Source organism: Ectobacillus funiculus, from assembly GCF_004138295.1.
GTDB classification, from domain to species: domain Bacteria; phylum Bacillota; class Bacilli; order Bacillales; family Bacillaceae_G; genus Ectobacillus; species Ectobacillus funiculus.
In genome coordinates, this window is record NZ_SCFM01000006.1 from 346030 (window position 1) to 389457 (window position 43428).

The 43428-nt window shown below is 42.5% G+C and carries 46 protein-coding genes (1 of these 46 only partly in view); 16 read left to right on the forward strand and 30 right to left on the reverse strand.

Annotated features, from left to right (window positions below):
• The 3 genes from EP737_RS06035 to EP737_RS06045 form a co-directional block, all read left to right on the forward strand.
• Positions 1-728: the 3' portion of a hypothetical protein gene (locus tag EP737_RS06035; RefSeq protein WP_129727011.1), read on the forward strand. 34 nt of this gene lie to the left of the window's left edge; the window shows 728 of its 762 coding nt (coding positions 35-762); the start codon falls outside the window, past its left edge; the stop codon is at positions 726-728.
• Between the two features lie 159 nt (positions 729-887).
• Positions 888-1166, forward strand: coding sequence for an autorepressor SdpR family transcription factor (locus EP737_RS06040; RefSeq protein ID WP_129727012.1), 279 nt, complete (start codon positions 888-890; stop codon positions 1164-1166).
• Positions 1166-1804, forward strand: a complete 639-nt coding sequence (locus EP737_RS06045; RefSeq protein ID WP_205650884.1) for an SdpI family protein — start codon at positions 1166-1168, stop codon at positions 1802-1804. The genes EP737_RS06040 and EP737_RS06045 overlap by 1 nt, the downstream gene beginning before the upstream one ends.
• Before the next feature lie 393 nt (positions 1805-2197).
• Here the strand turns inward: EP737_RS06045 and EP737_RS06050 are convergent, their stop codons facing one another.
• Positions 2198-2650: an NUDIX hydrolase gene (locus EP737_RS06050; RefSeq protein WP_129727014.1), complete on the reverse strand. Its 453-nt coding sequence runs from the start codon at positions 2648-2650 to the stop codon at positions 2198-2200.
• 183 nt (positions 2651-2833) lie between these two features.
• Positions 2834-3007 (reverse strand): hypothetical protein, encoded by a 174-nt coding sequence (locus tag EP737_RS25445; RefSeq protein ID WP_165350707.1) that lies wholly within the window; start codon positions 3005-3007, stop codon positions 2834-2836.
• 602 nt (positions 3008-3609) lie between these two features.
• On the opposite strand from EP737_RS25445, the gene EP737_RS06055 reads away from it, so the two are divergent.
• Positions 3610-4236 carry a DUF955 domain-containing protein gene (locus tag EP737_RS06055; RefSeq protein ID WP_129727015.1) on the forward strand — a complete coding sequence of 209 codons (627 nt, stop codon included), beginning with the start codon at positions 3610-3612 and terminating at the stop codon, positions 4234-4236.
• A 28-nt stretch (positions 4237-4264) separates the two neighbouring features.
• Here EP737_RS06055 and EP737_RS06060 read toward each other — a convergent pair whose 3' ends face one another.
• Together EP737_RS06060 and EP737_RS06065 are read right to left on the reverse strand one after the other, a co-directional pair.
• Complete coding sequence (locus EP737_RS06060; RefSeq protein ID WP_129727016.1) at positions 4265-4411, reverse strand: YvrJ family protein; 147 nt, start codon at positions 4409-4411, stop codon at positions 4265-4267.
• Between the two features lie 194 nt (positions 4412-4605).
• Entirely contained in the window at positions 4606-5391 is a 786-nt protein-coding gene (locus EP737_RS06065) for a carbon-nitrogen family hydrolase (RefSeq protein ID WP_425455854.1), read from the reverse strand.
• 300 nt (positions 5392-5691) lie between these two features.
• Between EP737_RS06065 and EP737_RS06070 the strand changes: the two genes are divergently transcribed.
• Entirely contained in the window at positions 5692-6882 is a 1191-nt protein-coding gene (locus EP737_RS06070; RefSeq protein WP_129727018.1) for a pyridoxal phosphate-dependent aminotransferase, read from the forward strand.
• Between the two features lie 199 nt (positions 6883-7081).
• Here the strand turns inward: EP737_RS06070 and EP737_RS06075 are convergent, their stop codons facing one another.
• From EP737_RS06075 to EP737_RS06090, 4 genes are all read right to left on the reverse strand, one after another.
• Positions 7082-7921, reverse strand: a complete 840-nt coding sequence (locus EP737_RS06075; protein ID WP_129727019.1) for an aldo/keto reductase — start codon at positions 7919-7921, stop codon at positions 7082-7084.
• A 424-nt stretch (positions 7922-8345) separates the two neighbouring features.
• Positions 8346-9599 (reverse strand): ABC transporter permease, encoded by a 1254-nt coding sequence (locus EP737_RS06080; RefSeq protein ID WP_129727020.1) that lies wholly within the window; start codon positions 9597-9599, stop codon positions 8346-8348.
• On the reverse strand, positions 9592-10491 hold the full coding sequence (locus tag EP737_RS06085) for an ABC transporter ATP-binding protein (protein WP_129727021.1): 900 nt from the start codon (positions 10489-10491) through the stop codon (positions 9592-9594). Before EP737_RS06085 ends, EP737_RS06080 begins: the two co-directional genes overlap by 8 nt.
• A gap of 288 nt (positions 10492-10779) precedes the next feature.
• The gene (locus EP737_RS06090) at positions 10780-12603 is read right to left on the reverse strand and encodes a hypothetical protein (RefSeq protein WP_129727022.1); all 1824 of its coding nucleotides are present in this window, start codon (positions 12601-12603) and stop codon (positions 10780-10782) included.
• A gap of 936 nt (positions 12604-13539) precedes the next feature.
• Between EP737_RS06090 and EP737_RS06095 the strand changes: the two genes are divergently transcribed.
• Both EP737_RS06095 and EP737_RS06100 read left to right on the forward strand, forming a co-directional pair.
• On the forward strand, positions 13540-14694 hold the full coding sequence (locus tag EP737_RS06095; protein WP_129727023.1) for a hypothetical protein: 1155 nt from the start codon (positions 13540-13542) through the stop codon (positions 14692-14694).
• A gap of 614 nt (positions 14695-15308) precedes the next feature.
• Positions 15309-15554, forward strand: a complete 246-nt coding sequence (locus EP737_RS06100) for a hypothetical protein (protein WP_129727024.1) — start codon at positions 15309-15311, stop codon at positions 15552-15554.
• Positions 15555-15733: 179 nt separating this feature from the next.
• Here the strand turns inward: EP737_RS06100 and EP737_RS06105 are convergent, their stop codons facing one another.
• Together EP737_RS06105 and EP737_RS06110 are read right to left on the reverse strand one after the other, a co-directional pair.
• Positions 15734-16618 carry an NAD(P)-dependent oxidoreductase gene (locus EP737_RS06105; RefSeq protein WP_129727025.1) on the reverse strand — a complete coding sequence of 295 codons (885 nt, stop codon included), beginning with the start codon at positions 16616-16618 and terminating at the stop codon, positions 15734-15736.
• Positions 16619-17051: 433 nt separating this feature from the next.
• Positions 17052-18350 carry a GGDEF domain-containing protein gene (locus tag EP737_RS06110; protein ID WP_129727078.1) on the reverse strand — a complete coding sequence of 433 codons (1299 nt, stop codon included), beginning with the start codon at positions 18348-18350 and terminating at the stop codon, positions 17052-17054.
• A 537-nt stretch (positions 18351-18887) separates the two neighbouring features.
• On the opposite strand from EP737_RS06110, the gene EP737_RS06115 reads away from it, so the two are divergent.
• Positions 18888-19496 carry a nitroreductase family protein gene (locus EP737_RS06115; protein ID WP_129727026.1) on the forward strand — a complete coding sequence of 203 codons (609 nt, stop codon included), beginning with the start codon at positions 18888-18890 and terminating at the stop codon, positions 19494-19496.
• 56 nt (positions 19497-19552) lie between these two features.
• Here the strand turns inward: EP737_RS06115 and EP737_RS06120 are convergent, their stop codons facing one another.
• Both EP737_RS06120 and EP737_RS06125 read right to left on the reverse strand, forming a co-directional pair.
• Entirely contained in the window at positions 19553-20773 is a 1221-nt protein-coding gene (locus tag EP737_RS06120) for a glutathionylspermidine synthase family protein (protein WP_129727027.1), read from the reverse strand.
• Complete coding sequence (locus tag EP737_RS06125) at positions 20770-21075, reverse strand: aminotransferase yhxA (protein ID WP_246040186.1); 306 nt, start codon at positions 21073-21075, stop codon at positions 20770-20772. The genes EP737_RS06120 and EP737_RS06125 overlap by 4 nt, the downstream gene beginning before the upstream one ends.
• An 81-nt stretch (positions 21076-21156) precedes the next feature.
• Between EP737_RS06125 and EP737_RS06130 the strand changes: the two genes are divergently transcribed.
• The 3 genes from EP737_RS06130 (at position 21157) to EP737_RS06140 (ending at position 22285) form a co-directional block, all read left to right on the forward strand.
• Positions 21157-21615 carry an RNA helicase gene (locus EP737_RS06130; protein WP_129727028.1) on the forward strand — a complete coding sequence of 153 codons (459 nt, stop codon included), beginning with the start codon at positions 21157-21159 and terminating at the stop codon, positions 21613-21615.
• Positions 21616-21673: 58 nt separating this feature from the next.
• Positions 21674-21883, forward strand: coding sequence for a hypothetical protein (locus EP737_RS06135; RefSeq protein ID WP_425455855.1), 210 nt, complete (start codon positions 21674-21676; stop codon positions 21881-21883).
• 159 nt (positions 21884-22042) lie between these two features.
• A complete protein-coding gene (locus EP737_RS06140; protein ID WP_129727030.1) occupies positions 22043-22285 on the forward strand; it encodes a hypothetical protein in 243 nt (80 codons plus the stop codon).
• Between the two features lie 57 nt (positions 22286-22342).
• Here EP737_RS06140 and EP737_RS06145 read toward each other — a convergent pair whose 3' ends face one another.
• From EP737_RS06145 to glcT, 6 genes are all read right to left on the reverse strand, one after another.
• On the reverse strand, positions 22343-22645 hold the full coding sequence (locus EP737_RS06145; protein WP_129727031.1) for a hypothetical protein: 303 nt from the start codon (positions 22643-22645) through the stop codon (positions 22343-22345).
• Between the two features lie 79 nt (positions 22646-22724).
• Positions 22725-23039 carry a hypothetical protein gene (locus EP737_RS06150; protein ID WP_129727032.1) on the reverse strand — a complete coding sequence of 105 codons (315 nt, stop codon included), beginning with the start codon at positions 23037-23039 and terminating at the stop codon, positions 22725-22727.
• A 272-nt stretch (positions 23040-23311) separates the two neighbouring features.
• Complete coding sequence (ptsP, locus tag EP737_RS06155; RefSeq protein ID WP_129727033.1) at positions 23312-25021, reverse strand: phosphoenolpyruvate--protein phosphotransferase; 1710 nt, start codon at positions 25019-25021, stop codon at positions 23312-23314.
• The gene (locus EP737_RS06160) at positions 25021-25284 is read right to left on the reverse strand and encodes a phosphocarrier protein HPr (RefSeq protein ID WP_129727034.1); all 264 of its coding nucleotides are present in this window, start codon (positions 25282-25284) and stop codon (positions 25021-25023) included. The genes ptsP and EP737_RS06160 overlap by 1 nt, the downstream gene beginning before the upstream one ends.
• A gap of 100 nt (positions 25285-25384) precedes the next feature.
• Entirely contained in the window at positions 25385-27418 is a 2034-nt protein-coding gene (ptsG, locus tag EP737_RS06165) for a glucose-specific PTS transporter subunit IIBC (RefSeq protein ID WP_129727035.1), read from the reverse strand.
• A gap of 341 nt (positions 27419-27759) precedes the next feature.
• Positions 27760-28611 (reverse strand): glucose PTS transporter transcription antiterminator GlcT, encoded by an 852-nt coding sequence (gene glcT / locus EP737_RS06170; RefSeq protein ID WP_129727036.1) that lies wholly within the window; start codon positions 28609-28611, stop codon positions 27760-27762.
• 185 nt (positions 28612-28796) lie between these two features.
• On the opposite strand from glcT, the gene EP737_RS06175 reads away from it, so the two are divergent.
• Entirely contained in the window at positions 28797-29594 is a 798-nt protein-coding gene (locus tag EP737_RS06175; RefSeq protein WP_129727037.1) for a Cof-type HAD-IIB family hydrolase, read from the forward strand.
• Positions 29595-30047: 453 nt separating this feature from the next.
• Here the strand turns inward: EP737_RS06175 and EP737_RS06180 are convergent, their stop codons facing one another.
• From EP737_RS06180 to EP737_RS06190, 3 genes are all read right to left on the reverse strand, one after another.
• Positions 30048-30947 (reverse strand): ComEC/Rec2 family competence protein, encoded by a 900-nt coding sequence (locus EP737_RS06180; RefSeq protein WP_129727038.1) that lies wholly within the window; start codon positions 30945-30947, stop codon positions 30048-30050.
• A gap of 203 nt (positions 30948-31150) precedes the next feature.
• Complete coding sequence (scpB, locus tag EP737_RS06185) at positions 31151-31735, reverse strand: SMC-Scp complex subunit ScpB (protein ID WP_129727039.1); 585 nt, start codon at positions 31733-31735, stop codon at positions 31151-31153.
• A gap of 14 nt (positions 31736-31749) precedes the next feature.
• Positions 31750-32484, reverse strand: coding sequence for a segregation/condensation protein A (locus EP737_RS06190; protein ID WP_129727040.1), 735 nt, complete (start codon positions 32482-32484; stop codon positions 31750-31752).
• Positions 32485-32709: 225 nt separating this feature from the next.
• Between EP737_RS06190 and EP737_RS06195 the strand changes: the two genes are divergently transcribed.
• A complete protein-coding gene (locus EP737_RS06195) occupies positions 32710-32808 on the forward strand; it encodes a YjcZ family sporulation protein (protein WP_129727041.1) in 99 nt (32 codons plus the stop codon).
• 177 nt (positions 32809-32985) lie between these two features.
• Positions 32986-33504 (forward strand): DUF309 domain-containing protein, encoded by a 519-nt coding sequence (locus tag EP737_RS06200; protein ID WP_129727042.1) that lies wholly within the window; start codon positions 32986-32988, stop codon positions 33502-33504.
• 137 nt (positions 33505-33641) lie between these two features.
• On the opposite strand, the gene EP737_RS06205 is transcribed toward EP737_RS06200, so the two are convergent.
• A complete protein-coding gene (locus tag EP737_RS06205) occupies positions 33642-34010 on the reverse strand; it encodes a GNAT family N-acetyltransferase (protein WP_129727043.1) in 369 nt (122 codons plus the stop codon).
• 360 nt (positions 34011-34370) lie between these two features.
• On the opposite strand from EP737_RS06205, the gene EP737_RS06210 reads away from it, so the two are divergent.
• Complete coding sequence (locus EP737_RS06210; RefSeq protein WP_129727044.1) at positions 34371-36194, forward strand: APC family permease; 1824 nt, start codon at positions 34371-34373, stop codon at positions 36192-36194.
• A gap of 330 nt (positions 36195-36524) precedes the next feature.
• On the opposite strand, the gene EP737_RS06215 is transcribed toward EP737_RS06210, so the two are convergent.
• Positions 36525-36959, reverse strand: coding sequence for a peptidylprolyl isomerase (locus EP737_RS06215; protein WP_129727045.1), 435 nt, complete (start codon positions 36957-36959; stop codon positions 36525-36527).
• Between the two features lie 234 nt (positions 36960-37193).
• Here EP737_RS06215 and EP737_RS06220 point away from each other — a divergent pair, with 234 nt between their 5' ends.
• A complete protein-coding gene (locus EP737_RS06220) occupies positions 37194-38060 on the forward strand; it encodes a DUF1002 domain-containing protein (RefSeq protein ID WP_129727046.1) in 867 nt (288 codons plus the stop codon).
• 133 nt (positions 38061-38193) lie between these two features.
• On the opposite strand, the gene EP737_RS06225 is transcribed toward EP737_RS06220, so the two are convergent.
• Genes EP737_RS06225 through EP737_RS06255 form a run of 7 tightly spaced genes read right to left on the reverse strand, consistent with a single transcriptional unit; the run spans position 38194 to position 43116 of the window.
• Positions 38194-39672 carry a spore germination protein gene (locus tag EP737_RS06225; protein ID WP_129727047.1) on the reverse strand — a complete coding sequence of 493 codons (1479 nt, stop codon included), beginning with the start codon at positions 39670-39672 and terminating at the stop codon, positions 38194-38196.
• The gene (gene spoVAEA / locus EP737_RS06230) at positions 39644-40228 is read right to left on the reverse strand and encodes a stage V sporulation protein SpoVABEA (protein ID WP_129727048.1); all 585 of its coding nucleotides are present in this window, start codon (positions 40226-40228) and stop codon (positions 39644-39646) included. Before spoVAEA ends, EP737_RS06225 begins: the two co-directional genes overlap by 29 nt.
• A gap of 5 nt (positions 40229-40233) precedes the next feature.
• Positions 40234-40584, reverse strand: a complete 351-nt coding sequence (spoVAE, locus tag EP737_RS06235) for a stage V sporulation protein AE (protein WP_129727049.1) — start codon at positions 40582-40584, stop codon at positions 40234-40236.
• 7 nt (positions 40585-40591) lie between these two features.
• On the reverse strand, positions 40592-41605 hold the full coding sequence (gene spoVAD / locus EP737_RS06240) for a stage V sporulation protein AD (protein WP_129727050.1): 1014 nt from the start codon (positions 41603-41605) through the stop codon (positions 40592-40594).
• 14 nt (positions 41606-41619) lie between these two features.
• A complete protein-coding gene (gene spoVAC / locus EP737_RS06245; protein ID WP_129727051.1) occupies positions 41620-42075 on the reverse strand; it encodes a stage V sporulation protein AC in 456 nt (151 codons plus the stop codon).
• 11 nt (positions 42076-42086) lie between these two features.
• Positions 42087-42503, reverse strand: coding sequence for a stage V sporulation protein AB (locus tag EP737_RS06250; RefSeq protein ID WP_129727080.1), 417 nt, complete (start codon positions 42501-42503; stop codon positions 42087-42089).
• Complete coding sequence (locus EP737_RS06255; protein ID WP_129727052.1) at positions 42496-43116, reverse strand: stage V sporulation protein AA; 621 nt, start codon at positions 43114-43116, stop codon at positions 42496-42498. The genes EP737_RS06250 and EP737_RS06255 overlap by 8 nt, the downstream gene beginning before the upstream one ends.
• Positions 43117-43428 lie beyond the last annotated feature (312 nt).

Below are 43428 nucleotides of genomic sequence, written 5' to 3' on the forward strand. Positions count from 1 at the left end.
TGCATCCTTTTATTGAAGGACTTGTCGATATATTCCATGATGCTGCCATCGTGCTGCAAAATCCTGCAGTGTATCAAGAAGAACGGCTGGAAGCATACGGACTAGAGGCATTATTTAGCGGTATACTGCTGCGCACGCTGCACCACGCAAATCCGCTGTTTCCACAAGCCGACCCGCTCAAAAGCAGTACAATTGCACAGCATGTGTCAAATGAAATTGTATCTTGGGCAGCCGATTCCTACAAATATTCTACAGAGCAATCCGATCAGGAGTTTGGCAAGCTCATGCATTATATCCGCTTTTCTGTTTGGGGCGAACATCGTTTTCCCTTCGACGAAATGAAAGTACTTCAGTCGTTTCAACAGCAGAATGCGGTTGTATCTCTTCTATATATATATGGCATGCTGCTGGAAGCAAGTGAACGGATGAACGGAGACTTACAAGCTAATACCGCCTTCTCTCTGCAAACAGCACTTGAGTCAACCAGCATGCTGCTGTTAGAGATATGCGACCCATCAGACAGCTTCTGGGAGCTGGATTCTGACATAATCGCTGAAGCTGCTTCCCGCTGCATGCTGCTGCTGGAGAATTGGCTGCATGAACAGCTGCCATCCCTCTCGTTCCTGACAGATACAGAAGAAGAATCACAAGAACTCTTCTCCTTGCTCACAAGCAAAGCTAAGGAGTTCATTTTACTAGCGGAACATGAATTATTCTCTGCAGAATGAAGCCAGATATAAATTCACACTTTCTGAACAGGATGCTTGCATAAGCTAGCATCCTATTTTATATTCACATTTTCATAATTCCTGTCGACTTTTTCCTTTTCTTCACATATACTTTAGATAGTTAGATAATTATCTAAATATCTAAAGAAGGTGACTCGTTTGAATGAAACATTTAAGGCCCTGTCCGATCCGACGCGACGGGCCATTTTAGACCTGCTGAAGGAGCGCGACAAAACGGCCGGAGAAATTGCTGAGCATTTTCATATTACCAAACCAAGCGTATCACACCACTTAAGCGGCTTGAAAAACGCAAATCTTGTGCAGGATGAGCGGCGCGGGCAATTTATTTACTATTCTCTCAATACAACTGTGCTGCAGGACGTGATGAAATGGCTTCTTGATGTTTCCAATAAAACAGAAGGGAAAGATGAACAATGATGAACACACGTATATATCCACTATTACTCGTCGTAATTGGGATTTCGTTAAGCATTTGGGCATATCCGCAATTGCCAAATCAGGTACCGATACATTGGAATTTCGAAGGTCAAGTGGATGGCTATGGCAGCAGACTATCAGCGGTTTTGATCTTACCCATTGTCTCAGCGGCTGTTTTCATTCTGCTGCTTATTCTCCCTAAACTAGACCCGCGTAAGGAAAATTACAAAAAGTTCAAAGGCAGCTATGCTATTATTATGAACAGCGTTTTTACATTCCTGCTGTTTACACACGCACTTGTCATATTTAGTGCGCTCGGCTATCCTATCTCGATTGAAACAGTGGTTCCAATGGGCGTTGGTATTCTGTTTATCATTATCGGCAACTATATGCAGCGCATCAAATCCAATTATTTCGTAGGTATTCGGACACCATGGGCACTTCAGGATGAAGATGTATGGAAAATGACGCACCGCCTCGGCGCACGCTTGTTTATCATTGCCGGCAGTCTTATTTTCATTTCCGGACTTCTTCCAAATGCTTGGAAGCTCCCTCTCCTGATAGGTTCAATTGTGCTAGCAGTCGGAGTTCCCTATATTGCTTCTTACCTGTTTTATAGAAACAATAGAACTGAGTAAAAAGGGATGGCTCAAGCAGCCGCCTCCGTATGTTCCCCCTGAGGCACCAAAGCTACAGTAACCCTATGTTTTTCCAAATTAGTATGTCATAACAGCATAACATACAGCATATATATAGGATATAAAATACAAGTATTAGGATTTTCCCCATATGTTCAAAATGAAAAGGCTTCCTTACAGGAAGCCTCTTTTTTACACTCACACTGTTAGGAAAGTATAAGTTTCCAGCCAGAAGTGAATTCGGCGTAGTCGGAAATTTGAGGAATGCAGTATAAGTAGGGCTACGCCTCTGTCTTCGCTGGGGGCAGGGCTCGCCAATCGGCGAGTTTTCTTTACAATGTAAGAAAGTACAACTTTTCGGAGCAATGTCCGCTTTTCTTATCTTCTAAAGGCTTACTCTGCGATTGCGAATAAATACTTATGTAAAATACGTTCTGTCACAGGATTTAGCTCCTCTGGCAGCTTTTCAATCGGGAAATATTGCAATTCTTGCCCTTCCCCATCTACCTGCAAGGAACCTGCCACTGAATCTGCTTGAAACACATGAATCACATTATAGACTTCATTCCCGTTCGGATATTGATAATACATGTCCTTTCCGGATAAAACCCCAAGAAACTGCAGCATTTCACTCTTTAATCCTGTTTCCTCGAGCAGCTCACGCGATGCTGTTTCCTCAAGCGTTTCCCCGATTTCCATCGCTCCGCCTGGTACACTCCAATCGTTTGTATCCGTCCGCAATTGCAGCAGTACTTCCTGCGAATGATTGAGCACAATAATAGCTGATCCGTTGAGAATAATAGGCCTCGTTCCTATCATTTCGCGCAGCTCTTCTATGTATCCCATTTTGGGCAATCCCTCCTCTATTCCTATAGTCAAACTTCCAGACATCTTCTACCTCAATAGAAATTCTCATATGTGTCCATAGAAAAAGAACATATTATATAATATGTTCCTCTCCCATCTATCTATCCATACATTTCTTTTTTCTCCAGAACACGGCTCTTAGCTCGCAAGCTGCTATCCTTGCTACTTTGCTTCTGTTTTTCCGAGAAAAAAGACGGCAGCCAGCACACAAATTGTTCCAAAAAACACACCTATCGTCGGAGCACTTGTTAGCACAGGCTTCAATGCGATTCCGCCGCTAAAACAGATTGATGCCAACAAACTAAACAGAAGTGTTTTCTTTCTTCCTCTATTCATCAAGCAACCTGGTTCACAAAACTTACCAAAAGTTACAATTCAGCATTACATTTACAAGTTTTGCATCTCCTTTTGGAAACGCGTCCTCACAGGATTCGCACACTAGGGGATCGCCTGCGCGCAATCAATAAGGGATATTCTTGTTCCTTAATTATAGGTGTAACCTATCCCTGTAAAGATAACCGCAGCCTTCTGCACGTTGTCCCAGCTTAAACGGTACTCCTAATATAAACCCTGTAAATACAAAACACCAATACCCTTTAGTATTATTTATCCACCTTTGGTAATTTCACGAAACCAGTTTTCACCTCCTCTACGCTCCTTCGAGCTTGAAAGCAAGAAACAGACACCCTAAAACCTATAAGAGCAATATCTAAGATTGTTTTTTATGATTTTATGTGCAATAAAATTCACTGTTTATAACTGCTACACTTTCTATATTTATCCATTTTTATTATACAAAAAAAGCAACTGACTTTCGACCTTTTCGATTCATCTTTTTCCGACAAGGTCACCGTCTTTTCCCAATAACCGAGATAATCGTACAAACAAAACCGCGAATGGTCTCATATACTGTCGTATCTCACTTCAGAGGTGTCGTTATGACTCTGTATGTTAACGTATGTATATGCATTGCCCCCGGCGCAGATGCCGATTACGACCGCTTAAAACGGGACTTTTTATGCTCAGAGGATATTTGGTACCCGATTCGCTTCTCTGTTACACGCATTGTTCGTCTTAGCTCCTCCTACAGCTTCGCTGATCGGGAAATTAGCTATCTTACTCCATTTACTGAACAGCCTAAAGTAAATCGCCTGATGCACCATGCTACAGCGCTTTCCCCAAGAGCGGATATTTATGTATGCTATGTTGGCGGTGACTATTTCCAAGAAGATAATGTCATTGCCTGCGCCTGCTCTCGTGTTTCAAACGGAATCCTCAAGGGCTTTATTGTAATAACAAACGGCGCTGCATCCCATTCGAATTTATACACGCTCGCCCATGAGCTTGGACATATTTTATTAACACGCCGCGAACAAGGAGTTTGGACGAATTCAGATCCAGACTGTCCCGACGGTGGGGTGCATCATCCAAATTCCCAGAACCTCATGCACCCGATTATTCCCTCACCGAAGTCGTGGCGCCATCCAGAGGATTTAATTACATCCAATCAGCGGCGCACAGCGCTGCGCAGTCCGCTGTTAAAAGAAAAAAGCAACCGACGCTAATCTGATCGGTTGCTTTTTTCTATATCTCTTATTTATCATATACAGAAAAATGCTGCGGCAGTTTCTCAATGGCCACAACGACAGCGTCCAGCTTACTCTCAATACGGTGCAGCAAATATAGGGTAACAACGATTGGAAAGCCGATATTGCCAATATATGCGATCCATTCCTCCATAGCTATTCCCTCCTTTTCTCTTTGTATATAAGAAAAAGAAGAAAAAATAGGCTATTGCTTGAATACATAATCGGTCCGTGTGTCTCCTCTTAACAACCTTTGTTACACTGTAAGAGGAGACATTTCCAGCTAGAAGAGAATTCGACATAGTCGGAAACTTTAAGGATAGTCCTCGTCGTCAATAAGCTGCTTTCTTATTTATATAAATCTGGACGGCGATCTTCAAAAACCGGAATACCGCGGCGCACCTCTGGGATTTTTGCAAAATCAAGCGTGCCGACGAGCATTTCTTCCCCTTCTCCCGCCTCAGCTACAACTTCGCCCCAAGGGTCAATAATCATCGAATGTCCCGCAAACACATTGTTTGGATCGCCTCCAGCACGGTTGCACGCCACAACGTAGCATTGATTTTCAATTGCACGCGCTGTTAAAAGTGTACGCCAATGCGCCAGACGCGGCAGCGGCCACTCCGCCACAACAAACAGCACCTCTGCCCCCTTTGATGTATGTACACGCAGCCACTCTGGAAAACGAATGTCATAGCAAATAAAGCCGGCGCACGGCACGTTATCGACTGTGAACTGTCCCTCATCGCTTCCGGGTGCTAAAAACTTATGCTCATCCATCAGCTGAAACAAATGTACCTTGCTGTATTCGCCAACAATCTCGCCGCTTCGGTCAAACATATACATTGTGTTTGTTACGCCATCATCTGTACGCTTCGCAATCGAGCCGCCGACAATGTTTACATCATACGCTTTTGCCCACTCGCTCATTACACCCTTTACATGTACTCCGTCAACATCGCCAAGTACATCAAGACGCGTTAAATCATAGCCAGTCGTCCAAAGCTCCGGCAGCACAACAATATCAGGCTCCTGCTCCATTACAGCCGCCAGCTGCTCCGCTGCGCGCTTTACATTTTCCTCAATATCGCCAAATGCAATGTCCATTTGCAAGCATGCTACTTTCATATTTATAGCCCCTCCCGCATCCTCTTTTTATATACAGAAAAGAAACTGTACCTCTTCAGCAAACCGCAGAAACTGTACCTTTCCTACTGTGATTTTGTTCTTTACAAATCACTCATAAACATATATGATTGGTCACTAGAATTGCAACATTTTTTAAAAGACGAAAAATACGCCCAATGGTTTTCTCTTATCCAAAATTATACAATGGGAGGGGGATGTGCAGGAAGTGTTTTGCGATGTGAAATCGAGCATTCCTCCTCGACTTAGAAATGGGCCTGAAGTCGGGTATCCTGCACGAAAAATCCAATGAAATCTTTTAAAACTTCTCACGTTTTAACACAATTGCCAACACAATTTTTTGCCTCACTTGTGCAAAAGGTCAACAAGGTAATGAGCGAAGGACATGATGTCATCAATCTCGGACAAGGAAATCCAGACCAACCGACCCCAACACATATAGTACGGGCGCTGCAGGAGGCTGCCGCAAATCCCGTGCATCATAAATATCCGCCATTTCGCGGAACACACAGCTTAAAGGAAGCGGTTGCAGTATTTTATAAGCGTGAATATGGCGTAACACTTGATCCTGAAAAGGAAGTCGCGGTTTTATTCGGGGGCAAAGCCGGTCTTGTTGAGCTTCCGCTCTGCTTTACCGAGCCTGGAGATACGATTTTGGTACCAGACCCAGGCTATCCGGATTATTGGTCAGGCGTCGCTCTTGCAAAAGCAAAGATGAGCATGATGCCGCTGCTTGCCGAAAACGGCTTTCTTCCTGATTATAGCAAGCTTGCGCCCGAGGTGGCGGACGAAGCAAAGCTTATGTTCCTCAACTATCCAAACAACCCGACAGGTGCAGTGGCGACGAAGGAATTTTTTGCGGAAACAGCTGCTTTTGCAAATAAGCATAACATCTTAGTTTGCCACGATTTCGCATACGGCGCGATCGGCTTTAACGGGAAAAAGCCAATTAGCTTCCTTCAAGCAGAAGGCGCAAAGGAAGCAGGTATTGAAATCTACACAATGTCGAAAACGTATAATATGGCTGGCTGGCGCATCGCGTTTGCAGTCGGAAACGAAAGCGTCATTGAAGCGATTAACCTGCTGCAGGATCATATGTATGTAAGCATATTCGGCGCCATTCAAGAAGCCACAAAACAAGCATTGCTCCAACCGCAAACATGCGTCGAAGAACTTGTAGCCCGCTATGAGTCACGCCGCGAAGCATTGGTCTCTGCTTGTCATTCCATCGGGTGGGATGTAAAAGCACCAGAGGGCTCCTTCTTTGCGTGGCTTCCTATTCCCGACGGTTATACATCACAGCAATTTGCCGATATCTTGCTCGAACAAGCGCACGTTGCAGTTGCACCAGGCAATGGCTTCGGTGAGCACGGCGAAGGGTATGTACGCGTCGGTCTGCTTCATACAGAGGAACGCCTGCAGGAAGCAATCCAACGCATTGCGAAGCTTGGTATTTTCGAAAGAACATGTACAATGTAGGGACGTTCTACAACGATGCGGGTAAAGAAAACTCGCCGATTAGCGAGCCGGTTGGCGAAGACAGAGGCGCAGCCCTACTTATATACTGTATTCCTAAAGTTTCCGGCTACGTCGAATTCGCTTCTAGCTGGAAATTTATACTTTCCTACAGTGGTACAAAAAGCCGGGGGCATTGCCCTCGGCTTAACGATCGGCTGTATTAGAAATCAAAGTTATCAGGATCCGGCCCCACACGATGATTTTGATTCAAAGCATCGATTCGGTCCATATCCTCTGCAGTTAATTCAAAATCAAAAATAGCGGCATTTTCGATAATGCGATGTTCCTTTATAGATTTAGGAATGGTCACAACACCATGCTGTAAGTCCCAGCGCAAAATCACTTGAGCAATGGATTTTCCGTGTTGGCTTGCGATTTCTTGCAGCTCTGGCTGGTCTAATAATTGACCTTGCATAAGAGGGGACCACGCTTCCAGTTGAACCCCTTGTTCCTTACAGAACATTTGTAATTCTACTTGTGTCAGCCTTGGATGATACTCCACTTGGTTGATCATTGGCTTGATTTCTGCTTCCTTCAGTAAGTCTTGCAAGTGATGAATTTGGAAGTTGCTTACCCCAATTGCGCGAATACGTCCTGCCTTATAAAGAGCTTCCAATGCTCTCCAAGTCTCTTTATACTTTCCTTCAACCGGCCAGTGAATCAGGTATAAGTCCAAATAATCTAATCCCAGCTTTTCTAAGCTTGTCTCAAAAGCAGTAAGCGTAGTCTCATAGCCTTGATCTGCATTCCATACCTTTGAAGTCACAAACAAATCCTCACGGGATAAGCCCACATCCGCAAGCCCCTCACGGATTGCCTGCCCAACTCCCTCTTCATTCCCATAAATCGCTGCCGTATCAATGCTGCGATATCCATGCTTAATAGCAGCCTTTACTGCATGAACCAATTCTGGTCCTTCTTCTACCTTAAATACCCCTAAGCCAAACCAAGGCATTTTTACACCATTATGCAATGTAGTTGTACTTTGTAAGTTCTGCATTTCTATATCCTCCTCAAACTTATTCCTATTAGACAATAAAGTAAGATAGCTGCTAATAAGCTGTCTATTATCCGTCAGCTATCCCCTTTGACAAGAGTTATTATGACTGATAGTACTGCTCATGAGAAGAACGCACTTAAAAGTGCCATAGGTACTTTTAAGTTCTATAGGCACTTTTAAGTTCTATAGTAAAGAAAACTCGTCGATTGGCGAAGCCCTACTTATACTGTATTCCTAAAATTTCCGACTACGCCGAATTCACTTCTGGCTGGAAATTTATACTTTCCTACAATGTAAATAAGACCGCCAAAAATTTTCTGGCAGTCTCGTTTACTGCTAGTTCGTAAGGGCTAGCAGCTCTTTTGCAGTTGTGGCTGAAGAACTATCTGCTTTAACTAGTAATCATCCTCTTCGTTTCCTAGCTTTATTCATTTTTTGTTAATTGAAGTGCCTTTTTTATATCCTTAAAGGAGCTGGATTTTCCGTACATAAGAACGCCGCCTTTATATACCCTTGCTCCAAATATGGCGAGAACCACAATCGTCACTATCAGAATACCTATTCCCACTAACGGCTCCCAAACAGGAATAGTCAACATCCCAACACGCATGAACATCAACATTGGTGTAAAAAAGGGAATATAGGAGGTTACCGTAATAAATGTGGTATCCGGCTGGCCCAAACCAAACACCGCAATCATAAATCCAGCAACTATTAATAGAGTCATCGGGGTAATCATTTGCTGAACATCCTCAATTCTGCTTACTAAAGAGCCTAAAAATGCCGCTAAGGTCGCATATAGGAAATACCCTAGTACAAAAAAGACGACTGCATATATAACAGTGGCTATTGGAATAGTATTGAATCCAAAAGAATCAAAAAACCCGCCTTCCATTGAGGAAAGATTTTGTTTAACAGAATAATAGCCTATTCCTAATAACACGATAAGCTGAGTCAAACTTAGTAAACCTACACCTAATATTTTGGCAAACATTTGCTTAATGGGAGAAACGCTTGAAATTAAAATTTCCATAACGCGAGACGATTTCTCTATAGCAACCTCCATCGCAATCATGTTCGCATACATGATCACTGAAAAATAGATAATGAACAATAACACATATACCAAACCTCTAGCTTGATCCAATTCTTCTTCTGTTTTTGCATTTTTCTCAAGAGCCACTCGCTCAAATGAAACAGGCTCATACAGCTTTGCTAGCTGCTCAGAAGATAGATTGATTTTTGATGCCGCAATTTGCGTTTTAATTTGCTGCAGACTATTTTGTAATTCTGTAGGTAAAGTCGAATCTGCGATTGTCATAGATTTATACGTAGCCAAAGGAAGGTTTTCTTTATCAAATGAAAGGATCAGTAAACCTTTATAGGAGCCTTTTTCTACTTCAGATTGTGCTTTTTTCTCTCCATCCGTATAATTGACCAGTTTGATGTCCTGGTTTATCCCTTTTACATTCTGCTTAAGCGGTTCAAACAGGGCATTTGTTTCGTCAATCACAGCAATTGTATCCTTTTCCTCCCCTTTATTAAAAAAGTTAATAATATTCGTCATATTGGTTAAACCAATCATGAGTACCAAAGTGATAGCGGTAGAAATTAAAAATTGTTTTGTTTTTAGCTTACTCGTGTATGTATGAAATAAGATAATCCAGAAGTTATTCATAGGAAGCACCTACTTTCTCGATAAAAATATCATTCAAAGAAGGTTCTTCAAGAACAAACTTTCGGACGAAGCCTTTTCCAACAATATCATTTAAGATTTTTTCAGCGACGTATTCTCCTTCAATCTGTAAATGAATTCCTTCCGTTGTTTGCTTTGTTTTCGTTACCCCTGAATAACTTTTAAGGAAATCCATATTAAAATCCGCATGGATGATCAAATTTTTCTTTCCAAATGACCGTTTAATTTCCTTTAGAGAACCATGAACAATCGGTTTTCCGTGGTGCATAATACATAAATGCTCACACATCTCTTCTACATGCTCCATTCGATGGCTTGAAAACACGATAGTCGTTCCGTTTTCTTTCAAATGTAAGACTGCCTCCTTTAACAGTTCAACATTCACTGGATCAAGGCCACTGAAAGGTTCATCCAAAATCAAAAGCTGCGGCTTATGAATAACAGCAGCAATAAATTGAATTTTTTGCTGATTTCCTTTGGAAAGCTCCTCTACCTTCTTATCCTTATATCCAGGTATCTTAAATCTAGTTAACCAGGAATCTAATTCTTTTAAAGCAGCTTGCTTTTGCATACCTCTTAACCTAGCTAAATACACAATCTGCTCTTTTACTTTTAATTTTGGATATAAGCCTCTCTCCTCTGGAAGATAGCCAATGAGATGACTTGTCGTGTAGTTAATCGGTTTATTGTCCCAAGTAATAGTTCCACTGCTTGGATCTAGCAATCCTAAGATCATTCTAAATGTTGTTGTTTTTCCTGCGCCATTTGCCCCTAAAAATCCAAACATCTCATTTTCTGGAATCGAAATGGACACATCATCAACTGCAGTAAAGGATCCAAACTTTTTTGTAACGTTTTCTAGCTTTAAAACCATTTTTAATTCCCTCCTCTTTAATTATTATACAGAAAAGGATTAAATTACCAAAAAAGAATTGGATCCTCCTCTAAATTATTTAGTACTCCAAATGAGCATTTTTAGTAAAGAAAACTCGCCAGTCAGCGAGTTTTCTTTTCACTTTAAGATTATAAATTTCTAGCTAGAAGATAATTCGACGTAGCGCGAAATTTTAGGAAAAAAGTATAAGGGCAACTACGCCTCTGTCTTCGCCCAAGAGCAGGGCTCGCCAGTCAGCGAGTTTTCTTTATATTTATCTATCAAGCCTTATTCCTCAGCAGTCTTCTTCCACGACTCCCTAAGCCATCTTACAATCTTCGCATCATTATTCTTATTTCTCCGCTTCGTGGCGTTGTTCACAAAGCGCTTGAGTGTATTATAGCCGATTTCGATTTCCTCTGATGCCTTTAACAAGCTGATTTTGCGGCGCTCCATTTCTTTTACAACCATATTCGGCTCCAGCATCTCCTCTGTAATAACAGGCTGCCTTTGCTGCGGTTCTTTCAGGGAGTTAGTCACGCTCTCTGTCTGCACGGCTTTTGTCAGCATATCTGTGTAGTGAGGCTCTCTGTCAGCCTGAGGCGCACTGTACGCAGCTAATACATGCTCCTGCTTGCTTAGGACACTATCTAACGTCCTCTCGAAGCCGGTGCTGTCGAATTGGTGCTGCTCCTTTAAAATTGATAGCTTTGCTTTATTTTTACGGACAATTTCCTCTGTCGGGATGACAATAATTTTTTGAGAAAAGAAATACTGCTTCCATCCCTTCGTCCCGATTTTATCGTAATCAAGCTCTTCGACAAAGTTCCATTCCTTAATAATGCTATGCTCCTGCAAATTGTAAAGCACCTTCATAAAGCGATCAACAAGCTCTGTCCCCCGATGACGGCTATTTTCCATCTCCATTTCACGTGCTAGAGTGCCGACTAAAAAGGGCTGTCTCATATTGCGCTTTGATAATCGAATAAACCATTGAATGGCTAAATAACGCGTTAATCGCTTTTCAAATTTCTCGCGGATCGGATGAAATTCCAATGCACTTAAGTCGATAAAGCCTAAGCGCTTATTTTGTTCTAAAAAGGATGTAAGCAGCGGAGTCGGCTTAATTTGACATGCTTGAATACCAACAAAGCGGTCTTTCGTATCATACGCAGCCCGAATTTTCCCGATTTCCACGAGCTTCTCCAAGTCGCGCAATTTCAACGTCTGCATGCCCTCTCCTTCCTCATCCTCAATTTCGATAATCTCCCCTTCATTGAGCGAAATCCAAATGTTCGCGATTGCTTTCACACGGGACATAATTTGAAAACGATCCCGTTCCTTAATTTTAAGCTTATTTGTATTGTGATCCACAACATTTGTTCTCAGCTTTAATACATCCTGTGAATGCAAAAAGAGAAAGCCGTCTGTATCACGCGGCGCGAACAAAAAGAGAAAGCAGAGAATATCAAACACATCGGCTGTCATCTCATCCATGGACGAGAATGCGGAGCGAAGCTGATTCCATTGCACTTGCTCCTCCTCTGTCCAGCCCATATTTGTAAGATCATCCTGCTCCTTGATCCTAGCTAGCAGCTGCAATGCACCGCCAGCATCCTCTACACGGGCCTCATATACCCCCTCCTCCCCTTCATGAGGAGAAAATTTCTGCGGGTTCGTCAAAATATTACGCATGAGATGATATTTATAGTCCATGCTTGTAATAATGCCGCGCTGCTCTCTTGCTTGATGAATCATCATATCATTCATGCTTCTCTCATCGCTATTACGATTAAATTCCTCTACAATATACTCATGCAAAATCGTCGTTAGCTGCTGGTTATACGAATAAAAAATATGATAAATATTATGTTTTGTTAATTTTTGATTTTGCTCTCGTAAGGACCCTGTAATCAGATCATATAAAATTTGAAAGCTGCGTGATACATTCGGATGTTTTTCGCCCCCTACAATACCATGCACATACCGCTCCCATGCCTGAATTACATCAGGCTGATTACGAAATAGCAAGACCGCCTCTTGTAAGATTACTAAATGACAAAGCTCCTGATTTAAAGGAACATGATCAGGGATGTGTATCGTTTGCTGCACCTATTTCACCTCATTATGCCGGTTATCCCCCATATGGATTCATTCTTGTTAATATATCTATTTCTGTGCAAAGAAAAATTCTCCATTTTGGGACTTACCGTTCAACTCATTTGCCATTTTATCTGCTTTATCATCATACCGTACGTTATGCCATTTTTGCCACTATCAATTTAAAGAAAACTTGCCGATTGGCGAGCCCCGCCTTTGGGCGAAGACAGAGGCGGAATTACACTTACACTGTATTCCTAAAATTTCTCGCTACGTCGAATTGGCTTCCTGCTAGAAATTTATCCTTTCTTACCGTGCATAGAAAGATTGCCATTTTAAAACTTACCGCACAGAAAGTTTGCCATTTAGACCAATTTCCCCATATTTTCCTTATATATGTGCTAGAAATAGCAGCCTACCGTACACCTCCTGAAGAAAACGGCAAGCAGTATCTTGCAGCAAACAATATGCCATTTTACCGTTCATCAAACTTACTGTGCACTTTATATACAGCAGGCCCTGAGCTCTATCCCTTATGGGAGTAGGGAGACACACTTTTTAAATCATGTTCTGTAAAAAGCAGCTGTTTGCCATTTTGCCGCCAGACGAACTTACTGTGCAACGCATAATCTGCCACTTTGCCTTTTCTTTAAACCTACTGTGCAGGACGAGCTTCGGCCGCTCCTATCAAAACCCTTGATAACACTGCAATTACAAGTATCCCCCCTGTGCAGCAGCAGCAATAGCTTATTTGCCACTTTGCCGTTTTGCTGAACTTACCCGTGCACCAAAGAATTCCCTAAAAATTTTTCAGCCCTACAGCCACAACGGTTTGAGTGCTCTCCTGCCATTTGCCACTTTCTCTTAGAGAAGCTCATTCGAAAAATATTCATATAGTATAATGCTTTTTGTTGTAAATACTCGAAATTTAGGAAAGGAGGGTATGAGATGAGCCGTAAGCGTACCAAACAAAAAAAGCAACAAGCCATTAAAATGGATGGCTTCCGCTTTCCGCATCAACTATTAGAAGAGTTGCGCCAGTTCCAGGATCAGCAGCATATTCAGGTGCCAGCAAGCTCCTATGCAGTATTGCTAACTGTACTGCAGCAAATCCATGTAGAGCGCAATAGCCAAGGAAAAGTGCTGGAATACAATTTAGCTCACTGGGCAAGAACACTTCATATGGCATATTCTACTATGCATGCCGGCCGAGAATTCTTAATCCGTCATGGCTTTTTATATGAAGAAATCTTACCGAGCGGTATGCCGGCATTTGTACTGCGGAACTATAAGGAATATACAACGCCTGAACTAACGCAAGGACACGAGCTCAACTACTTTATCGTTCCTCATACCCTCTTCCAAACAAATATTATCGCAGAACTTGTTCGTACGGCGAATCCGGAGGCATTCGAGCTTTTATTCTCCTTACTCAACCAATTCCGTCACGGTGTTGCAAAGCTGCGCAATACAGGAGAGCTTTCATTTGTTGAACAAACTCGCAATATGAGCACATTAAAGGAAAAGCTCGGCAAACGGGCAAAGGCTGTCCGGGAAATGCTGACACTATTTGAAGCTATTTTTGAAATCGAGCTTGTCGGAGTTCAAGTGCGCGGTAAGCAGCTATGGGTCCGGCAAGTAAAGTTCCGTTTAAAGGAAGAATGTGTGAAGGAAAATACAGATGAGTTTGAAGTACAGCCCCTTTTAGCTGCTTTTCAGGAGAATTTATTATATATATTAAACGGTTTAAAAATCCGTTATAAAGCACGTGACCTATTTGATATAATGATTTCATTTAAACAAGAGGTCGTGAATGTAGTGAAATACATAATAAATGAAGAGGGAGATCCGTCCTATTCATATCGGGATAGCTGGTTAGAAACGTTCTTCTACTCCTGTTTATCAAGATTTGAACAGCATATGAAGGAGCAAAAGGAGCCATTTACGTTCCGAACCTCTATTGGTGCCTATTTCCGGACGATCTTCCGCAGGAATTTGCCACATGCCGTGCAGCAGATTCCTCATCCACTGATACATGATGCCAAGGTGCTGGAGTATACAGCTAAAGAACATATCCCAAAACTTCATCTTCTCACAATGTAAGCCCTGTCGAAAAAATGAGCGCGACGAGGGCTATTTGTCGTACAGAAGCGATCTCCACAACGAAGCAATTTATACAAAGAATAGTCACGATCAGCTTCTATATAACCTAGAAATAGAAAAGGTTCCTCCGATTTAACGCGGGGGAACCTTTTTTTTAACAGTATGATATCAAATCACTGCTTCTGTTTTCTTTATATATCAGATAACTGCTTCTATTCCTGAGAATTCCCCATATCATTGCCTCTGTACTGTGGATATTTGATTTAATTGCATGTGAATATGTGAGTTCTTGAATAGAAAGTCTCTTATAATCCTAGAAAAATGCATATATCATAAGGCTTTAGCTATCATTCCTCCAAGATGCTTATATATTTGATTCTTTTATTTTGATTTTATATCTTATGTATTTGAAGAAATACTAATACTGTTTTTTTACTACATAAATGACTCTAAAGTTATACAATTCCATACTAACACTTTTTAAATATTTTGTTACAAAATATGGAAATATTTTTGAATAAAATCTGAAAATTTCCTCTATAATAAGCTATAATACTTGAAAAAATTTCTTACGTAATCGAAATCTTATATAAGACTGGAAAAGGGGATAGAAAATGACGATGATTAGCTTAGTTGTAATCGGTATGATTTGCGGTATCCTTCCCATGATCGTAGGAGTGCTGCAGGAAAAGCTGGAAGTAGGAATGCTTGGACTTTTCCTCTCTGTTGTAAGCGCTATCATATATGGATGGTATTTAGCCATTCCGATTGCGATCACCTTTACCCTTCTGCTTGTTAAGCCAAAACGTGGTATTCCGGCGGAGGTCATTCCATTTCCTAGTGCAAGAGTAAGATCCTAATGCAAAATAAGCAAGCATCCTAGCGACGCTTGCTTATTTTTGCTTATACTTTAAAAAAGTATAAATCTCCAGCCAGAAACAAATTTGATATATCTGGAAATTTCAAGAGTGAAGTATCAGTGCAGTTACGCCCCTGTCTGCGTCAATCACTGCATCAAGGCTCTAAGCCCCTGCTTCTTTCACCCTTTGAAATACCGTTTATACAGCGCCTGTGTGCCGCTATTCTCTTCTCCATGCTCCGCAAGCTCCTCATACATCCGCTTCGCTAGGTCGAGTCCCGGCATCTCTATATTCATCGCCTCCGCCTCAGCAAGTGCAATGCCCATATCCTTAATAAAATGCTTAATATAAAAGCCCGGCTCAAAATTGCCTTGTATCATCCGCGGTGCTAGATTGCTTAATGACCAGCTGCCAGCTGCCCCAGTTGAGATGCTCTCAAGCACTCGCTCTGGAGCAAGACCAGCTTGCTTTGCATAAGCGATCGCTTCACATACACCAATCATATTGGACGCAATAGCAATTTGATTGCACATCTTCGTATGCTGTCCGCTGCCGGCTCCGCCCTGCAGAATAATATTCGTTCCTAATAGCTTCAGCACAGGAAGGCAAGCTTCATACACTTCCTGTTCACCTCCTACCATAATGGCAAGACGAGCCTCCCTTGCGCCGACATCTCCGCCAGAAACAGGTGCATCCAATGTGTGCATGCCGCGTACCTTCGCTTCATCGTAAATCCGCTTTGCAAGCGTCGGCGTCGAAGTTGTAAAATCAATAAAAATCGTCCCTGGCTTTGCGCTCTGCATCATTCCTTCGTCTCCAAGATATGTACTTTCCACATCGTGCGGATACCCAACCATTGTCATGACAACATCCGCCTTCTTGGCAATAGCAGCCGGAGATTCCTCCCACACTGCCCCTTCTTGCACAAGCTCATCCGTCTTCGCTTTTGTTCGATTATAGACATGTACAGGGTAACCAGCCTTCAGTAAATGACGCACCATGCTTTTCCCCATCACACCCGTGCCGATAAATCCAATCACCGCTTCCGATGTAAGCTGCTTCATCTCGCCCACTCCTTTTATCATGGCTTATTGAAAAGCACTATACTGCTATATCCGCTTTTCTTATGTAGACTTCCCTATAAGGATACCACTTTTTTCCGTCATTCTCATTACACAAATTAAGAAAAGCGGACAGGGCCCGCCTTTTATGGCAGCGTAGGGGTGGGCCGGAGTAAAAGGCGCTTTTTGCCTTTTGCGGAGGTTCAGCCTGGAGTCTGCCATTTTGGGCCTTGGGAGCTAGCTATCACCCCGAAAAGCTATCCTTTCCTATCTTGCGCCGACTGGTGAGCCCTGCCCCCCGGGCGAAGACAAAGGCGTAGCCCTACTTATACTGTATTCCTAAAAATTTCTCCCTACGTCGAATTGGCTTCCGGCTAGAAATTTATCCTTTCCTACAGTACGAAAAAGTCGCAACTCACAAGCTGCGACTTTTCCCTTACACTTTATCTTTTCTCTCCCGATATAAACATACTTGATTTTTACCCTTTTGCTTCGCCTCAGACAGTGCCTCATTAGCACGCTGAACGAACTCCTCGCGACTCAGACCGGCTGAATACTCCGCCACTCCAAAGCTTGCCGTTAGCTTCGAAATGCCTGTAAATTTTTTTGTTTCAATAAAAAATCGAAGAGATTCGGCAATAACAAATGCCTGCTTACCCGTTGTATTAGGCAGAAGAAGAACAAACTCCTCTCCTCCCCAGCGTGCAAATACGTCATTCGTGTGTAGATGCTTAGAAACAAGATCAGCTATTTGCGCCAATACTAGGTCTCCGTGGTCATGTCCATATGTGTCATTCACCTTTTTAAAATCATCCACGTCAAATATAACAACAGATAGAGGTTTTCTACGCCTTTTTGCCAGATTCCATTGTTCCTGCAATAGGGTTTGAAATTTAAAGCGGTTGTAAATATTCGTTAAAGAATCAATCGTTGCTAAGCGCTCGTTCTCCTTATACTCCTTCTCAATCTCCGTAATATCCGTTCCAATTACAAGAAACCGTGACATATCATCAGGAATGGCAACAGACCGTACAAGAAATACAAACTCTTCTCCCACACTGTTCATCATTTTGACCTTCTTGCTTCCCGCTAGGCAATCATCAATCCAAGCAAGCTTATTAAACGGAACATAATAGCCTTTTTCTTCTAAAAAGGCATCGGCAAAGGTAATATTATTCTCTTGATAAGCTGATAAGTCCTCATAGCCAAAAAAATGAAGAAAGGTTGTGTTACAGTCGGTAACTTCATCATCCTCCACAATAAACAACAAATCACTTTGAAATTCCATTAGTGTACACAGCATACTTTTTTGCAATTCAGCTTCTTTTTCAAGAGATATTTTATATAAGCTTTCATGAAGAATTTTTAATACAGCCTGCGGGGTAATGGGTGGCATAACAAAATGCTTCACCCCTAAAGAGAGGAGTTTCATGACTGAGTCGGAATCAACATCCTCGCATATAACCACAACCCGCGTTTTATCGTGTTCCATTCTTTCTACAAATGAGCAAGCAGCGTCTCCAGAGACATGTAAAATCACAATATGCGGCTTTACCCTTTGAAAGGTGCTCCAACCTTCCTCGATTCCGTTTGCTGGAAATAAGCATTTTGGCTTCCAATCCTCTGTTATCGGCTGCATCTGACCTCCTTCTTCTACATACAATACATTTACTTCCAGGTCCTTCAACAAATCTTGAAAAATCGTGTTTGTTAACAGGAAATGCAATAATCTGATCACACGCTCGTCACTCACTTCGTTTTTAAGAAAAGCGGATACGGCCTGTTTTTGCTCCCGCAGTAAAATGTCTTCACTGCAAATGTTATATATTTGTTTAGGCAGAGAGGAATACTTTACTGCGGGAGCAGACCGTGAGAACTATCAAAGCTCCCATATATCTATCCTTACTTTGGACAAAAACTATAGAAGTTCCATCTTTGTATTGTATGAGCAGGAGATGCAAACTGTCTGTGTGAATGTCCTTTTTCTAAAAAAATCTTAAATCGGGCATACTATCCACAACACGTGCAAAATACTTGAATCCCCACAAGCAGATATTATATTCTAAGATAGGATAATACTTATAAAGAAAACTCGCCGATTGGCGAGCCCTGCCTTTGGGCGAAGACAGAGGCGTAGCCCTACTTATACTGTATTCTTAAAATTTCCAACTACGTCGAATTGGTTTTCATCTGGAAATTTATACTTTCTTACAGTGTAAAAAATGAGTCAGATAATTTTTGGAGTTAATAAAGAAACATGGAGGATACAGCAATGGCAGATTTTTTCACAGTACTCGAGGAGCGTACATCTACGCGGGCATACAACCCAGAAAAGGAAATCACAAAAGAAGAGTTAACAGAATTGTTAAATGCAGCTGGCAAAGCACCATCTGCTTGGAATCTGCAGCACTGGAAATTTCTTGTATTCCATGGAAAAGACGTACAGCAGCGCTTGCTTTCCATCGCTTATGGACAACAGCAGGTTGTAGATGCTTCAGCAGTAATCGCGGTGCTGGGGGACTTAGAAGCGAATCAAAATGTTGACGATGTGTTCGGTCCGCTTGTGAAGGAAGGCTATATGACGCAGGAAGCGTTTGACCGTTTGGCTCAAAACGTAGCCAGCGCCCATAACAATGCGCAATACTCACGCGATGCTGCTGTTTGTAACGCATCTCTTGCAGCAATGCAATTTATGCTTGCGGCAAAAGCAAAGGGCTGGGACACTTGTCCGATTGGCGGTTATAATGCGAAGGCACTTGTTGAAGAGTTCCAGGTTTCCGAGCGTTATCTGCCGATCATGCTGATTACTTTAGGAGAAGCAAGTGTAAAAGGACATCCTTCCTCTCGCATGGATATTTCACGCACTACAGAATGGATGTAATCGGAAAAGCCGGAAGCTTACACCATCATCAAGCGGTACAGAAGACGGGGGATCATTCATCCCTCGTCCTTTTGTATACCCAGAGGCAAATAATACGCTACATTATTTGTGATCTTTCCCCCAACGCGGCAGCCAATGCTGCTTGCGCGTCCATTTAGCAAAAAACTCCCGTACATCATATGGCCATCCTGCTTCTGTCCGTTCACATCTATTTGCAGCACAGGCAAATCAACATACTGCTGATATACAAAGCCATAGGCTTCATATGATTTCTGCGTCTCCTCCAGCGTTTTGCTTCCTTTGCCGTCATACAGTTCCACCGTATCACCTTCACGACCAAATATAGGCTTCTTGACATACGGCATGCGCTTCATCAAAAATGTATCTTCTTCTAAATAAGTAGGTAAAAAATGCTTTGCAATCCATTCATGCTCCTCATCGCTAAAAAACGAATTTCGCTCCTCATGAAGCCCCCAAATCACAGCTTGAACAGCTTTATTTTGCAGCAGGAAGGCTGATGGAGGATTAATGACCTTCAATTTCCCAGCGCATACTAAAGATAAAAGCATTTGGCCAATCGGGGCTCCGGCTTCATCGTAATCAAGTAGCAGACTTTCAATTGGAAACGTTTGTCGATATAGTACATCTATTTTTTTTCCTTTCTCATCATATAGCCCCTCATGAGGAATAATTTGCAGCTTGTCGAGTGGCACAAACCGCGATGCTTTTCCGTACAGCTGTTGTAAATACAGGACAGTTAAACGATCCTCGTCATTATCTTCATGAGCGGTAAATACAATGTATGCATCATCTCTTCCCGCTGATATATCAACGGCCTCTTGTACTGCCATCTGCAGCTTATACGCTTCTCCCTCATTTACATCCGCACATCGAAAGTGCGCACATACTTGTTTATTTACGGAAAACAGCTCCTTAATAAAGGTCGGTGTATCAGCATTTAACTCCATCACCTTAAAGCCTTCATTGCTTTCTACAAAATCCAAGCGAGCAATGACGCTTTCTGAAAGTGAAGATGTGAGACGCAGAAATGGGATTGCTTCCTTTGGATAATACATCGCAAGCAAAGTTTCCTCATCAAGGCGGCGAAGAAGCGAAGCCACCTTAAAAAAAATATGGCTTGCGCGTGTAGACGCCTCTCGTAGTTGCTCTGTTGTCTCCTTTGAAATAAGCAGCACATCATATAAAGCATAGGGCTGACCGTACAAATCTGGCCAAAAGTCGTGAATTGTATTATAAAAGGAAATGCGATCACTCATGAGCCGCTCACCGCCGAACCAGACCCGAAGCCTTTTTTAAACCCTGGACTTTGTTTATACTTCTGATAGGGAGCATAAGCATGCAGAGCCTGACGCGACCCAAACCATGTTCCACCGTAAAAATAATGACCGTAATAGCGAGAGGTTCGATCGTCACACTCCCAGACTCCATCATCATAATCAAACTCATATTCTCCGCAGCTTAAATCATCTGGCTTAGGGGGAAGTGCTTCGTCCTTGCCGCAGCCCACTGTTCCGAGAACTGCAAATATACCAATCATCATATTTGTTGTTTTGGTCATGGGTAGCCTCTCTTTCGTATGTAGTTTCTTCTATAATTTATGATATGATGTAGAAGAACAAGATGAAAGGAGAAAATTCTCATGCATCTTACCTATTACTTACAGAAGGACGACCAAAGCTATGAAGCTTTCTATACATATAAGGAAGGCGCTATCGATGCAAATGAAGTTTATGCAAGACAGCTGTGTGAGTACTTTATTGTAAATGGCTCGCAGTATCGTCTGCTTTCGAACGAAATGGATGGAAATGAAGAGATGCTTATCATTGAGCATCTCGGGGCTGCCGCTGCATTGCCGGGGGAAATATTCTACAAAAATGAAGGCATTCATCTTGAGTTTCGTGAATATCTTTCTCCTTCTCATATGCCTCTTTTGTATACATTACAGATCAATCCGTACGGACGGGGACATTGGGAAGTGATCCGCTATTTGCTGAAGGATTATGTTGATGTTCCGACAATCGGTATTTGCAAACGGGATTCGGCAGAGCTGGATGAAGATCGGCGCTGCTATGTTCTGTATGTCACGAGAACAGTCTAACAAGCATGGTTTTTACATCCATGATATAATGGTAGAAAAAGAATATAAACGGGGGAAGATGAATTTGAAGTTGCATGGAAGCTTTATGGCGGTTCTTTGCTATGTTGTAACCGTTTTGCTTCTTTATTTGATTGGTGATGTTTTTACTATTCCATGGCTGCAGCTTGCAAAAGGAGCTCATACAGAAACGTCATTACACTCCCTTTTGCCTCTGGCCTTCGCTATTCCTGTGTATATCATTGTTCGCTTGAAAACAAGACGTGTGTAAAGAAAACTCGTCGATTGGCGAGCCCTGCTCTTATACGGTTTCCTAACATTTCTCACTACATCGAATTGGCTTTCTAGCTCGAGAAATTTATATTTTCAAAAACAAGCAGCGCACCTCCGAAAAACAAGCTGAATATGCTATACATAAGGAGGTGCCGCCATGTGGGCATTTGACTTTCCAAGGCGCTATGAGGCTGAGGATCGCTTCGTTCGTTCAGAGAGCCCGGAAGCTGACATTTTACAAGATATTTCTCCAGGGCAGCGGGTCGCAATTTGGTTTCATGAATCCGGATTTATTAAGGGCCAGTTTGAAGGCTTTCAAAGGAGCTATGCCTTATTTTTAGTAAAAGACAATGTAATGCGTATTCGTATCAGCGCGATTCAAGCTGTTGCTATTTTGTAAATATGTAAGAAACATGAACTGAGCACGGGGATATTCCCGTGCTCTTTTGATTTGCAATTAGTCTTCGAAATCTTCCATAAAATCGTCATCGTCGTATCTACCACCAGTTGCGAACGGTGCAACCGCATTAATCCTTCTTGGTAATAGACGAGTTAAGCCTGGGAAGCCATTAAAGTTATCTAGCAATACAAAGCCATTTTGGAAGCCTTGGAAAACGCCTGTTGCTGGCGGTTGGCTATCGTACTGTAGTCTTACTCTTGTACCAGGGCTTAATTGGCGGAGAAATGGAGTTAAGTCATTCACTCCTGCCACGTTAGTGTTGTTATAGTTGTTGTTGTTGCTATAGTTATAGTTACCCATATTATTCACCTCCCTATAATCATATTAATAGTCGGAACAAGCCTTATTGGAAAAGGAGATTATTGCTGAGGAATTAGCCTTAGCAACGTCCTCCACCGGAAGGAGAAATCGCGTTGATTCTGTTTGGTAATAGACGAGTCAAACCAGGAAAGCCATTAAAGTTATCTAGCAAAACAAAGCCGTTTTGGAAGCCTTGGAAAACGCCTGTTGCTGGAGGCTGGCTATCGTATTGTACAGTCACTCTTGTGCCAGGGCTTAATTGACGGAGAAATGGAGTAAGGTCGTTTACAGCTGCTACATTGGTAACGTTGTGGTGGACGTTGTGGTGGTTTTCCTTTTTGTCATGACCGTCGCATCCCCAGAAGCTGTTTCCATAGTTACCGTTAAAACTCATACTATCTCACCTCCTTTATACTGTTGATACATGATATGCATGAAAAGGGGACGAGGTGTACAGGCTCTTGTGGAAGTTTTACATAAATAAGGCTATGAAGTTCATAAATTTTTCTAGAGTTTTCTCTTCTCTATTTCTGTTTTTTCGCGCGGATGAGTATGATGAGGTATGCCTACGAATGAAACTATGTTTCTCGAGTGTAAGGAAAAGGCTAATAGATTGTTTCAACAATAGAAAACGACCCTGCTAATTTTTAGCAAGGTCGTTTTCTATTAGATGCTCTTTACAAGCTCAACTACCTCTTCAGCAGTTGCCATTTGTAATGCTTTTTGTGCAAGTTCTTCCATTTGAGGCTTGGAAAGCTTGCGGATTTGTGTTCTTGCTGCAAGAATAGACGTTGCGCTCATGCTGAACTCGTCTAGTCCTAAGCCGATAAGAAGCGGAATCGCAAGCGAGTCGCCCGCCATTTCGCCACACATGCCAGCCCATTTTCCTTCTTTATGAGCTGCATCGATAACCATTTTTACAAGACGTAAAATGGACGGATTGTATGGCTGGTACAAGTACGCTACTTGCTCATTCATACGGTCTGCTGCCATTGTGTATTGAATTAAGTCATTTGTTCCGATTGAGAAGAAATCAACTTCCTTCGCGAATACATCAGCAAGTACGGCAGATGCAGGGATCTCTACCATCATACCAACTTCGATGCTGTCAGATACAGTCACGCCGCTTTGTACAAGCTTGTCCTTCTCTTCAAGAAGCACAGCCTTTGCTTGACGGAACTCGTCCACAGTCGCGATCATTGGGAACATGATTTTTAGGTCGCCATACACACTTGCACGAAGCAATGCGCGAAGCTGCGTACGGAACACGTCTTGCTCATCTAGGCAAAGACGGATTGCACGATATCCAAGGAATGGGTTCATTTCCTTTGGAAGATGTAAGTATGGAAGCTCTTTATCGCCGCCGATATCTAGTGTACGAACAACAACAGGTTTTCCTTCCATGCTTTCCAGAACAGTTTTGTATGCATCAAATTGCTCTTCTTCTGTTGGAAGATTGTCGCGGCCCATGTATAAGAATTCTGTACGGTATAAGCCGACACCTTCGCCGCCATTATCAAGTACACCTTTTACATCCTTTGGTGTTCCGATGTTGGCAACGAGCTCAACTTGATGTCCGTCAGCGGTTACTGTATGTTCATTTTTTAATTTCGCCCATTCTGCTTTTTGTGCTTCGTGGTTCGCTTTTTTCTCTTCGTAAGCGCGAAGCTCCTCAGCAGATGGATTTACGACTACATTTCCATCTAAGCCGTCTACGATAACAAGGTCGCCATTTTTAATTTGCTCCATAACAACCTTTGTACCAACAACTGCTGGAATTTCCATAGAACGTGCCATAATCGCTGAGTGAGACGTACGTCCGCCGATATCTGTTGTAAAGCCTTTTGCATATGTGCGGTTAAGCTGTGCTGTATCAGAAGGTGTTAAATCTTCAGCGATAATGATAACTTCTTCAGAAATTGTGCTTGGATTTGAGAAGTTAATTCCTAATAGATGCGCTAATACACGTTTCGTTACGTCACGAATATCAGCAGCACGCTCTTTCATATACTCGTTATCCATGCCTTCGAACAAGCCGATGAACATGTTAGCGACTTCATTCATCGCAAACTCAGCATTTAGAGCCTCGCTATTGATGCGGTCTTTTACTGGGTTTACAAGCTCTGGATCATTAAGTACGAGAAGGTGCGCCTCAAAGATTGCAGCCTTATCTGCACCAAGCTCTGTCAATGCGCGGTCTTTAATGGCAGAGAGCTCACCCTTTGATGTTTCAAGCGCTGCTTCTAAGCGCGCCACTTCAGCTGTTGCATCAGCAACAGATTTTTTTTCAATAGTGAAGTCAGGATTTTCCAAACGAAATGCTTTTGCAATTGCGATTCCGTTGGATGCGGCAATCCCTTGAATATGAAGTGTCATTATTCTCCTAGACCTTCGCTTTTCATTGTATCTTCAATAGCTGCTAAGGCTTGAGCCGCATCTCCACCGTTGGCAGTAATTGTGATTGAGCTTCCTTCTTGAATACCTAAAGACATTACACCCATGATGGACTTTAGGTTTACAGTTTTTCCTGAATACGCTAATTGGATATCAGCATTGAATTTGCTTGCAGTGTTTACAAGAAGTGTTGCAGGACGAGCATGAATACCAGCATGGCTAGTTACTTTAAAAGTTTTTTCCATAATGATGGTCCCCTTTTTTCTGTATAGTTATTATTAAAAACCTATAGTAAGCAACGTATTTGCATTGCTTACTATAAGCCATGAGCCATTTTAATACTTTTTATTTAATAGCTACAACGTCTTTTTCACCTTTTGCTACGTTGCCTTGCTTTTTAATAACGATTTCCTGTCCTTCTTTTAGGTTTGTGAAGACTACAGGAGTCATAACCGAAGGCGCATTTGCTTTCACGAAGTCTAGGTCTACCTTCAACAATGGTTGTCCTTGTTTTACTTTATCGCCTTGGCTCACAAGAAGCTCAAAGCCTTCACCATTTAATTTTACTGTATCAATACCGAAGTGGATTAAAATTTCTTTTCCGCCTTCAGATAAAATACCGATAGCATGTTTTGTCGGGAACGCATTGATGATTTCACCGTTTACTGGAGATACAACTGTACCTTCTGCTGGCTCAATCGCAAAGCCATCACCCATCATTTTTCCTGCGAATACTTGGTCTGGAACTTCTGTGATTGGAACAAGCTTTCCTTCAATTGGAGCCACGATTACTTCTTCTTTAGTTGCCGCCGCTTGCTCTGCTTTCACTGGCTGCGCCGGTTGTACTTCCTTCACAATTTGCGGTGTACGACCTTTCATGATGTCATGAATTTGTGATTTCAATGTATCGGATTTTGGCCCGAAAATCGCTTGAATGTTGTTACCTACTTCTAATACGCCTGCTGCGCCAAGTGCTTTTAAGCGTGATTTATCAACATTCTTTTGATCTGCAACCTGTACACGTAAACGAGTGATACAAGCATCTAAAGAAGCGATATTTTCTTTACCGCCAAGAGCTGCTAGGATTTCCTGCGGAAGCTCTCCTGCGGAGGCTACTGGACCTTCTTCATTTTCTTCTACTACTTCACGGCCTGGTGTTTTCAAATCCCATTTGCGGATTGCAAAACGGAATCCGAAGTAGTAAATAACTGCGAATGCAAGACCAACTGGAATTACTAACCACCACGCTGTACGGCCTGGAAGAACCCCGAACAATAGGAAGTCAATTAAACCACCAGAGAATGTCATACCAATTTTTACATTTAAAATATCCATAATCATGAAGGAAAGACCAGCAAACACAGCGTGAACTGCGAATAATACAGGAGCCAAGAACAAGAATGAGAATTCGATTGGCTCAGTGATACCTGTTAAGAAAGATGTTAATGCGGCAGAACCTAAGATACCTGCTGCCATTTTTTTATTTTCTGGACGTGCTTCATGATACATTGCTAATGCAGCTGCTGGAAGACCGAACATCATGAATGGATATTTACCTGTCATGAACGTACCAGCTGTCAAAGGAGCACCATCTTTTAATTGAGCAAAGAAAATCTTTTGGTCACCGTGTACAATGTTTCCTGCTTTGTCTGTATATTGACCAAATTCATACCAAATTGGAGTGTAGAATACGTGATGCAGACCAAATGGAATTAAAGAACGTTCTACCAATCCGAACACAAATGCCGCAACTGTTCTGTTTGCATCAATTACGTTATGAGAGAATGCGTTTAACGCGTGCTGTACTGGAGGCCAGATAAAGAACAGCACTAAACCTAAAAGTAATGAAAATGCCGCAGTCGCAATCGGAACGAAACGCTTCCCTGCAAAGAATCCTAAGTAAGAAGCAAGTTCAATGTTAAAGTACTTGTTATAGCAATATGCCGCTAGGACACCGACAATAATACCGCCGAACACACCTGTTTGCAGCGTCGGAATACCAAGAACGTTTGCAAATGAAGGATCAGTACCAATTTTGTCAGCTGTTACACCTGCAATTACGCTCAGTGTTTTATTCATAATTAAGTAACCAACGATGGCTGCTAAGCCGGCAACACCTTCACCGCCTGCTAGCCCTACTGCTACCCCTACCGCGAACAGAAGTGGCAGATTATCAAAAACAACGCCGCCTGATTGCTCCATAACTTTTGCAATCATAACGAACCAGTCAGTTGTTAATGCTGGAATACGATCTGTAAGTGCCGGATTTTGGAATGCATTACCAAGCGCGAGCAAAATACCTGCCGCAGGCAAAATCGCAACCGGAAGCATGAGCGCTTTCCCAACTTTTTGAAGCACACCAAATAATTTTTTAAACATTTGGACTCTTCCTCCTTTTTAGGGTTTTTATTTTTTATGCTCGACAAACATAAAAAAAAGGCATGAGGAAAAAGGCAGAAAATAGCTGTTCAAGGGTAGTATACCCTTATGATCAGCTATCATTCCGAGCCCTTCTTCACTCATGCCTGATCGAATCAGTAACACGTGTCGAACGAGATAAATAATAGCAGTATTCAACTGTTACAGGCCGCAAACGGCTTTCCGAAAAAACCTTGCGACTTTTGTCGAAACATAGTGCTTACGAAAAATATTATACACAGTACATGTAAGCGATTCAATACTTTTTATTTTTATTTTTATATTTTTTTAAACATCCGACCCTAGTTCGGCGTTTTTCCTTGCGCGAGGCGCTGCAGATGCATCGTGAGGTACACTGTTTCCGCCTCATACACCGAAAGCTGCAATTGCTGCTCCATTACCCTTACAAGCTTCCATGCTACAGCATAAGCAGTTGGATATTCCTCCCGCAAAATTTCTGCAAATCGCCTTGGCTCCTCTACCTGTTCTCCGTTCCTCACACGTTCAATTGTATAATGCAAATGTCGAATGAGACGAAGGTAATGAACGCTGTCGCGGGCCAGTTCAATCTGTAGATGCTCTTCGATCAGAGTAATTAAGCGCGAGATCAAACGGGAATTTTGATTGACAGATGATACTTCCGAGTTTGTAACCGAGCTGTAAATGTGCAATGCAATAAACCCGACTTCTCCTTCAGGGAGTGAAATGTTTAACCTTTCATTCAGCATTTCAATAACGCCTTTAGCAATCTCATATTCCTGAGGATACAGCGCTTTCGTCTCTAGCAAAAATGGGTTGTCCATCGCAAAGCCTTGCTTCAGCCGCTTAATTGCAAATGCAATATGATCAGTGAGTGCGATATGAATATGTTCATTTAACGGCTCACTTACCCGGTCTTGAATGTACAGCATAATATCGTTCATAAGCTCAATCAATCGTTCACTCACATGCGGAACAAGCGTTTTGTATTGTTCTCGTTCCCGTTCATTTGTCAAAATAAACATTTTCTCGATTGTCTCTGCGGATAGTTGGTCTCCCGTCTTCTTTCCGAATCCGATTCCTTTGCCAATCACGACAACCTCTTCATGCTCCGGATGGGAGGCGATGATGACGTTATTGTTAAGCACTTTTTGTACTTCAAGCCCTTCTCTCATATATCCTCCACCTTTATGCGAAAAACAGTCTGTCTCCATGTTACAAAACCAGTGCTTTATCGTCAATGCAAAACAACTGCCAATACAAGGCTCTTCCTTTTAGACATCGGCTGTCCTGACGACTATAATGGATATAACTATATTTCTAACATAGCATTCCACTAAATAAAAAGGAGCGGTTATCTATGATCAAAATGTTTGTAAGCGATATCGACGGCACAATGATGCAGCACGGGGGCATTATTGATAAAGAGGATGTGCAGGCACTGCGTAGGATGGCTGAAGAAGGTGTCATTCTTTGCTTTGCATCCGGCCGATTAGATAATGAAATTGCCGCGTTGATGAAGGATATCGGTACAAACTTTCACCGTATTAGCGTAAATGGTGTATTTGTTTACACGCATGACAACGAACAGCTGTTGAACGCCTCCTTCGAGCCAGATATTTTACCGCAATTGCTTGCAATATCAAGCGGCGAAAAATTTATTCGTTATATCAGTGATGAGCATAATTATTATATTGAGAAAAAAAGCCCTTTCATTTTGGAATTAGAAGAAAAAGCCAAACTGCATTCCGTTGAGGAACCGAAGTTGCTGGATAAGGTTGGGAAAACAATATTTCCCCACAAAATCTCGATCGGCGGCAATGAGGCTGCTTTAGTAGAGCTGCAACAGGAAATCGAGGATCGCTTCGCGGGAAAAGTGAGCACCTTTATCTCGGCAAAGGAGTGCCTCGACATTATGCCAGCTAGTGTAAGCAAGGGAGCAGCTGTTTCCGTATTGCTCGAGCAGCACGGCGTACGAGCTGATGAAATGGCATGCATTGGCGATTCCTATAATGATATTCCTATGTTTCAGCTCACGCCGCACAGCTTTGCCATGAAGGATGCAGACGAAGAGGTAAAACGTCATGCCGGGCATGTAGCGGCATCCGTAAAAGAAGCCGCAGAATACGTTCGTATGCATAATCAACAAACTGTGTAAGAAATGTTGGCCACAAGACTTAAGAAACCGTAGCAGTTCCATGTGCAAGGAGGATCTTCAAGAGAAGCAATCCACAGAGCTGTTAACCTATACATAATTATAAAAACATACTGCTATATAATCACTATAAGCAGTATGTTTTTATAATTTCAAAAAGAATACATTTCCAGCTGGAGGCAAATTCGATACAGCAGGAAATTTTGGGAACAAGCTGTAAATGCAACTACGTTTCTGTCTTCGCCAATCGGCGATTTTTCTTTACAAGATTAAGAAAGTATAACTTTTCGGGGTGATGTCTTAGCTCCCAAGGCCCAAAATGGCAGAATTCAGGCTGAATCTCCGCAAAAGGAAAAAAGCGCCTTTTACTTTGGCCCACCTCTACGCTGCCATAAAAGGCGGGCCTTGTCCGCTTTTCTTTATGTGTAATCTGCTCATAGGTAGAATAACCTTAGCTTATCGCAACAACGGCAACGGTAGACCGCCTTGTATTTGCAAGCTGTTTCCATCCGTCTCCATTTCCACATCACCGTCAGCGGTTGTATACACTTGAATGCCAAATTTCCGAATCCGCTTCATCACACTCCGATGAGGATGACCGTATGGATTTCCTTTTTCGTAAGAAATAACGGCAAATTGAGGATACACATTCTCCAAAAGCAACCGTCCTGTTGAGGTATAAGAGCCGTGATGACCGATTTTCAGAACATCCGCATGAACAGGATACGTTTGAATTATTTTCTTTTCTGTCCTTACATCTGCATCTGCCATAAGCAGGAAATCGGCCTTCTTATATCTAATTTTCAGCACAATGGAAGACTCGTTGTTTTGCAGTTTTCTTTTTCCAGTATTCAGTACTTGGATGGATACGTCCGGATCCATTTGCAGGAATTTTCCTTCCTCTGCGGGAATAAAGGGAATGCGTCGCTTTTTCACGCTGCGTACGTACATATGATAGGTGAGTGTACCATAAGGTTTACCGCTATCTAGCACCATAGCAACCGGGACCTGCTGAATAATAGGAATTAACCCGCCAATATGATCCATGTCTGGATGCGTGCTGACAACCAAATCAAGACGTTTAATCCCTTTTTCAATGAGCTTATTCATAATTACTTCCCCCGCCTCATGCGGTCCTCCATCAATAAGCACCGTCTTTTGATTTGGCAGAACAAGCAAGGTTGCATCCCCTTGTCCAACCTGCAAAAACATAATCTTTAGCTTATTAGATTGCTCCTGCTCTGAAATGAACCTACTTGCCTGTACAGCGAAATCATGTGTAGCATACGAAACACCCGACAATTGGAGGCAAAAGAGAACAGACAAGCCAAAACATATAACCCGTATCCACTTCATACAACAGCCTCCTTTTTCTGCTTATTATGAGGCGTTTACTTTATTTTCATGTATATAAATTGCGTATTGTCGATCCTTGCTCTTGGGCGAAGACAGAGGCGTAATTGCCCCTATACTTCATTCCTAAAATTTCTCGCTACGTCGAGTTGGCTTCTGTCTGGGAATTTATAGTTTCCTAACAATACAAAAAAGCCCGACAGTTGTCAGGCTTCTTGTTCCACAGGGAGTTCACGAAGCGAATCAAAAAATAAATCTGCTTCGTTCATATTCTGCACTTCCTCTGGCAGCGGAGGAAGCTCTTTTAATGTTTTCAATCCGAATGTATCTAAAAATTCCTTTGTTGTACCATATAAAATTGGACGCCCTGTTCCCTCGGCTCGCCCGATTTCCTTCACCAGCAAGCGGGAAATGAGTGTTTGCAGCGCCTTTTCCGTCTTCACGCCGCGAACCTCTTCGATTTCCGTTCTTGTAATAGGCTGGCGGTATGCTATAATTGCAAGCGTTTCAAGCGCCGCCTGCGATAAGGAAGACGACATAGGCGTTTCAATAAGCTTCTTGTAGTAGGAGGCATGCTCCTTTTTTGTTGTTAGACGATATGTCTGTGCATATTGAACAATTTGCAAGCCGCAGCTAGGTCTCTGATAGTCCTCCTGCAGCTGCTGTAAAAGCAATTGCACCTCTCCCTTCTCTAATTCTAGTACACCTGCAATCTGTTCAAGATAGATTCCTTCATCTCCAGAGATGAAGAGAAGCCCCTCAACGACTGCTTTTTGTTCTGCACGTTCCAACACAATCTCCTCCTCTATGTTTGAAAGACATAAATCTCGTCAAAATTACGCTCCTGCTCGATCATGATGAGCTTTTTTTTCATCAGCTCCAACACAGCTAAAAACGTAACAACTATTGCTTCCCTGTCATCTTGCCCAAACAAATCAAAAAACCGCTGCCGGCCTCCACTTAACCTCACACGCTTCATTACTTCATCCATCTGTGCCTCAATGGAAATTTCCTGACGCGTAATAGTTGTCGTAATTGGCCGCTGGAGCGTTTTACGCCGCATCAGCTTCTGAAAGGCTGCAAGCATGTCGTACAGCGTAACATCCAGCGGTATACGTTCGTCGCTATCCTGCCCTTGAAACGGACTTAAGTCGGCCGGAGGGCGTGTAAACAGCTGGGCACGTTCTCCCTCTCGCTCCTTTAATTCCGTTGCGGCTTCTTTATATTTCTTGTATTCTATTAAACGCTCCATCAGCTCCTGACGCGGATCCTCCGTAAGCTCCTCGCCATCTTCGGACCATTCCTCTTCATGCTTAGGAAGGAGCATTTTGCTTTTCATAGCCAGCAGCGTTGCCGCCATAACCAAAAACTCGCTCGCCACATCCAGCTGAAGCTCCTGCATCGCATGTATGTACGATACATACTGCTCCGTAATGGTTGCAACAGGGATATCGTATATATCGATTTCATAACGATTGATTAAATGTAAAAGTAAATCTAAAGGGCCTTCAAAGGCATCAATTTTAACATTGTATTGCACGATACATCCCACCAATTCCTTAATACCGCCGGGGCTTCTGCTCGAGAAGACCAAACGGCAGAACATTATAAGTATAGAGCATCCGGATGAACTATCCAACCGTTCTTAGAAAAAGTCAGAAATTCTTTTATTTGGAACTAGACATTCGCCCACGCAACGGGGCTTATGTCCTACATATGATAACACTGTAATGAAGCAAACAATTATGTAGGAGGTTCAAAAACTATGGGTGATCATGTGGGAGGACATCATAGCGGATTTGCTTTAATTGTGGTGTTGTTTATTTTGTTAATTATCGTTGGTGCAGCTTGCATCTGCTGGTGACCCGAAGGCAGCCGGATTTCCTTCCGGCTGCTTTTTCTTGATTATGGTAAAATGGTAGGTAAATCAAATTTGTTAGCTTAAATTTCTTACACTTTATTCCTAAGATTTCCTGCTGCGTCGAGTGGCTTCTGGCTGGAAACTTATGCTTTCTTAAAGTGTTACAAAGGGGCTCTGTACATGTATCCAAACGCATACATACAATACTTAATTCATTTTCATGGAGACCGTGATTATTTTGAATGTCATGAAATTTTGGAGGAATATTGGAAGGAGGAGCCGCGCGGCCAGCGAAAGCCGCATTGGGTCGGGCTGATTCAAATTGCGGTTTCCTTATATCATCAGCGCCGCGGCAATTGGAAAGGCGCTGCGCGCATGATGGAACATGCCCTTGCCATCTTACAGAAAGAGGAAGCGGCAGTTAGAGCGCTTGGACTTGATTATGAATCATTACTGCGTCTCTTAGGCAACCAGCTCGATGATATAATCCATCAGCGAGCTTACAAAAGTATCATGCTCCCGATTGCTGATGGCGGGCTAACCGAGACATGCATCCGCCAATGTGAGAAGCTAGGATTCCAATTCGGAAGCAACAGTGATATGGCGAACTTGTCTCTCCTTCATAGGCATACGCTGCGCGATCGAAGCGAGGTTATCGCTGAACGACAGCGCCAACTGCAAAAAAGAAAGCAGAGATGATTTCTCTGCTTTCTTTTTTGCTTCTTTTCTTACATTGTTAAGGATAAAATGTAAGTGCAGCTACGCCTATGTCTTCGCCTAACAGCTCGCCAGCCAGCGAGTTTTCCTTAACAAGAAACAATGTATTATACAATTTTTTATAAGCTAACTTGATGCGATACGTCCTTGCATTTTTCGCAAAAAACCGCAGTATGCTCATTTCCGTACAGCGTAACCCCAGGCATCATGGCACATAGCTCTTGCACCATTTTTTTGCCCATACCAGCATGACGATGTGATGGATTCACGCAAATATGCTGAACCTGCACAACGCCTTCTTCTTTCTTCACTGTTCCGATAATTCCAAGAACATCATCGTCCTCTTTCCACAAATACAATTGCCAATCTTCGTTTGTTTCGTATTCCTTCACTGTAGCTAGTAGCTTTTTCAGTTCTTTTTCTGTTGGCATAAAAGAAAGAAGACCCATCGCAATTTTTTCATAACTCTTTTTGAAACGAATCAACATACAAACGTATCCCTTCTTAATTGAAAAAACTTTCCAATTCACAATAACAAATAATCAGACTGTCATAAACGATACGACGCATACTAACGCTTTTCCTGCTTCTTCCCCTTATTATGGCTTAATTTTGCAAACATTAATATGTTCAGAGATGTGTTTATTTTACACCATTTTTTTTCAGGTGAGAAGTACTTATTATTCATATGCAAGAATCGGATGCAATGTTTGGGAATTTAAAAATAATCTTCTATAAAGTTTATAAAAGACACATACTAATTTCACATTTCATTTTATTTTTTGCACACAAAGACATGAAAAAAATGGTACAATTCACAATACATTTTACATACTGGTGGTGAATTTATGATGTCCTCTTTGAAGCGTTTCCTGATCGGAAAGCCATTAAAGTCAACAGAACTAGGGGAGCAAAAGCTAAATAAACTAAAGGCATTGGCGATCTTATCCTCTGACGCGCTTTCATCTGTCGCCTATGGAACAGAACAAATTTTGATTGTGCTGGTCGCATTCGGTACAATTGCCTTTTGGTATTCACTCCCAATTGCTTTAGGTGTTCTCATTTTATTAATTGCGCTTATCTTGTCGTACAGGCAAATTATTTACTCGTATCCAAAGGGGGGCGGCGCCTACGTTGTTTCCAAAAGTAATTTGGGCGAAAATGCTGGTTTAATTGCTGGAGGCTCACTGCTTGTCGATTATATTTTAACAGTTGCGGTAAGCGTTTCTGCCGGAACAGATGCAATTACATCAGCATTTCCGGCTCTTCACGATTATACGGTCATCATCGCGATTGTACTCGTTATCTGCATTACAATTCTCAATCTAAGAGGACTCACCGAGTCTGCTTCCGTGCTCGCCTACCCTGTTTATTTATTTGTCCTCGCTCTCATTGTTTTAATTGCAGTAGGACTATTCAAAATCGTAACAGGGCACGCTCCGGCTAGCGGGCATGCTCCAATTGGAACAGCAGTGTCGGGTGTCACATTATTTCTTTTGCTTCGTGCATTTTCATCTGGCTGTTCTGCATTAACAGGTGTGGAAGCAATTTCTAATGCGATTCCAAATTTTAAAGATCCTGCGCCAAAAAATGCAGCTATGACACTCATAATGATGGGCGGAATTTTAGCCGTGCTGTTTTCCGGCATTACGATACTTGCGTATTGGTACGCCATCACCCCTAAACTAGAGGAAACAGTTGTATCGCAAATCGCTTCTGAGATATTTGGACGAAACTTTATGTACTATTTTATCCAAGGAACAACAGCGCTGATTCTCGTTCTTGCGGCCAACACAGGATTTTCGGCGTTTCCTTTGCTTGCATACAATTTAGCGGCAGATAAGTATATGCCGCGTATGTATTTAATGCGAGGAGATCGTTTAGGCTATTCAAATGGTATTATTACACTTGGTCTGGGATCCATTGTGCTCATTATTGCATTTAAAGGGCAAACAGAGCAGCTCATTCCGCTCTATGCCGTCGGGGTATTTATTCCATTCACCCTATCACAAACAGGCATGACATTAAAATGGCTGCGGGAAAAGCCTGCGGGCTGGGTCGCAAAAATGATTACCAATCTGCTTGGAGCAATTATCACCTTTACTGTGTTAAGCATCCTGTTTCTCACAAAGTTTGGGCAAGTATGGTCTATTCTTATTTTTCTGCCTATCATTGTGTTTATATTTCGCCGAATCCGCAAGCATTACGATGATGTTGGTGAACAATTGCGGATTGATACAATTGGGAAAACAACAGAAATTGAAGGAAATGTTGTAATTGTACCTATAGCAGGCATCACGAGAGTAGTGGAGCAATCCATTGAATATGCGGAATCGATTGGAGACCGTGTATTTGCAGTATACGTCGCCTTTGATCGTGAGGATGAACTCCGAATGAAGAAAAAATGGGAGCAGTGGAAACCTAACATACGGTTAATCACGGTATTCACTGCCTATCGTAGTTTAACAAGACCGCTGTTTAAACTTATTGACACAATTGACGCAAAGGCAAAGGAAAACCATCATACAGTAACAGTACTGATTCCGCAGTTTATTCCGAAGAAAAACTGGCATAATATTTTGCATAATCAATCCAGTTTTCTGCTGCGCACCTATTTACTGCACAAAAAGAATGTTGTCGTGGCAACTGTGCCGTATCATTTTTGGAAATAAGAAAAGCGGATGCAGTTCAGCTTTGCTCGTAAAGGGAATAGCGATCTCATTGGCAAGACGTTTTTGCCTTATGAATGGGAGGCTCTTTCCCGTAACAAGCAGTTCGTAGACCCCAGACAAAGTCCGATACTTTCTTATTTTTAAAAACTGAAAGCCCCTGGTCCATTTCAGACCAAGGGCTTTCAGTTTTTTATTTACACTGTAGGAACGTATAAATTTCCCGCTAGAAGTCATTCGATGAAGTTGGAAATTTTAGGGATACAGTGTACATGCAACTACGCCTCTGTCTTCGCCTAACGGCTTGCCAATCAGCGAGTTTTCTTTAGGAAATCAATCTTCCCAAACTTTAACTTCCTTCATAACAGCGCCTTGCTTCATATTCAGCACTGTTTCCATTCCTTCGATTACTTTTCCAAACACAGTATGTACACCATCTAAATGAGGCTGCGGCTCATGTACAATAAAGAACTGGCTGCCGCCTGTATCTTTTCCGCGGTGCGCCATTGAGAACGCCCCTGCTGTATGCTTGTGCGGGTTGCCTGCTGTTTCACATGGAATCGAATAACCAGGACCGCCTGCGCCTGTTCCTGTAGGATCTCCCCCTTGACTTACGAAACCTGGAATAACACGGTGGAAAGTTACACCATCATAAAATCCTTCTTTAGCTAATTTAGCGAAGTTATCAACTGTAATCGGTGCTGCTTCATGAAACAGTTCGAATTCAATTTTCTCACCGTTTTCCATAATAATATGACCTTTTTTCATTGGAAAATCTCTCCTTTATTCAATCTCAGCCTCTATCATACCATATTGTGTGCAGGATACAAAATAAGGACCTTATGGGGGAATAGTATTTCTGGTAATTATGCCCCTTACCTCTAAAATATAACAAGACAACTTTGCAAAAATCCAACTTAAGACTGATGACAAAGCATAGAAATGTACTATAATGGGCTTGTTGCCCTAAAATTATTAGAAAGAAGGAAAGGAGCGATTTTCGTGAAAACGAAGCTCTTATCATGGCTTCTCGCCTTATCTGTTCTATTTGTGCCTGTTTCTGCACTGGCAGATGTAGCAGAGGGAGACAGCATCGTGACATTAGGAGAAAACTTAACGGAACAACAAAAAACCGAAATGTTACAGGAAATGAAGGCGCCAAGCGATGCGCAAATTATTACTGTTTCTAATGAGGAAGAACACAAATATTTGGATCAATATGTACCGAAAGCGCAAATTGGCACAAAAGCCATTTCATCATCTATCATTACGTATACAAAGGCCGGCTCTGGCTTAATCGTACAAACAAAGAATATTAGCTGGGTGACAGACGCAATGTATACGAACGCGCTTATCACAGCAGGTGTAAAGGATGCAAATATTTATATTACAGCACCATTCTCTGTTTCTGGTACAGCAGCGCTTACAGGATTAATGAAAGCCTATGAGGTCGCGACAAATAAGCCGATCTCCGAAGAAGTCAAGCAGGTCGCAAATCAGGAAATGGTAACAACCGCAAAGCTTGGTGATCAAATTGGCTCCGATCAGGCAGTCGCACTTGTTGCAAAGGTCAAGGAGGCCATTGCGAACGATCCGCCGCAAAACGTAGAGGAGCTGAAGGCTCTGATTAAAAAATATGCAGATGAGCTTGGTATTCAATTGACTGACGAGCAATTTAATAATCTCGTTACCTTATTCCAGAAAATGCAAAGCTTGAACATCGACTGGAATCAAGTCGGTGATCAATTGAATCAAGCGAAAGAGAAAGTAACAGCATTCCTAAGTTCTGATGAAGGGCAAACCTTTTTAGAGCAGTTAAAAGGGATTTTTGCAAGCTTTATTGATTTTGTGAAGTCATTGTTTAAATAAGAAAAGATGGGATGACCGAGCAGGAGATATTTCTCCCTGCTGCGGTCATTTTTTTACACTTGTAGGAACAAAATGTAAGTGTAACTGCGCCCCTGTCTTCGCCTGACAAACAAGCGACCAGTATCGCTGCATGTTAGGGCAAGCGCTTTGTATTTTGCGGATGGACGATGCTTGGCCTTTCTCTCATACTGGAAATGGTTGGACGAATCAAGATTTTCATAAGTGCTCTCCCATTAAATGGCAAAAACGGCCATAGGTATGGAGTCTGCAGGCTTTTGATCGATACAAGGAATAGGATCAGCAAGGTTACGCCGATGATAAAGCCTATTTCATGAAGCCATGCTGTAAGTAAAATAATGAAAATTTTTGCAATTTTGTTCGCAAGTCCAAGCTCATAGCTTGGTGTAGCATATGTTCCGATAACCGAGATCGCTGAATATAAAATAACCTCGGGAACAAATAGACCGACTTCAATAGCAATTTGTCCGACAAGCACAGCAGCAATTAAACCAAGCGAAGTCGATAACGCTGTTGGCGTATGAATCGATGCCATCCGTAAAAACTCAAGTCCGACCTCAGCCAAGATAATTTGCAAAAATGTCGGTAAGTTCGTCGTTTTATTCGGCCCAATAAACCCAAACTTATCCGGTAAAAGGCTCGGATCAAATACGAAGGCTAACCAAAATGGCAATAGAAAGAGGGAGAAAAAAATCCCGATAAATCGAATCCAACGTAAAAACGTACCAACCGCCGGGTTTTGCCGGAATTCCTCCGCATGCTGCACATGGTGGAAAAAGGTTGTCGGTGTGATCATAACGCTAGGAGATGTATCAACAATAATAAGAACATGTCCTTCCAAAATGTGATTGGCTGCAACATCAGGGCGCTCCGTATATCGTACTAGCGGATACGGGTTGATGCTTTGCTTCACTAAAAACTCTTCGACTGCTTTATCTGCCATTGTGAGGCCATCAATTTTAATGTTTGTTAGCTCTTGTTTAATAATTCTTACTAAATCCGGATCTGCTACGTCCTGAATATAGGAAATACAAATATCTGTTTTTGAGCGTTCCCCAACCTTGATAATCTCATGACGAAGGCGTGGATCACGGATTCTGCGGCGAATCAGACCGGTGTTCATAACGATATTCTCAACAAATCCATCACGGGCGCCGCGTACAACCTTCTCTGTATCAGGCTCAGCCGGGCTCCGTCCCGGATAGCTTCGAACGTCAATGACAAACGCCTCTTCTTCTCCCTCTACAAAGATAATAATGAGTCCGGATAAAGCAGACGATAATACCTCTTCCATTGTTTTCACTTTGCTCACCTGCTGATGGATGAGGCGGTTTTCTAAAATTGCTGTTACATTGTCACGCTGGCTTTCTACATCATTTGTATCAATCACTTCATCCAAAAGATGGATGATAAAGTTGGAATCACACAGCCCGTTTACATATAGCAAACCAATCTTTGTTCCTAGAAAATCAAACTTCCGCAGGCCCACGTCAAATGTTACACCAATCCCAACGGTTTGCTTTAAATAGTTTTCATTATCGCTCAAAAACGAAGAAATGGGAATGTTAACCTTTTGCTTCTCCGTTGTCGTCATAATATCCACTCCTTTCTAAAATCAGCTCAATCGCCTGCTTTGTTATGGGAGAGCCGCGCTTCACATCATCATTTCCATACATTTTCCCGATATCACCAATTCCGATAATGATCGGTACATTCAATTTGTCTAGGCAATATACGGTATCACCGTTAATGCGCCCAAGTTCCACATCTGCCAGCCCGGATTTATCAACACCATACTCCGTTAAGTGACCATTTCGGTCGATGCTCACATCCACACGCGTCCATTCATGATGGTGCGTGTTCGATGCAACAGCCAGTACGCCAAGAACATCTATTTGCGCATGGTTCGCTACATACTGTAATGCTTGCTCTCCGGGTCCTTCTCCTATGTAGCCGCTGTCGTCAAACAGTATAAAAACAGGGTCATGCGGCGTCTGAAGGATGAGCTGTACTAATTGTTCTCCTGTCAGCCTCGTCGGATTGCTTTGGGATGCTGAAATGCAGCGCCCGCCAAACTCTTTTGCTACATATTCAATTGTGCGCAGCGCATATTCATCTCCGTCCGTCACCAAAATAACCCTTCTTCTCATAGATCTTATCCTTTCGGTTTAAAAATAAGAGCAGCGATAAACGCAAACAAAATAGCAGCTGAAATCCCAACAGATGTTAGGGAAAACATGCCCATCCCAAGCCCGAGATAACCGTGTTGCTTCGCTTCCTGCATCGCTCCGTGCATGAGGGAGTGACCAAAACTTGTAATCGGAACAGTGGCACCAGCACCAGCAAAGCGAATGAGATTATCATAAAGACCAAACCCGTCCAATATAGCGCCAAGTATGACAAAGCTTGCCATAAGATGGGCCGGGGTTAGCTTTGTAATATCTAAAAACAATTGTCCTACTACACAGATGGCTCCGCCGACCAAAAAAGCATATACAAACTCCATACTTCCATTACACTCCTTTTACGCGTTCGAATACAACCCCGTGCGCAATCGTTGGGATGCTTTCCTTTTGCTGAACCATTATCGGGTTTAGCAGAGCGCCAGTCGCTACTACCAACAGACGATTTAGGTTTCCTAACCGCATTTCTTGCAGCAAATGTCCATATGTCACAACCGCTGAACACGCGCAGCCGCTGCCGCCGGCAAATACTTCTTGATCCGGTCCGTAAAGCAGCAAACCGCAATCATTGTACACACTTCCCATATCGTAGCCTTCATCTAGCAGCATTTGCCGGCAAATGGGTGTGCCAACTGCAGATAAGTCACCTGTTACAATTAAATCGTAGTCGCTTGCGCTGCGGCCTAAATCTTCAAAATGCTGTTGAATTGTTCGCGCTGCTGCCGGCGCCATCGCAGATCCCATATCAAATGGGTCTGTAATGCCAAGATCCTCCACCGTTCCAAGCGTAGCGGAGGTAATCTTGATCGGTCCTGGAGCTTGGCTCACCAAAGCGGTTCCCGCTCCGGTCACGGTCCACGTCGCTGAATCCGGCTTTTGTCCTCCATATTCTGTTGGATAACGAAATTGTCGCTCTGCTGTAGCGTTATGGCTGCTCACGCTTGCCAAAACCCGATTGGCAAAGCCCCCGTCCACTAATGCCGAACCAACCGCTAGTGTTTCCATAGACGTTGAGCAGGCGCCGAACATTCCTAAATATGGAATGCCAAGTTGGCGGGCAGAATAGCTTGCTGTTACAATTTGATTCAGCAAATCCCCAGCGAGGAAGAAATTAATATCCTCATGTTTAAGTTCCGTCTTTGTTAGTACTTGCTCAATGGAATCGCTCATGAGCCGTCTTTCAGCGAGTTCCCAATTGCTTTCGTTGCAATGGAGTTCGTCATACTTCACATCAAAGTATTGACCGAGAGGCCCATTTGCTTCCATTGGTCCAACCGCTGTACCAGTTGCATTGACATACACATCATTTTGAAACACCCACGTTTGTTTTCCAGTCAGTCTCATGCTGCTCCTCCTTGTTACATCAACAGTTTGAGTGTATAGCGGATCAGGCCGACAATATAAGCTCCGACTACCCCAAATACAATCACACTTCCTGCTAGCTTAAACATGTTCGTCGCCACACCTAGTACAATTCCTTCACTCCGATGCTCCATCGCTGCACTTGTCATAGAGTTGGCAAAACCGGTTACTGGCACAGCCGACCCGGCCCCTGCATATTGTCCGAGTTTGTCATATATACCAAGTCCCGTTAAAAGAGCGGAAAGTATGACCAGCGTTGCTACAGTAGGATTACCAGCCTCTTTATCGGAAAAATGAAAAACAGTTGTGTAAAACTTTGTTAAAGCTTCTCCAATCGTACAAATGATGCCCCCGATAATAAATGCTCTCGTGCAATTTACGAGATAATTCGGCTTTGGTTGATAGGGCTTAATATTATTTTTATAATCATCCTTCAGCTTTTTCTTCGCCATCTATATCCCTCCTATTTAATCAAATACAGCCAGTGAAACAACGAACCTAACACCTTTCCAAGCACAAGGGCCATGAGCAGTACAACAATTTTTCCATCTACGCCGATCCGCTTTGCTAATATCGGAAGCACATTTAATACTTCCGTTAAAGCCGCCGATAGCATACCGACGAACACACCACATAACAAACCAAGCGGTACAATCCAAAAATGAGAAACTGACAGCACCGTATCTCTCAGGCTGAACCAGCTGCCAATTAACGCTCCTGTGATAACTGCCCATTCATAAGCTTGTACATAATGGACACTTTTCGTCAGCTGCACTAGCCTCGGAATAATGCCAAGCACCGCCAGAAAAGCTACAAAGCCTCCTCCAACCGCAATGCCGCCCGCAAAGCCAATGAACATAACCGAACTGTACTCAACGATTTTCAAGCTGTTTCATACTCTCTTTGTTTTCATTCATAATAACGTATTGATCTAATGACTGCTGATATTGAAAAATTTCGACCTCAAGCGGGCTAGGCTCTTCATTAATACGTTTTTTAAACACATGGTTAAAAAACAAGATCATACCAACTCCAAGTCCGAGCGAATATGGGATTTGAAATAAAAGCGGCTTTTTGACTGTTTCTCCTGTTACCATGTAATACATACGCTGATGTACCTGCTGCATGCTAACATCCTCATGAAAATAAATGATAGCAAGACCAGCCCCGACAAATAAAAGCAGCCAAACAACAGTGAAAAAAAATGGATTCACACGTTTTTCCTCATAGACGATCTCCACAATCGTTTGTGCGGGCCCTAGTAAATTCAGCTCCAATGTATGGTTATGCTGCCTAATTGCTTCAATTACCTTCATTGCGTCAATGACCACATGCGTTTTATCCTGCTTTGTAATTTGATATACAGGGCACTTTCTTAAGTGCTCGACAAGCGTCTCATCTGCTGTGATTTGTGCGACATCTCCCACCTGAATTTCATACCCCGGCGACACCTGCAAACGCTGACGCATTTTTATATAGACAAGGTTGCTCATTGCCACCATCTCCTCCACAATTCCTCGTAGTTGTAGTATGCTTGATGCAAAATTATCTAATACGAATTTTTAACAGATTTTCTGAAAAGAAGTCCCCTTCCTCAAGGAATGGGAAGGGCGTAGCCCAAATGAGTAGGTGGGGGATGAATGTTCAGTAGGCGTAAGCCTATTTTTTCTCTACTTTGTAGTTGGTTATTGAAAATCGAACATATATTCGTTATAATGGGATTACCAAGACATGGAAGATGGTGTTGAAAATGGCAACTAGGGAAGATGGAACTCATATAAAAGGAACAAAAAAATCTTTACCAG

Coding starts and splice junctions, on each gene's coding strand:
- EP737_RS06045 (WP_205650884.1), top strand. CDS start 1,166: ATGAACACACGTATATATCCACTATTACTCGTCGTAATTGGGATTTCG.
- EP737_RS06050 (WP_129727014.1), bottom strand. CDS start 2,650: ATGGGATACATAGAAGAGCTGCGCGAAATGATAGGAACGAGGCCTATT.
- EP737_RS25445 (WP_165350707.1), bottom strand. CDS start 3,007: ATGAATAGAGGAAGAAAGAAAACACTTCTGTTTAGTTTGTTGGCATCA.
- EP737_RS06055 (WP_129727015.1), top strand. CDS start 3,610: ATGACTCTGTATGTTAACGTATGTATATGCATTGCCCCCGGCGCAGAT.
- EP737_RS06060 (WP_129727016.1), bottom strand. CDS start 4,411: ATGGAGGAATGGATCGCATATATTGGCAATATCGGCTTTCCAATCGTT.
- EP737_RS06070 (WP_129727018.1), top strand. CDS start 5,692: ATGAAATCTTTTAAAACTTCTCACGTTTTAACACAATTGCCAACACAA.
- EP737_RS06075 (WP_129727019.1), bottom strand. CDS start 7,921: ATGCAGAACTTACAAAGTACAACTACATTGCATAATGGTGTAAAAATG.
- EP737_RS06080 (WP_129727020.1), bottom strand. CDS start 9,599: ATGAATAACTTCTGGATTATCTTATTTCATACATACACGAGTAAGCTA.
- EP737_RS06085 (WP_129727021.1), bottom strand. CDS start 10,491: ATGGTTTTAAAGCTAGAAAACGTTACAAAAAAGTTTGGATCCTTTACT.
- EP737_RS06095 (WP_129727023.1), top strand. CDS start 13,540: ATGAGCCGTAAGCGTACCAAACAAAAAAAGCAACAAGCCATTAAAATG.
- EP737_RS06100 (WP_129727024.1), top strand. CDS start 15,309: ATGACGATGATTAGCTTAGTTGTAATCGGTATGATTTGCGGTATCCTT.
- EP737_RS06105 (WP_129727025.1), bottom strand. CDS start 16,618: ATGAAGCAGCTTACATCGGAAGCGGTGATTGGATTTATCGGCACGGGT.
- EP737_RS06115 (WP_129727026.1), top strand. CDS start 18,888: ATGGCAGATTTTTTCACAGTACTCGAGGAGCGTACATCTACGCGGGCA.
- EP737_RS06120 (WP_129727027.1), bottom strand. CDS start 20,773: ATGAGTGATCGCATTTCCTTTTATAATACAATTCACGACTTTTGGCCA.
- EP737_RS06125 (WP_246040186.1), bottom strand. CDS start 21,075: ATGACCAAAACAACAAATATGATGATTGGTATATTTGCAGTTCTCGGA.
- EP737_RS06130 (WP_129727028.1), top strand. CDS start 21,157: ATGCATCTTACCTATTACTTACAGAAGGACGACCAAAGCTATGAAGCT.
- EP737_RS06135 (WP_425455855.1), top strand. CDS start 21,674: ATGAATTTGAAGTTGCATGGAAGCTTTATGGCGGTTCTTTGCTATGTT.
- EP737_RS06140 (WP_129727030.1), top strand. CDS start 22,043: ATGTGGGCATTTGACTTTCCAAGGCGCTATGAGGCTGAGGATCGCTTC.
- EP737_RS06145 (WP_129727031.1), bottom strand. CDS start 22,645: ATGGGTAACTATAACTATAGCAACAACAACAACTATAACAACACTAAC.
- EP737_RS06150 (WP_129727032.1), bottom strand. CDS start 23,039: ATGAGTTTTAACGGTAACTATGGAAACAGCTTCTGGGGATGCGACGGT.
- ptsP (WP_129727033.1), bottom strand. CDS start 25,021: ATGACACTTCATATTCAAGGGATTGCCGCATCCAACGGAATCGCAATT.
- EP737_RS06160 (WP_129727034.1), bottom strand. CDS start 25,284: ATGGAAAAAACTTTTAAAGTAACTAGCCATGCTGGTATTCATGCTCGT.
- ptsG (WP_129727035.1), bottom strand. CDS start 27,418: ATGTTTAAAAAATTATTTGGTGTGCTTCAAAAAGTTGGGAAAGCGCTC.
- glcT (WP_129727036.1), bottom strand. CDS start 28,611: ATGAGAGAAGGGCTTGAAGTACAAAAAGTGCTTAACAATAACGTCATC.
- EP737_RS06175 (WP_129727037.1), top strand. CDS start 28,797: ATGATCAAAATGTTTGTAAGCGATATCGACGGCACAATGATGCAGCAC.
- EP737_RS06180 (WP_129727038.1), bottom strand. CDS start 30,947: ATGAAGTGGATACGGGTTATATGTTTTGGCTTGTCTGTTCTCTTTTGC.
- EP737_RS06195 (WP_129727041.1), top strand. CDS start 32,710: ATGGGTGATCATGTGGGAGGACATCATAGCGGATTTGCTTTAATTGTG.
- EP737_RS06200 (WP_129727042.1), top strand. CDS start 32,986: ATGTATCCAAACGCATACATACAATACTTAATTCATTTTCATGGAGAC.
- EP737_RS06205 (WP_129727043.1), bottom strand. CDS start 34,010: ATGTTGATTCGTTTCAAAAAGAGTTATGAAAAAATTGCGATGGGTCTT.
- EP737_RS06210 (WP_129727044.1), top strand. CDS start 34,371: ATGATGTCCTCTTTGAAGCGTTTCCTGATCGGAAAGCCATTAAAGTCA.
- EP737_RS06215 (WP_129727045.1), bottom strand. CDS start 36,959: ATGAAAAAAGGTCATATTATTATGGAAAACGGTGAGAAAATTGAATTC.
- EP737_RS06225 (WP_129727047.1), bottom strand. CDS start 39,672: ATGACGACAACGGAGAAGCAAAAGGTTAACATTCCCATTTCTTCGTTT.
- spoVAEA (WP_129727048.1), bottom strand. CDS start 40,228: ATGAGAAGAAGGGTTATTTTGGTGACGGACGGAGATGAATATGCGCTG.
- spoVAE (WP_129727049.1), bottom strand. CDS start 40,584: ATGGAGTTTGTATATGCTTTTTTGGTCGGCGGAGCCATCTGTGTAGTA.
- spoVAD (WP_129727050.1), bottom strand. CDS start 41,605: ATGAGACTGACTGGAAAACAAACGTGGGTGTTTCAAAATGATGTGTAT.
- spoVAC (WP_129727051.1), bottom strand. CDS start 42,075: ATGGCGAAGAAAAAGCTGAAGGATGATTATAAAAATAATATTAAGCCC.
- EP737_RS06255 (WP_129727052.1), bottom strand. CDS start 43,116: ATGAGCAACCTTGTCTATATAAAAATGCGTCAGCGTTTGCAGGTGTCG.